The organism is Streptomyces sp. NPDC047085 (assembly GCF_040643735.1).
Classification (GTDB): Bacteria; Actinomycetota; Actinomycetes; order Streptomycetales; family Streptomycetaceae; genus Streptomyces.
The window spans coordinates 110,198-165,557 of record NZ_JBEYUW010000010.1; the positions used below are offsets into that span (position 1 = coordinate 110,198).

Here is a 55,360-nt window from a genome sequence, read left to right on the forward strand (position 1 = left end):
TGTATCGCCGTGCTTTCCGAGGCTGTCGGCCAGCCAGGCGGCGGTGGAGTACCGGCTCGAGGAGGGCTCCAGACGCTCGAGGTGATGCAGATGGGCAGTCAGTACTGCCTCGGCGTGGGGGTAGTGGGCGAGGGTCATGCCCATGCCCTGGCTGTAGGTCAGCACGAGGAGCAGTCTGCCGGTGTGGTCGACGACCTCGTCGTCCACGCTGGGTCCGGTGATGACTTCGTGCACGCCGGCGGTCTCGGCGACGGGGCCGGCGAAGTACGCGTTGAGGTAGTCGCCGTCACATGCCCTGCGGAGGAGCCAGGGGCGGGCGGCAGGGTCGTCGAGTCGGCAGAGGGCTTCGACGACGTAGCCCGTCCCCAGCCGGTGACTCGGTCAGCGAGCCAGAGGAGGGCTTCGGCGCCGTCTCCGGACAGTCGTTCCAAGGCACGTGCTGCAAGTGGACCGAAGCGGTTGGACAGAAGTCCGATCGTTTGGATCAGGGGGATGTCATCGGCCGTTCCCACGGCCGCGAGGAGGGCAAGGCCGACGGTGACCGCGCATCGGTCGGTGCCGTGCCTGACGAGCCACCGACCGGTCTGGAGAACACGGTCGGTGTCGGCCCTCTGGGCAGCCGCCGTGATGTGCTCGTTCTTGTGAATCGGGACGTAGAGGTCATGGAAGGCGTGGGCGAGGTCGCTCGGGCCGGCCGAAGGCGAGGCGAGGTGAGCATCCAGGAGGGACGCCACGTCCAACCCGATCCGGCTTCGGTCATCGGGGGCCTCGGGGCGAGGTTGTCGACGGTGCGCTCGATCGTCCGGATACGGTGCTCCGTCTCGTGGAAGCGGCTTGTCCGGAACGGACTTGTGGAGCGTCAGCGCGTAGTCGAACAGTGATGCCTGTGATCCGGGAGACTTCATCCCGGTCGTCTCGCTCATCGGCGAACGGAAGGCTCGTTTCTCTTGATCATGGCCAGGAGCATGCCGCGGCAGGACCGGCGTCACACGACTCGATGGTCCTGGTCCTACTCCTCAGGGCCGGCATCGCTCAGGCCACGGATATCCCAGCTGTCGAGCGAACTCGCTTGAACCACCGCAGAGGTCACCAGTCGCTCGGGGGTCGACGCGGAGGAGATCGCGCAGCATCCGTTCGGCCTGGTCATCGGGGGCATCGTCGGTGACGGACAGGACATGGCGGAACTGCAACCATGGCCTCTCGGCACTTCCGGTCGGCCGACAGGGATGGAAGAAGGCGACGGCGACGCGGTCGCGCTCCGAGGGCAGGGCGCTGACCCAACCGAGCTCACACTGCCATTGATCAAGCCACTGGGTTTGCTGCTGAAGGCTCTTTTCCAGGAGTCGGGCGATGGTGCGGGCCGGCCATTCCCAACTGTGGTCAGCAACCGCGCGCCGAACCTCGGCTTCGTATTGCCGCGCGTCGAACCGGTACGGGGGAAGATCCAGCTTGCCGTCCGGGTTCCGCCAGTTGTCCCAAACGACAGTGTCATCCTCGCGCTTGATCGACACGTAGACGGCGCCGCAACAACCCTCCGTGCATTCGGCTACGGCGAGTCGAACCTCTCTGGGCTCGTGCGACGGCATCAGCGGGCTGGAGGAGGACGCAAGGAGGCGTCGGGGGTCTTCTGCTGGGCCCTCTTCGAAAGCGGCAGCCAGGATGTCCTGATCGTCGATGATCGGTCGGACCTCGACTGAGCATCCGTGTTGATCCGGCTCCGGTGTGACGACACGGAGAGCGAGGCGATTCAGTTCGGACGGCACGCCCCGATGGTCCCTGAGGCCCCGCCGCCTGTCACGTCATTTCCTGCTTACTGTGCCTGCCGGTGGCCTGGGCTCCGATGGAGTTTGCCGAGCGGTGAGGCGGACGCCGTGGTCGAGGGCCTTGGCGCGGGAGCCGGCGTCGGGCCGGGCTTCGGTCACGCGGGCTTGCGGCACAGATCCGGGAGAGCAGGCGGATACCGCGGTTGCGTCCATGGAGATGGTGTACGGGTTCGACCTGATCCGGGGGTTTGCTCCGGCGTCGGGATGATGCCCGCATAGATGAACGGCCACCGGCTGATCTTCGAGGTGTCGAAGCCCGAAGGAGATCAGCACGATGACCGCACCCGACAGTCTGCCCTGCACGCTCTCGCGGAAGACAACCTTGCCGCGGCGAGTCCCGATCTGCTGCCCGCGATGGTCAAAACGTTCGCCGACGCCCTCATGTCCGCCGAGGCCGACGCCCTCTGCAACGCAGAATACGGGCAGGTCAGCGACGAGAGAGTCAACCACCGCAACGGATATCGCCCGCGCGAGTGGGACACCCGCGCCGGCACCGTCAAACTCGCCATCCCCAAGCTCAGGTCCGGCAGTTACTTCCCGCACTGGCTACTGGAACGACGACGCCGGGCCGAGCAGGCCCTCATCTCGGTGGTCGCCACCGCCTACCTGCTCGGTGTCTCGACCCGCCGCGTCGAGAAACGTGCCGAGTCCCTCGGCGTCACGCAGCTGTCGAAGTCCCAGGTGTCCGCGATGGCCAAGCACCTGGACGAGCAGGTCGCCGCCTTCCGCAACCGGCCACTGGAGGCCGGACCCTACTCATTCGTCTGGGTCGACGCGCTGACCCAGAAGGTCCGTGAGGGCGGCCGCATCATCAACGTCCACGCCCTGATCGCGGTCGGTGTCAACGCCGACGGGCACCGTGAGATCCTCGGCCTGGACGTCGCCACCGCCGAGGACGGGGCCGGCTGGCTGGCATTCCTGCGCTCGCTGATCGCCCGCGGCCTGACCGGCGTCCAGCTCGTCATCTCCGACGCTCACGCCGGCCTGGTCTTCGAACAACCCGACTCCGATGCGGTGAAGGCCCAGATGCGGCACGTCCTCGACGCCCTGGAGGCCAAGTTCCCCAAGGCCGCCGAACACCTCGACGCCGCCCAGCACGAGCTGCTGGCCTTCACCGCCTTCCCCCGCGAGATCTGGCGGCAGATCTGGTCGAACAACCCGCAAGAGCGGCTGAACAAGGAGATTCGCCGCCGCACCGACGAACTCACCGCATAGCCTCAACCGAGAGATCACCGAGTGGCCGTCGATACACCACTCCAGCGGACGTGACCCACCTGGCTGCCGCCCGCCACCGGTGGTGATGTTCAGGGCGGGTGGGTGACTGTGCCCGGAGTTCACTCGGGTGGCGTAACCGGTGAATTCTCCTGACCGCAAGGACCACCGTGCGAGACAGACCACTTCCTCGCCTGTCAGGCAACGGCCGTCCCACTCGTACCGAAGCGGTGGTTCCAGACGCGCTGAATCGCTGCCCCGCAATTAACGTTGACCTCATGCGGCGCCGCTTTCGCGTCACATCCCCGGAGGGCGTGACGTAAGAGGCCCGCGAGCGGACATCGAGAGGAGCACAACCATGCCCTTCGCCACCGCCGAGGACGGCACGCAGATCTTCTACAAGGACTGGGGCTCGGGCCAGCCCGTGCTCTTCTCCCACGGCTGGCCGCTCACCGCCGACGCCTGGGACCCCCAGATGAAGCTCATGGTGGACAACGGATTCCGCGCCATCGCTCACGACCGGCGCGGTGGCGGCCGGTCCGGTCAGCCCTGGGACGGCAACAACCTCGACACGTACGCCGACGACCTGGCCGCGGTCATCGAAACCGAAGACCTGCACGACGTCATTCTGGTCGGGCACTCCACCGGCGGCGGCGAAGTCACCCGCTACATCGGCCGGCACGGCACGGCACGGGTCGCCAAGCTGGTCCTGCTCGGCGCGATCCCGCCGCTGATGCTGAAGACGGAAGCCAACCCTGAGGGCCTGCCGATCGAGGTGTTCGACGAGATCCGCCAGGGTGTGCTCACGGACCGCTCGCAGTACTACAAGGACCTCAGTGCCCCGTTCTACGGTGCCAACCGTGAGGGCTCGACCGTCTCCCAGGGAACACGTGACGAGTTCTGGCTCTGGAGCATGACAGTCGGCATCAAGGGCGCCTACGACTGCATCAAGGCGTTCTCCGAGACGGACACGACCGAGGACCTGAAGAAGGTCGATGTGCCGACACTGATCGTGCATGGCGACGACGACCAGATCGTGCCCATCGTCTCCGCGGGCGCCAAATCATCCAAGATCGTCAAGGGCGCGGAGTACAAGGTCTACGAGGGCGCGCCTCATGGCCTTGCGATGGTGCCCAAGTACGCCGAGATCTTCAACAAGGACCTGCTTGAGTTCGCGCGGAGTTAGCGACGGCTCGCACCCCGGTGAATGGCAGCACTGCCGCTGGAACTGCTGGGAACCGGCGCTGCGAACTGGCCGCCCGGGAGGGCCGGCTCATCGCCTGACAGACCGCGCGTTGGCCGCATGCGCAAAGGGCATTCGCCGGTCGGCCGCCGCAAACCTCCGTTAGCCAGCGGCGGCGGTCGGCGGCGCTCCCGAACCATGTCCCGGACAACTACGTCCGGAGCGGCTGAATCTGGCTCGGCGGCCAGGTTGATCGGTTCGCCGTGTCAGCCGACCGGGCTTGCGCCCTGCTGGAAGACGTTGATGAGATTTCCGTCGTTGTCACGGATCGCGGTCGAGATACTGCCGTCGCCGAGGTCCATCTGCTCCCAGACGGTCGTCACCCCCAGATCACGGAAGGTGCGGGTCACGCTGTCGAGGTCCTCGACACGGAAGACCAGGGCTTTGTTGCCGATCGGGCGGATGTGGGCGGGGGGCTCTGCCGTCAGTTCAGGGATCAGCACACCGTTTGCGGGCTGAAGCAGCTCCAGCCGAAAACCGGGCCCCTCCAAAAAGGCGACGTCCGCTCCGATGGCGTCGAAGCGGGACTTCGCCAGCAGGGTGAGGCCGAACACCCGATTCCACCACTGGATCGACGCGTCGAGGTCACTGACGGAAATCGTCACATTGTGAAGGCTGTAGGTGAAGGGCGGCTGGGGAGGGGTGGTCATGGTGATCACTTTTCGTTGGGCGTGTGCAGTCGTTTACGGAGGGGCACGCGAGACCCTCGCGCAGTCCCGCCCCGGCGTTTCCCTGCCGTGCAGCGGAACAGTCTGTAAAGAGAGCCGCGAACAAGGTCCTGTGCGGGAATCTGTAGAGCTCGCCCGCAGCGCTCGTGTGAAACGGTCCGGCGCCGTCGGCTGCCAGAGCGTCGTCCGGCCCGCTGTGAGGCGCAGTCGATGGCGCAGCCGCACGGCCGAAGAGGGCCGGCAACTGTGCTGGGGCGGGCGGCCGGGCCACTCGTGGGAACGTTCGGAGGGCAGGTGAGCTGGACGCTCGCGCGCCGACCCAGGCGGGCCCATCCGGATCGCTGTTTGTCGGCATATCACCTGTGGACGATGCCGACCCACAGGATGTTCAGTGCCGAGACAGCTGCTTGAGGGCGGCCTGGCCTATCTGCAGCAGAGCCGAGCCGTCCATGTCGGTCTTGGCGAGAAACTCGATGCCCTGCATGACGGCGAGGAGCAGGCGCCCGAGCTCCTGGGCGTCCGCGCTCGGTTCGACCGTCCCGTCGTCCTGGGCTTCCTTTACGCAGGCGATCAAAAGATCTTCGACCGCTTGATAGGTGGTCCGGGCCCGGGAGACCACATCCGGATCGTTGCTGTGCAGCTCGGACGTGCTGTTGACCAGAAGACAGCCGCGGCGCTGCGGGTCCTCCGTGAATCCCTTGGCCACCCCCTCAACGAGCAGGGTCAGGCGTTCGAAGGGCGTCCCGGGCCCGGTGAGGACCGCCCGGACGCCGTTCAGCTGTTCCTCGCGGTAGCCGTCCAGTACGTGCAAGAACAGCTGCCGCTTGTCGCCGAAGGCGCCGTACAGACTTCCCTTGCCCAGTCCGGTGGCGTCCGTCAGGTTCTGCAGTGACGTAGCCGCGTACCCCTGATTCCAGAACTGCTCGCGTGCAGACTCCAGTACCTGGTTGTCATCGAAATTCCGCGGTCGCCCCATGACTGCAGCCTACCTTCTTCTTGACCTATCGGTCCAGATCGTCGGGCACGCAGCACAGGCCCGGCTGCTCGCGGTGACGCGGGAGGGCCTGGGCGTTCCCCTCGTCGCCGCCGTGCGGGGTGAGGCCGGGCGATAGGGGGTGCGCACGTCAGGGGTTTTCCCGGCGCCCTCGCGGACAGGCCCGTGCCGGCCGCCCGGTCGCGCCCCGACAGCGTGCCCGCGATCACGTTTTTGTCCGTGCGGTCCATAACAAGGTTCTTTACCGTATAGTCCATAACTGGGCTCGGGGCCGTCCGGTTCGGGCTGTAACACCGCAGTGACACTTGGTGCACGACTTCTGGCGTTCGCACCGGACAGGGGTAAACGATCATGGGACAGCTTGACGGGAAGACGGCAGTCATCACCGGAGGCAACAGCGGAATCGGACTGGCCACCGCCAAGCGATTCGCACGTGAAGGCGCCCACGTGTTCATCACCGGCCGCCGGCAGGAGGCCCTCGACGCCGCGCTGGCCGAGATCGGCGGCGAAGCCACCGCCGTCAGGGGCGACGTCGCGGATCTCGCGGACATCGACCGCCTCTACGCGGCTGTCGCCGAGCGAGGACGCCCCATCGACGTACTGTTCGCCAACGCGGGCGGCGGTGAGTTCGCTGCTCTTGAGCAGGTCACCGAGGAGCACTTCGACGCCACCTTCAACATCAACGTACGGGGAATGCTCTTCACTGTTCAGAAGGCTATTCCGCTGCTCAACGACGGCGCCTCGGTGATCCTGACCGGATCGACTGCCGCGACCTCAGGCGGCGCCGCCTTTGGCGTGTACGCCGCGTCCAAGGCCGCGGTCCGTTCCTTCTCGCGCACCTGGGCCAACGAACTGAGCGGCCGCGCGATCCGGGTGAACACCCTGGTCCCCGGCCCGATCGTCACCCCGGGCATCACCGGCCTGGCTGCCGACGCCGACCAGGCCGCACAGATGAGGGACGCCTTCGCCAGCCAGATTCCGCTGGGTCGCATGGGGCACCCGGACGAGGCTGCTGCTGCCGCACTGTTCCTCGCCAGCAATGAGAGCAGCTTCGTCACCGGATCCGAGCTTTTCGTGGATGGCGGACTCAACCAGATCTGATCGCCGCAAGAGGATGCGCTGTGCCTGTCCCGGCGAAGACGACAGTCGCCCTGTCCGCGTCGCGATCACACCGGTAGTCACACCGAACCTAACGGGCGGGCGCAGCCCCGCCAGTGTGTACGCAAACGATGGCATCCGGAACCTGAGGTTGATCCGGGAGTGGACACCGGGTTTCATGCGACGAGTGACAGCGTATGTGATGTGGTCAGTTGCTGTTCGAACTCGGCTGGTGTGAGGTAGCCGAGCGCGGAATGCCGACGACGCCGGTTGTAGTACGACAGCCAGCGGAACAGCTCTAGCCGAGTCTGTGCCTTTGAGGTCCAGTGCCTTCCGTGGAGCAACTCGCGCTCGAGGCCCTGGAAGAACGACTCGGCGAGGGCATTGTCATAGCTTGAGCCGACCCGGCCCATGCCGCGGCGGATGCCATGCCGGCGGCAGACATCGGCGAAGGCGGCCGCGCTGTATTGGGCGCCTCCGTCCGTGTGGAAAACGACGCCGCGAACCCGGCCGCCGCGGGCGGCCACGGCCATCTCGATCGCGTCGGTGACCAGCGAGGTGCGCATGTGGTCGGCGACCGACCAGCCCACCACCTTCCTGGAGCAGATGTCGATCACTGGGGCGAGATAGCGCCACGTCGAGCCGACGGCTATGTAAGTGATGTCGCCGCACCACCTGGTATTCAGCGTGTCCGCTGTGAAGTCGCGCATGACCAGGTCCGGCGCGGGCGGCGCGGTCCTGTCCGCGATCGTCGTCCGCTTCTTCTTGCGTAGATGCCGGCCGACGATGTGGTTGATCCGCACCAGTCGGATGACGCGCTTGCGGCTGATCTTCCGTCCCCTCGCGCGCAGTTCACCATGGACGCGCGGAGCCCCGTATTGGCGCGGATCTCGCTCACGACCCGCTTCTCCTCGGCCCACCGCTCGGCGCGGGCCTGCTCGATGGCCAGATGACGGCAGTAGCCGGCGCGGGACGCTCCGAGCACCCGGCAGATCCGCTGCACGCCGAAGCCGGCGCGGTTCTCGGAGATGAAGTCCCAGCGGTGGGGGCTCACTTCACCTCTCGGGCGAAATAGGCCGCTGCCCTGCGCAGGATCTCGCGTTCCAGCTGCCACTCTTGCTCGGCCTTGAGCAGCCGGGCGTTCTCCGCCCGCAGCCCAGCCCAACTCCTCCGCCGCGTTCCCTCTGCCATCGCGGTCCTCGGGCGCGGCATGGGCCTCATCCTTGCGCACCCAGGTCCGAAGCGACTCGGCGGTGATGCCGAGATCCGCGGCCACCGCCCCGTACGTCCGCTTACCGGCCGCAGCGCGGTACAACGTCCTTCCTGAACTCCTCCGGATACGGAGACCTGCGTCCCACCTGGACATCCCTCCCCCCCCGCCGTAGGGCATCTGGTCGGCGCGATAGGAGGGCACGTCGCCGATCACGACTCCGCCGACTTCCAGAGCCCGATGTGCCCGGAAGGCAGCCTGCAGGGTGCGTGTGAACACCCCTGTCTGCAGCCCGTACTTGGAGTGGACTGTCCCGTAATGATCTTCAGGGCTCGGCGGTGGGCTATCCCATGACCGCTCGGGCCGTGTCGAGGAACGCCAGCCGGTTGTCCTCCAGGTAGTCCCGTACGCTCTCGCCGTCGGGCAAGCCTTCCCATACCGTCCGGTTGAGGTCGAGGAAGTACGCACGTGCCGCGTCATGCACTGGCAGAGGAAACTGGATGCGGATGAGCCGCTCGGCGACCCATAGCCTGTTCATGACGTCCTGGGTCTTGAGGTACCAGGGGTGGGTGTCGTCGAACTCGGAAGGCCGACTGAACGCGGAGCGTTCGGCCTCGGCCGCCACCTCGATGAACCGCTCCAGCAGCGCCAGTCGTTCCGCGCGCCGAGCCTCCGACAGGGTGTTCTGCTGCCGTTGCTGTTCGGCGCGTTCCGCTGACAGTTGAGTCCTGTGCTGGACGAGGTAGGACAGCATGCCGCCGAGGACAACGCCGCCCAACGATATGAGTGACACCCAGACCTGACCTGACATGGTGGCCATCGTGCCATGTGGTCGATCTTTGGGACGATCCCGCTGTGGCTGGTGTGATCACGGCGTCCGAGCCGCCCTGGACAGCCCCGTTCACCGGGATGAGCCCGCGCTGTGTCGGCAAGTTGATGACCGTGGTGCGCCGCGAGAGCGCGAACGAGACACGGCGCGGGCGCCCATGGAGCCTGCGTGGAGGCTTCGCCATGCTCAAGCCCCGTGGCTGCCAACAACGCCCGTGATCAATCGGCCTGCGCAGCCCATGGATTCGATCACGGCCTGTCGAAGGTCAGACAGTTCAAGTGATTGACGGTGTCGTCCAGGCAGATGTACAGGAAGTCCGCTCCGCCGACGACGTCTGCGGGGACGGTCACGGAGATGCCGATCGACTTGCCGCAGACGGGCTTGGTGGTGCGTTCGCTCAGCCGTGTGTAGTTGGGGCCGCCATCGGATCGGTAGGCCGCAACGTAGGTCAGGCGGCAGCTCGACGTACTGACCGATTTTTGCTCTCCGATGAGCTGGACTGACCTGTTGTACCAGGTCAGGGTCCCCTTGGTGTAGGTCTGGCCGTAGGGGACCGCGTACGGGCTCGTTGGATAGGTGACAGCGTTTGCGTGCCCGACGGGCAACAGGGACAGGACCGCGGTTGCCAGTCCCAAAGACGCGGCGCGTCCCATCGCAGCAAAGGCCATGAATCCTCCGTGAGTTGATGAAAAGCCCCGGTTGCGGCGCTTCGGGATCGGTGCAGGCGCTCTATGCGTTGACTCCAGCCGCGAGTCGGGGCTGGAGTTGAGCGTAGCGGTTGGTCTCGCGCACGAAGGTCGATTCACAGGCAGGTGCACCGAAACCTCGAGGCCGGGTCCCGGAAGGCCCTTCAGCCAGCCCCGCCACCACAAGAAAGGGACCAAGGCCAGGCGGATCCGCACCTGCGTTGCCGGGTGAGGCATCTATGGCCGAGCAGCTACGGCAGCGATGCCGGACGCCCGCAGCTTCCGGGCCAGGAGTTCCATCTCAGGAAGAGTTCCGAAGTAGTCGCCGCTCAGCACCCGGCGCAGTACACCCTTGGCATTCACCAGATCAATACCGAGTTCCGCTCGCAGCACCCGCATGATCACGACACTGCTCGCCGACGCCGTGCGTACCTGAAGCGTCGCTGTTCCATGCTCGGAGAGCATCTGATCCCGCCGTTCGCTCGGCAGATCCCCACCACACACAGCGACCGCGAATCCGCAGACGGAACACGTCGACTCGGCGTCCCACCGCAAGCGGCCGTCCACGAGGGCTTGGACACCCCAGCATTCCAGCTCCGCACCGCAGTCCTGGCACACCGCTGAGTACCTGACGGACTCGCAAACCACCTGCTCCATCCTCACCCCCAACGGAGACGAGGTTACTGACCTTCGTGGCGTGATGTCGTTGAGAGCTGACGATGTGTGATCGTCGCGGTATGCCTGTTGTGTGAGGTATCCGCAGGGTGGTGGGCTGACGCCTGAACGGCAGGCGTTTCGCGAGCGGATCCGGCTGGAGGCCGCGGAGCGATTCGCTGCGGGTGCCTCCAACGCCGAGGTCGCCAAGGACTTACGGGTGAGTATGCGCTCGGTGCAGCGTTGGCGCCGAGCCTGGCACGACGCCGGCACCCAGGGGCTGCGGTCTGCCGGGCCCGTGTCACGGCCCAAGCTGAGCGAGGCCCTGTTCACCGTGCTCGAGCAGGAACTCGCCAAGGGGCCGATCGCGCACGGCTGGCCGGACCAGACATGGACGCTGGCGCGGATCAAGACGCTGATAGGGCGCCGGTTCCACAAGAGCATGACGTTGTCGACGATCGCGCCGATGCTGCACCGGCACGGCTTCAGCCACCAGGTCCCGGCCCGCCGTGCCATCGAGCGCGACGAGGAGGCCGTGGCGGGCTGGGTGAAGGAGGCCTGGCCGCAGGTGGAAGGTCCGTGGCGGCGCTCGACGCCTGGCTGTGCTTCGAAGACGAAGCCGGCTTCTCGATGACGCCGCCCACCGCACGGACCTGGGCCCGGCGCGGACACACACCCGTCATCCGGGTCCGGGGACGCTCCCAGCGCCGCTTCTCCATCGCCGCTCTGGCCTGCTACAAGCACGGTGAACGCTCCCGGCTGATCTACCGACCCAAGCAGCATCTCGATAGCGCGGTGGCAGACGCAGCTTCACCTGGACCGACTACCGCGACCTGCTCATCTCCGCACACCAGCAGCTCGGCGCACCCATCGTGCTCGTATGGGACAACCTCAACGTCCACAAGGACCGCCGATTACGGGAGTTCATCGACACCCACGACTGGATCACCTGCTACTTCCTGCCGGCCTACGCACCCGACCTCAACCCCGTCGAGGGCATCTGGTCCTTGCTGCGGCGCAGGAGCCAGGCCAACACCGCCTTCACCGACCCCAACCATCTCATCAGCACGCTCCGACATGGTCTCCGCCAGATCCAGTACCGCAGCAACCTCATCAACGGATGCCTCGCCGAAACCGGCCTCACCTTGACGACGTCACGCCGACAACGTCAGTAGACGCTTCACGATCGCACCACCGCCACCGTCGGCCGACCTCGGCGTCCAGAAGATCGATGCGCCCGATCCGGTCGCCGCGGGCCAGAACGTCACGTACACGATCACGCTGACGAACAACGGCCCGGACACCGCCGACGGCGTACGGCTTACCGACCAGGTGCCGACCGGGATGACGTTCGTGTCGTTCGCCGCGCCCGCCGGCTGGACCACGACCACGCCACCGGCCTCGGGCACCGGTACGGTCTCGGTGACCGCGCCGACGCTGGCTCCCGGAACGGCGACCTTCACCCTCGTGGTGAGGGTGAACGTCACCGCGACCGGCACGGTGACCAACACCGCCACCGCCGCCACCGCCACCGACGACCCCAACCGGGGCAACGACACCGCCACCGCGAGCACCACCGTGACCGCACCGCTGTGCACCAGCACGGGCACTTCCCGGGGTGACGTCCTGCGAGGCACTGCCGGTAACGACGTCATCTGCGGCCTCGGCGGCAAGGACGTGATCCGCGGCCTCGGCGGCGATGACCTGATCATCGCCGGAGACGGCGCGGACATCGTCGACGGCGGGCCCGGCGCCGACACGATCCGGGGCGGCCCCGGCAGCGACATCCTCGACTCCCGTGACCGCGTCGCCCGCAACGACACGGTCGATGGTGGAGCCGACGCCGACCTGTGCCGGACCGATCCGGGCGACACCAGGATCAGCTGCCCCTGACGTACGCCGGGCTGCTCCAGCGACGGGGGAGCAGCCCGAACCACGGCAGGATGGAAAGGGTGACAGCGGGTTGGAACTCGGCATACGCCGCGTGGTGTTCGCCCATATGGTCCCGCCTCGCGCGGGTGACGTGCGGCAGCGGCGGCCTGTCCCCATGCCGGTAACCAGCGAAGCGGGCCCCGATCTCAGAGGGCGTGGGGGCCCTGCGGTCTGCTCTCGCGTCCTTCGTTGAGCCGTTCAACGAGGAGCATCGCCGCATCGTCCGCCAGGTAGCCGTGGGTGTGCCGGAGCAGTTTCTGGTGCAGCTGCTCCAGGAACTCTGACGGGGAACAGGGGTACACCGATTCTGTGGTCTTGGACAGGGGGAAGAATTCGCCGTCGGGGCTGCGGGCTTCGACCACACCGTCTGTGTGCAGCAGGAGGCGGTCACCGGGCGTGAAGGGGTAGCTGTCCGCTTGGGCGGGTGCAACGGCGATGAAGTCTTCCAGGCCCAGGGGTGGCAGTGGGCAGGCGGGGTGCAGGGCCCTTGCCTTGCCCTCGCGGACTACCAGCGGGGGCGGATGGCCGCGATTGACGACCTGAACCACGAAGGCGTCCGATACCTGAGCCACGAGCACGGTGACGAAATCCTCGGTCAGATTGTCGTCCTCGGCCTGATCAACCGCGTGGAGCGCCGCCCGCTCGCGTTTCAGCGCTGCCGCGCAGTGACTCACCACCTCCGCCAGATCCTCGTCGTAGTGCGCAGCCTCCCGGAACGCACCCAGCACGGCTGCGGCCAGGCGCACGGCGGGCAGACCCTTGCCGCGGACGTCTCCCACGATCATCCGGACCCCGTACCGGGTGTGCACCGCCTCGTACAGATCGCCGCCGATCTGCGCGCCCGTCTCTGCCGCGAGGTACTTGCTGGCCATCTGGACGGGACCGAGCTGGGGCGGCACAGGGCGCAGCAGAACCCGTTGTGCCGCCTCGGCGACCCGGCGGACCTGGTTGAGCTCGCTCTGCCTGCGCGTGCGCATTGCATTACTCATGGTGACGCTTGCCGCCGACACGACGAGGAGGGAGATGAGGTTGCTGTAGACCTGGCCTCCCCAGGTGTGGTGGAGGGTGGCCGTGATGACGGTGACGGCGAAGGCTGCGGCCGCTGCCGAAAGGGTGCCTTTGGGGCCCATCGTCAGCGAGGCCAATGCCGGTATGGCGGCGAGGATGGGACCGGTGATCACCGCGTGTGCGGGGGAAAGTTCGATCCCCAGCGCGATCAGAATGATCACGAATGGCACACACTGCGCGAGTCTGAAGAGGACCCGGCCATGATCGCCAGCCGCTGATGAACCCGATGGGCGGATGAGCGACCGCATGACTACAGCCTGCCTCCCCGATGTTGGGTGTTCCACCCGGCGCCGTTGCGAGCGCCCGGGAACGCCGTGCGGTCGCTGATGCCGGCCGGGTCGTCGGCTCGAGTCCCAGTCAGCCACCCTGCCTGACCAGCGCGGCAGCGGCCACACTCGGCGCTCAACGTCACCCGAAGGAGGACGGACACACGGCGGTGGCCCATTCCCGGCGCGATGCCCGCGCCGCGAGAGCGCCCGCCCCCCCCGGCCCCCCGTCGTCGTCGGAGATTTCGCCGCCAACACCACCCATGCGCTGTCCGGCTCTGCGACGCGGAACCGGTCGCCTCCATCGAGCCGACCCGGAAAGCCGGCAACGGGCCCACGGCGAGACCGCGACACCGCGGTGAGGGCCGTACTCCGGAGGCATCCGGGTGCGGCCCTCACCGCTGATCGTGCGCCCACGGGGCGCGTGCGTCACCTCCCCGGCTGACCGCCGGACGAGCGGGATCCCGTCGCGCCGGGCTCGGCCGGGGCCCACCGGGGCTTGGCCGAGGCCTCGGCGGGGTCGGGCTCCGCGAGGGTGAGGCCCCAGGCGTCGTCCTCGCCGATACGGGCCTCGATCTCCTTGATCTGACCGGTCTTGGCGAAGTACAGGACGACGACCTGCCGCACGGACCCCTCGTCGTAGAAGTCCGCCGTCACCTCGCCCTTGGCCGCGGCGCCGAAGGATGTCACCCAGTTCCGGGCCGTGGCCTCGGCGTCCTTGTCGTCGACGGCCAGCGCGGCCAGTCCCTCGGTGTCACCGTCCGCGAGCCGCCATACGGCCTTCTGGACGGTCTCGAGACTTCCCGTGGAGGGGTAGCCGACGACATGCAGCGGCCGGTGGTTGCTGTAGTCCGTCTGATAGCCGTGGGACTCGCCGGACGCGCAGCCCGCCGTCAGGAGCCCGCCCAGGACGGCGGCCGCCACGGCGATGCCGGACCGCCTCGCTGTGTGCGCCATGGTCAGTTTCTCGCCTTCGTGCGCCATGGTCAGCTCCTTGCCTTCGGGCGCAGCACGATGACCCGCTCGATGTAGTTCGCCTTGCCGCGGTACCGCATGATGGCGGCCGCGAGGCTGGTCCGGTTCGAGCTGCCGTGCTGCAGCAGCTGCAGACCGTGCCGGTTGCGCTCCACGATGGCCACGTGGTTGTACCCCCGTTCCTTCTTCCACTTGAACAGCACGAGGTCACCGGGCTTGGCGTAGGCGGCCGAGATGTGCTGCGCCCCGCGGTGACCGAGCATGTGGCGACGGAAGTTCTCCGCGCCGGCCCAGGTGTAGCTCTTGTTCTTGATCTGGCCGAAGAAGTAGTACTGCTGCCACCACGCGCGGTCGTGCTTGCGGCCGCCGCTGCGCATCTTCATCCCGCCGCCGTAGTAGAGGGCCTTCGACACGAAGTTGGTGCAGTCCTGGCCGTACTCCCAGCCGGTGTTGATGTTGCGGGCCGCCCACCGGACCGTACCGGAACCGGACACAGCCGCGGCGCGCTGGACGCGCACCGGGGACGCCGGGGCGGACGCGGCTGTCGGCGCGGCCTGCTCGACCGGTAGGCCGTCCGCGTCGAGGGCGATCGGCTCGTCGGGCACCTCGGTGACCGGCCCCGTCTCGTCGGTGGGCTCCACGGCGCTGTCCGCCGCGGCCGACGCCGGCAGCACGGCCTCCGCCGCGGGGGCGTCGGCCTCGATGTGCAGGATGGGGGCTCCGCTGTTCGTGCTGAAGGTGAACCGCTGCTCCCGTCGTCCCTCCTCCGGCTCGCCGCCGGAGTCCTCGGACGTCAGGACGGCCGTGTCCTCGACGACCGCGCGCAGGAAAACGGTGCCGCTCTCGTCGACGCCCACCAGCACGTCGGAGAGCTTGGTCGCCATCTCCGTGTAGCGCTGCCCGTGCTTGGCCAGCACCTCGCGGGAGGAGGCGAGGTCCGCGGCCTGTGCGCCGAGCAGGTCCTGGAACGAGGCGCCCCGGGAGCTCGCCGCGAGCGCGGCCGCGGCCGTCGGCCGGGCGCCGGTGAGCAGGGCGCCGCGGGCGTCGACGTACTGCTGCACGATCTCACGGTAGGTGGCCGCGCCACCGGGCACGGCGACGGTGGTCACCGGCTCCGACGTGGCGTCGGGACCGGTGCCGTACGGCGTCCGAGCCGACACGGTCACCCGGTAGGCGGTGGCGTTCTCCAGGCCGTTGACCACGATGTGGGGCTCACGGGTGGTCGCCCTCGCGGCCTCGCTGCCGTCCTCCTTGCGGACGACGACCGTGTACTCCGCCCCGTCGGCCGACGAGCCGAGGTCCTGCGGCGCGTTCCACGTCGCCAGCAGCCCGCCGTCGCCGCCGGTGGTCCGCAGGTCCTGCGGGGCGGCGGGCGCGGCCGGTGCCACGTAGTCGATGACGAGCCGTGGCCGCTTCGCCGTCTCAGGGCTCCGGCCGGAGTGGTACGAGACGGAGGAGGCGACGTCCGCGGCCGGCAGCCGCAGGGCCAGTCCCTCGCCCGTGCCCTCGTCGAGCCAGGACTGCACGACGGGAGTCAGATCCTGGGCGTCGGGGAGTGCGGCATCGGTGAACGGGGCGTCGTCGACCACCCCCAGCAGGCCGGTGCCGGTGCGCGGGGCGGCCCACGGCTCGAACAGCTGGTACATCTCGACCGGCCGCTGGGCGCAGGCCGCGGAACCGCACTCGGCCGGCGTCAGCAGCAACCGGGCCCGGGTGATCCGCGCGCCCGCGGGCACCTTGCTCAGGTCCGGCTTGAGCCACGCGGCCCGCTCGCCGGCGGCACCGCCGCCCAGCGACAGCCGGGTGTCGTCGACGGCGGGGCAGCCGCCCGAGGCGCAGGCGCCGCTGCCGACCGCGACCGTCGTGTCCTCCAGAGCCGCGCCGCTGAGCGCGACGGAGGTGGTCTTCGGCGCGTCGGGGTCCGGCGCGGGGGTGGCGGTGAACTCCTGCTCGTACGACCAGGCCGAGCAGCCCAGGTCGGTACAGGCACGCATGGCCCACAGGTAGGTCGTGCCCGCCCGCAGGGCGCCCTCGGGAACCCGCGCGACCGCGCGTTGCCCGCTGTCCACCCACGCCTCGGGGACGGTCACCCCGGGGAGCTGCTTGCCCTCGGTGTCCCGCACCACGAACTCGGCGCGCACACGGCCCTGTTCAGGGCTGGACACCAGACCCGACAGCAGCGGGGTGAGCGACTGCGTCGCACCGGACTCCAGCGCCTGCGGCATGTCCGGCAGCCCACCGGGACGCCGGCCGGAGGCCACCGTGAACGTGGCCCAGTCCGACCAGGCGAGGTTGTAGTGCGTGCCGTCGTACGGGCTGGTGCGGAAGCGGTAGGTCGCACCGTCCTTCAGCAGCCCGTCCGGCACGGTCACGGCCGCGGCCCGTCCGGACTCGACCCGCGGTGAGACGAGGTAGTCGCCCACGCGCTTTCCGGTCGCCGCGTCGACGATCTCGAACGTGCCGGTGACGCGGTCGCCGTCCTTGTCCGAGAACGTGTCCCGCAGGGTCGGCGTGGTGGTGTTCACCTGCCAGGTGCCGGAGGCGTCCTGGGTGAACGGCGGGCCGGCCTGACGGTTGTTGCCGGACCGGGGACGGAAGTTGTACGTGACCGTCAGCTTGGGCGGGTTGCCGGTGGCGTTGGCCGAGTTGACCCGCTTCCACTGGGCGACCGCCGTCTCGTCGGCGGCCGTCAGACCCATGCTGGACTGCGGCGCCTTCGACGAGGCCCAGGTCTGGACGAGCGAGGTCACGTCGGCGTTGATCCAGCCGTCGGCGCCGCAACTCGGGTTGCCCTTGGTCTCGGTGGACGTCGCCTGCTTGGTGTGCAGCGCGGGCGGGGAGGTCCACCGGCTGGAGGTCGAGGCCGTGTCGGCCGACCAGACCACCCACGGCTGGGCCTTGCAGTCGGTGTTGCCCGAGTGGAAGTTCCACAGGCTCAGCTTGGCGCCGCTCACCAGGGCGTCGGCGATGGGCGCCGTCCCCCAGGTGATGTACGACCGCGCGGTGCGCGGTGTGCCGTCGGCGTTCTTGGTGCCGGGGTTGCCGAAGTCCAGTTCGGTGTCCGTGGACCAGTCGCGGGTCTCGCCCTGTTGGACGTACGTGTCGAAGACGGTGCCGAGCACGGAGGTCGACGGGTCGACGGTGACCGGGTAACGGGTCTCGGGGTCGGCCAGGAACGCGGCGTCGGGCGTGACCACCAGGTCGACCGAGGAGCCCCGCTGCACGACCTTCATCGCCGCCGGCACCCGGCGCGTGTGCTCACCGGACCGCTCGTCGACGGTCGCGTCCCACATCACCGGGGCGGGCATGACGGCCCGCTGCCGTCCGGTCCTGCGGTCCGTGAACAGCACACTGCCGTCGGCCTGCTGGGTGGCCCGCAGCCCCTTGGCGCGCAGCGGCAGGGTGTAGCCGTAGCCGGTCGTGGACGGGCGCCGCTTGATCTCGACGTACTGCTCGAAGCCCGTGCGGGTCGCTTCCACGACGACGTCGGCGCCGGGGACGGCTTCCCGGTACGTGGCCCGGTTGCCGTCCAGCGTGGGCTGCGGCAGTCCGCCCTTCCACTGGAGGACGACCTGCTGATCGCCCTCGCCGAGCGTGACGAGGTTGCGGGCGGCGGCCTTGCGCGTGGCGCTCAGGGACGCCGCAGGCGTGCCGCCCTTGCCGGCGAGCGTGAGCGAAGCCGGGTGGGCCTTGGCCACCACGGAACCGTCACCGCGTTCGGTGAGGTTCGTGTCGACGGTCACCCAGCTGCCGTTCCGGTCGAACCGGACCGGTCCCGCGGTCAGTTCGGTCGTCAGGGAGCCGTCGGGGTTGACCCAGGTGGTCGTGGTCTCGGTCCGCTCGGACAGCGCCTCGACCCGCTCGCCGGAACGCTTGGCCGCGGCGCGGGCCGTTGCGACGTCCGACGCGGACACATTCCTGGCCGGCTCGCGTTCCGCGGCCGGCGCCGCGACCGCCGCCGGGGGCACCGCCATGACGGCGCCTCCGAACAGGGCCAAGGAGAGCGCGAGTAGCGCTGTGGTGCGTGGAAGGCGTGCGCGGGCACGCGGAGATAGCCGTTCCCCCGGAACGGTCGGAGATATGTGCATGCTTGGCTTTCGACCTTAGGTCAGAGATCGATCAAGAAGTCGTAAAACTAATGCGTGCGGGCCGGGCACTTGCCGCCGATAGAGGCGATCCACCCGAAATAGCACGATTGCGAAGACCGAGACCTTGATCACGCTCGTCCGAGGCAACCTCAGGAGCCGATTCGCCCTACGGCTGCCGCGCGCCGTGGAAGTCCTTGAGTGCCTGCGTGCGCAGGGTGGCGTCGGCGCTGCGGTACTTGATGAGCCGGAGGCCGACGTTCTGCCGGGACGGCAGCAAGGGTTCCGGGATGAAGCGGCGGAACGTCCAGCACGAGGCGTTCTCGGGCCGATTGCGGAAACTCGCCCCCGCCAGGCGGAAGTCGGGCAGGGCGGGTGCCTTTTGATCGAGGAAGCGCGGGCGCCACACGACGACTTCATGGACGTTGCCGCAGCAGTCCCAGATGTCGGTGTCCGTGATGCCGGCTTTCAAGAGCCCCACCGGCTTCACTTTCTGGGGCCTGCCTGGATAACGGAGGTTGGCGTGGCGGGGTGTCGGCAGCTCCGTCCCCCAGGGATAGGGCCGGCCGTCGGTCGCACAGCCGGACAGCTCCAGCCATTCGGGCGCCGTGGGCACCGCCCAGACCCAGTCCTCGTCGGACGTGGACCGGGTGAGCACCAGACAGCGGCCGATCAGATCGCGGAGGAACGTCCCCACGGCCTCCCCCCTCTCCTCGGACTGCGAGCCGAGCAGGTACGGAAGCGGCAGGTCGGTACCGACCGGTGCGGCCTTGCCCAGGAGGAGCGCCAGATGATGTTCGGTGAGCGGCATGCGCATCGCTTTGAAGGGATACGGGCACAGATTCCCCGCAGCGACGGGGACGAGGTCCGGGGCGAAGGAGCCGGAGTCGGCGCTCGACAGGCCCGGGAACCGTGTGGCCGTGTACTGTTCCCACGCCTCCCGCAGGCCGTCGCCCACGATGTCGTCGGCGGGGAAGACCCCGAACAGCCAGTCCATCAGCCTGCGCAGGCGGAGCGGTTTCGCGTTCAGTGCGTCGGCGACGTCCTTGACGATCTGCCGTGGCGGCCAGGCGCAGCGTGCCGGGTCCTCGCCGTGCAGCAGCACCTCGAACAACGTCCGCCAGATCAGCGCCAGCCGGTCCAGTTGCCCGTCGTCCTGGCCCCCGATGATCTCCTCGGTCTGCCTGACCAGCCACTTACGAGAGCCTTCGAACCAGCGGCTGCCGGGCTCACGCAACACGATGTCGGCCGCCACCAGCGCCCAGAACCGCTCGGGCGAGTCGACGGGTACGGCGATGGCGCGATGAACGGTCATGGCCTGCACGCGTACGTGGCAGCTCGTCAGGCGTCCCAGGAGCGCGGGGAATTCGGCCAGGTCACCGGTGTCCGGCCAGCCGTTCTCGGGTTCGGTGGGGACATTCCGGAGCAGTTCCTGCGGGTAGGCGTCCCGGCCGTAGTACGTCACCCAGGGACGCAGCTCGACGACGACGTCCGCGGCCGGGCGTGCGGAAGGGCGGGGCGTCACCTCACCGGCCTCGTTGCGCCTGACGCGGCGGAGGGCCTTCGTCCACGGCGCCGGATCCGCCCCCAGGGCCCGCACGAACGGAACGAGCGTGCTCTCCCGGGGGAACGACAGTCCCCGGCACATGGAGTTGGCCGTCGGCTTGGCGATCCCGGCCGTCTTCGCCACCCATCCGTAACTTCGGCCCGCCCCCTCACGCAGCGCCTGGAGATTCTGTGCCAGGTCGGCGCGGGTCTGGATGGACTCCGGATTTGGTAACCAATCGTTCTCCACCGCCGCCCCCCGCCCTCGCGGTCAACCGTTCGGTTCCGTTCGGAACTGTACCGGCGGACTGTTCGGTCCCGGTCCGACTTCGGACGACTCCCGCATGAAGCAGTGCAACCGAACGGCCGTCCGCAGCACCGTGTGGGGTGAGAACCCCGCACAATCCGTGGCGTTTCCAAGGGAGTCCGTCGTGAGCGAGCCGTCACCCCAGAACCAGCCTTCCGAGCCTCCGGCACCGAGCGGGGCACTGATGGGCATGAGGGCCGCGCTCGTGTTCCTGCTGTCCGTTCTCACCGCGGTTGCGGCCGGAGCTCTCTGGCTTGCGGCCCACCATCCGTGGCCCGAGGCCGTCGTGACCGCGGGAGGCGCCGGCGGCGGCGCGCTCGCGCTGTTCAACCAGGTCATCGAGCGGCGATGACACCGGTTGCGACGATGCGCTCACGCCCCTCGTGTTCCGTACGTCGGTCTCAACAGGCCTGCGAAGCGTGGTCGTCCACGACGGAATCGCGCGGCGCTCGTTCGCCGGGTTACTTCACCGCGGTCAGGGTTGCGAAGACCACGACGTTGCTCTGGTAGCCGGTGCGCTTGGTGTAGGCGCCGCCGCACGTGATCAGCCGCAGTTCGGGCCGGCCGGAACTGCCGTAGACCTTCTTGCTGGGGAACGTCTTCCTGTCGTAGAGCTCGACGGCGCGGACGGTGAACACCGCTGTCCGCCGGTCCGCCCGGCTGATCTCGATGGTGGCGCCCACGGTCAGGTCGCCGAGGTCGTAGAAGACACCCGGGCCGCCTTCGGGTGTGTCCACATGCCCGGTGGCGATGGCGGTTCCTGCCGAGCCGGGAGCCGTGCCGTCGCCGTACCAGCCGGCGAAGCCGGGTTTGCTGCGTGGTGGCGTCCGTAGCGCCCCTGCCGCATCGAGGCCCACTCGTGTCATCGGGGCGTTCACGCCGATGGCGGCGATCCGGAGCCGGACCGGATCCGCGGGGGGCAGCGGATGGACCGTGGGGCGGGTGGGGTCTGCGGAGGCAGTGGCAGAGCGAGAGGCAGTGGCAGAGGCTGGGAGGGCCTGGGCCGCCGATGGCTGCGGTGGCTTCTCGTCGTGCACCGCGCTGATCAGCAGAACCACACCTGTCGTCATCGCGCAGGCCAGGAGGAGGACTGCAGGGATGAACGGAACTCGGGAAGCGCTGGTGTGGTGTCTGGGTGCCATCGCGGTTGGTGTGCCCTCGCTTCGCGGCGGGTGCGTTGTAGCGGGTGGGTCGGGCCTCGCGGAGGGCTGGCCTCGCGGCCACCGGATCGATCCCTTCTCGGGGGCCGGCCGGCGGAGTCGGATGGTCAGGTTCAGTTGTCGTTCGGGCGGCGGTACATCCAGACCACACCTCCGGCGGCCGCCGTGACGAGCAGCCCACCGACCAGGGCGAGCCCCATGTCTGTGTCTTCGGCCGGTCCGAAGCCGGCGTTGACCGAGCCGTTCGGAGGACGGCCGGTGACCTGGTACGTTTCCGTGACCTTGGTCAGTGGCGGACACTTCAGGGTGATGGTGTCGCTGCCCGGCCTGGTTCCTTCCGGGATCTGGAACTGGCCGGTGAGTTCGCCCTCCTCTTCGCCTTCGAAGAGGTGGAACTCTCCTCCCACCTCCGACCAGCCCTTGCCGTAGTCCGCGTCAGGGTCGCAGACGCTCGTGCTGACCGTGACCGTCGAACCCGGGTGGGCATTCCACGGGTCGATACGGACATCCGAGTCATCACTGGCGGCAGCAGCCGGGATCTGCAGTCCGAGGGAACCGAGAGCCAGGCCGATACCTGCACCCATGTGTGTGTACCGCATGCGAATCCTCCAACGGATCAGTGTCCGGCCTGTCTGCGCGGCGCTTCTTCTGCGTTCCGTTCCCGAGGCAACCGACAGTCCCTCACCTTCGCAACCCGACGAATTGCCCCATGTGTCACCCAGTCAGGTGTCCCGGCGTCCCCGTTTGACCGCTGACGCAGGTCACCCGTGCGGAGATCGTCAATGCCGATCACCCACCACCGCGTCCCCATCACGGTGAAAGTCGACCGGGCGGCCTTGCACGGTGTGGTCTGCCGCAGACAGCCGCGCCGGGGCGGCGTGACCTTCCCGCGGCCGGGCGTCGTCGACGGCACGCGTGCTGATGCCAACCGCCTGCGGGGCTCACCGCGCGGGCACTCGCCCATGACGCCGCAGCGTTCTGGTTCACGCCGCGGCTCGGGCGGCTCGGCCGCGCTCTGACGGCCCGGTGACAGGCCCGTCGGCAGGAACGGGACCGCACGCACAAGACCGCCGTCATCGCCCATTACCTGGAGAGTCCGGGATCGCACGTCGATCCCGAGGCGGCACTGGCCGCCCGCAACAGCATCTGCCTCGTCCCGCCGGCCCGTCCGACCTGGCCGGCCGATCGGATGCGTGCGGCGGGCGAGCGGGTCCATCTCGTGTACGGCCTGGACCTGGGGTCGCCGTGGCCAAGACTCTGGCGACGCCACGCTCACGCCTGAGACTGGCGAGGAAATCAAGATTCTGCTCCGCAAGGAGTAGCCCCGCATCGTCAGCGTACGAGCACGTGAGTCGGCGAGCCGTGCCTTCCGGCAGACAGGGCAGGGGCTGCAGGTGACCCGCGGCAGGCACATGCAGGGCCACAACGACGCTTGACCTCAATCAAACTTGAGCTTCTAGGTTCCTTCCAGAGCCGCAGGAACCGACCAGCGGTGACCTATCAAGGAGGTTCGCCGTGACCGAGCGCACAGCCCACATCGAGATCCCCAACCGCTACCGCTATGCCGTCATCCCGCACATCATGGTCGACGACGCCGCCGCGGCGATCGATTTCTACGAGCGGGCGTTCGGCGCCCGTGAGGACTTCAGGATCGACGCACCGGGCGGCGGGATTCTGCACGCCGAGATCACCATCGGACGGTCGGCCCTGATGCTGGGCGACGCCAGCGTGGGCGAGGCGGAGGCCGCCTCCTTCGCCGCACCGACCTCGCTCGGCGGAGGTACGTCCGTCACGTTGCATGTCTTCGTGCCGGACGTCGACAGTCTGGCGGAGCGCGCAGAAGCCGCCGGCGCTGAGATCCTCCAGCCTCCGAAGGACATGTTCCACGGCGACCGCACCGTCATCCTCAAGGATCCTTCGGGTCACATCTGGGTATTTCTGACTCACATGGAAGACGTCTCGCAGGAGGAGCTTCGTCGCCGCCTGACCAGCGCCGGGTGACTGGACCCCGTGCAGGCAGTGATCCGGACGGAATACCGAGCGCCGTACCTGACGCAACTCAGGCGCACTTCTGGTGGCTGTGGCTTCTTCGACTGCGGGTACCTGTTTGTCGGAGATGGTGTGTGTGGTGGGGTAGCCGGGTCATCGTTGACTGCCTGCTCCCTCGCGAGATCGATGCCGGGGTTGCCGGCGGTCTCCGGGTGCGAGGTGATGCCGGTTACAGGTCGAGGGGGAGTGCGGTGAGTTCGGCGCGGGAGCTGATGCCCAGCTTGGAGTAGCAGTTTCGGAGGTGGAAGTCGACCGTGCGTGGGCTGACGAACAGTTGCGCGGCCACGTCCCGGTTCGGCAGGCCCTGCCGGACCAGGGTGGCGACCTGGCGTTCCTGTGGGGTGAGTTCGGTGGTGGTGGTGACGTCGCGGCGGCGGGCACTCTCCCCGGAGGCGCGCAGCTCCTGCGCGGCCCGCTCGGCCCACGGGGTGGCGCCGAGGTCCTCGAACAGGGCCAGCGCGGTGCGCAGGTGTTCGCGGGCGTCGACCCGGCGGCGGGCGCGGCGCAGGTGCTCGCCGAAGGCCAGGTGGGTGCGGGCCAGATTGGGCAACCGCGGCGAGTTGGCGTGCGCGGCGAGCGCCCGCTGGAAGTGGCTCTCGGCGTCGCCGTCGCCGGTGAGCAGGGCGCGGCCGTGCTCGACGACCGCGGTCGCGGCCGGCAGAGCGGTGCCCGCGGCGAACTGCTCCAGCTCGGCCAGCCAGGTGCGGGCGAGGTCGGGACGGTCGCCGCGTACGGCGGCATCGAACAGATCGAGGGCGGCCAGACGCCGCCACGCCGGCCCTTCGATCTGCGTGAGGTGATGCAGCGCGGTCGCCGGCTGTGCGGCCGCGCGCAACCCGCGGGCCCAGTACGCCAGGTCGGCGACGAGGCCGTCGGTGATGCCGACCGGGTGCTTGTCCCGGATCTCGGTGACCGTGTCCAGGTGGCGGTCGGCGGCGTCGTCTCCGCGCAGTGCCGCGAGCAGGGCGAGTTGCGCGGTGGGCAGCGCGGTCATCCCCGGGTGGGCGGTGGCGGCGGTCAGTGGCTGCGCCTCGGCGGCGGCACCGCCGGCCTTCGACCAGGCGCCGGTCGCGATCTGGAAGTGGACGCCGCGGGTGAGGGCGTGCACGACCATGTTCAGCGCGCCGGCCCGGCGGGCGGCGGTCAGCTGCTCTTCGTGCAGCCGCAGTCCGCGCTCGTCGTCGTCGATCAGCATGGCGGCGATGCCCAGGTTGGGCTGCAGCACGTGGTCGTCGACCGGGTCGGCGTCGGTGAGGACGAACGCGCACCGGAAGGACTCTGCGGCGGCCGCCCAGTCGCTGCGGGCCACGGCCTCGAATCCGTGCAGCAGGGCCCAGGCGGCCCGCACCCGGGGCGGTGCGTCGGGGGCGGGCTCCGCCACCAGCGCGGTCGGGTTCACCGCGCGCGGGGATCGGGCGCCGAACGCCGCGAGCGACGTGGCGAGCATCGCCAGCTCAGCTGCCAGCGCCGCGTCGGCGCGGGCGGCGGTCTCGGCGGCCTGCAGGACGAGGTCGTAGCCGTCGTTCAGCGAGCGGGTGTTCCACTCGATCTTCCCCTGCAGCGCGAGCAGTTGCGCCCGCAGCAGTGGATCGGTCACGTCTGCCGCGGCGGCCTGGGCGAGTGCTGAGGCGCGCGAGGGGTGCGCGCCCAGCCACGCCGAGGACGCGGCCAGATACAGCCGTCGGCCGCGGGCCTCACCACCCGCGGTGAGCTCGGCGGCGCGGGCCCACGAAGCGGCCGCAGCCTCGTGGCCACCGCGGGCCGCGGCGCGCTCGGCGACCCCGTCGAGGGCGGCGACGACCTCCGCGTCGGGCCGGTCGACGGCCGCGGCCAGGTGCCAGGCCCGCCGCTCGGGGTCGCCGGTCAGCGCGTCGGCGAGCACACGGTGCGCGGCTCGGCGCTGCGCGCTGGTGGCCGCCCGGTAGACCGCCGAGCGCACCAGCGGGTGATGAAAGACGACAGCATCGCCGTCCACGCGCAGCAACCCGGACCGCTCCACCGCATCCAGGGCGGCATCAGCGGCATCAGCGGCGTCGAGGCGCTCGGCGGCGTCGCGGACCACGGTCAGCCGGGCGGTGTCGTCGGCCGCGGCGACCAGCACAAACCGCTGCGCGGCCTCGTCGAGGCGGCGGTAACGGCTGAGGAAGGCGCGCTCCACGCCGCCGGTCAGCGGCAACGGGGTGGGCAGCGGCGCCCGGCCGGCCAGTTGGTCGGCGGTGAGCACCCCGGCCAGCTCGACCAGCGCGAGCGGGTTGCCGCCGGTGCCCGCGACCAACTGGTCGCGCACCGCCGGCTCGATGTCGGACCCGGCACGGGCGGACAGCAGCGCGTCGGCGTCGGCGCCGGTCACGCCGCCGAGCACGAGGGTGGGCAGGTCCCCGGCCTCGAAGCGCCGGGCGTCGCCGTCGCGGGCGGCGAACAGCAGCGCCACGCGCTCGTCCTGCAGCCGACGGGCGGCGAACAGCAGCGCCGCGGCCGAGGCGTCGTCGAGCCAGTGCGCGTCGTCGACGACGACCAGCAGCGGGGTCTCTTCGGCAGCGTCGGCGAGCAGGTTCAGCGTGCCGAGGAACGCCAGGAAGCGGTCCCCCTCGCCCTCGGCCTCACCCATCGCCGCGCGCAGCGCCGCAGCCTGCGGTGCCGACAGGGCGTCGATCCGGGTGCGCAGCGGCCACAGCAGCCGTTGCAGCGCGGCGAAGGCCAGCGGCGATTCGGACTCCACACCGCAGGTGCGCAGCACGCGCAGATCCCGCGCGCATGCCGACGCCTCGTCCAGCAGCGTCGACTTGCCGACCCCGGCGACGCCGCGCACCACCAGCGCGCCGCCGTTGCCGGCGCGGGCGGCGTCGAGCAGGGTGGCGATCGCCGCGCGTTCATGATCCCGTCCGGCCAGCACGAGTCCAACGGTAGCGAACGCGGTCGGGACCAGGCCCGGCCCCGCCACCGCGTGCGTGATCAGGCCGGTGGCGAGCCCGGCAGACCACCACCCCGGGTCCGAGGAGGAGGAGCCGTGCGGGCGGACCGGTTGTCACGGCCGTAGGCGTGCTGCTGGTCTTCGGCGCCGGGCGGGACGTGCGACGCCGCCCACGTGCTGCCTGGCTTCCCACTCGCCGGACATGGGCCTGTGCCGGGCCGATGTCCGGGGTTGTCGCCGTCGCCATCGCCGCCACCGTTGGCGCCCTTGGCCCGAGCCCGGCGGAAAACCCGGCGATTTCCCCGGTGAGACGCACCCGCTCCCGAGCCGAGTCTTCTGCCTGACCGGCACGACCAGCATCCCAAGGAGTACCCCTTGCCGACCAGGGCCATCAACGGCTCGACCACCTTCAACGTCGAGGGCCGTGGGCTGCGCGCACTGCCGGCACGTGGTCACCGAGCAGATCGCCGTCCGGCATCCGCGACGCCGGCTACGTCACCGCGGACCTGTCCTCCGTGAACGGTCACCGTCACCCCCTCTCGCCCCGTGGACCCCGCTGGCATCGCCGCCGCCGTCGACGAGGCCGGGCTCGTCCTCGTCCCATGACACCGTCCATCCCGCACGGCACCCGGAGGCCTACCGTGCCCAGCACATCACTCCCTTTGACCGCCAACACCGCGCCCACCGAACCCCTGGCACGTCGCACGTCGCTCCGGCTGTCCGCCGTGCTGCTTCTCGTGGGACAGCTCCTGTACATCGTGGTCACCCAGTTCCACACCGGTGGGGACGCCAATGACCACCACGCCGTCTTCGCCGCTTACGCCGACAGCGGGGTCTGGACCCTCGTGCACCTCGGCCAGTTCGCGGGGATGGCGATCCTCCTCGCAGGGCTGCTCGCCCTGTTCTTCGCTCTGGACAATCGAAGCGGAACGGCGAGATGGGCGGGTCGATTCGGCGCCGCTTGCGCGGTGGCGGCGCTGGCGTTGTACGGCGTCCTCCAGGCAGTGGACGGGATCGCCCTCAAGCAGGCCGTGAACGCCTGGGCCAGCGCCCCGGCCGCCGAGAAGGCGGCGCGCTTCGCGAGCGCCGAGACGATCCGCTGGCTTGAGTGGGGCGTGAGGAGCTACCAGGACGTCGCTCTGGGCCTTGCTCTGGTCCTGTTCGCGGTCGCCGCCATGCGGACGGCTTGGATCCCGCGGCCGATCATCCACCTGATGGGGCTGTCCGGCCTCAGCTACCTGGTGCAGGGCTGGGTCGTCGGTTCCGGGGGCTTCTCTCAGGCGGAGTCGATCGCCATCGTGCTGGCCTTCGTCGTGGACGTGTCGTGGATGATCTGGCTGGTCGTGGCCGCCTGGCGGATGCAGGAGGATCCGCAGGCCTCGCCGCTTGACCGATGAAGGCCTGGCCCGGGCGCTGGTCACCTGCGGCATCATCGGCGACCGCGCCGACGTGTAGCCGACGATCGGCCCCAGCCACGACGCGCCCCGCACAGCACCTGGGGCTGAGCCGACGCCCTGCCTTCGACCAGCCGCGGACCGTAGTGGCCGCCTCACCTGGGGCGGCTCACCGCGACGTCGGACCCGGTCTCAGCACCTGACGACACTCACAACGAGCACGCCCAGGCGGCTCGGCCGCCTCGTCGCCACCCCGCCCAGGAACACGTCCGTGCCCGCCGCCGCCCGACCCCCGCACCCGGCCTGCCGACGCAGTCGGCGATGGAAGGCCCGCAGCCACCCGTCTCACCTCGCCGTGCCCGATGGCAAGCCCGGCACCAGCGCCACCGGCACCCGAGCCACCAGGAACGGTCCCGCAAGCAGAGCCACCGACGTGGCCGATCCCGGCGATTTCACCGGTGAGACGCACCTACCGCCGCGTCGACACTTCCACCTCGAGGAGTTCCCTTGCTCTCCGGCACCCCCCGCACCTTCATCGGCTCGACCACCTTCGAGGTCACCGGAATGACCTGTGCGCATTGCGTCCGCTCCGTCACCGAGGAGATCTCGAGTGTCGCCGGCGTCGAGTCCGTCACCGTCGACCCGGCCACCGGCAGCGTCACCGTCACCGCCTCCCAGCCCGTCGACCGTGCCGACATCGCCGCCGCGGTCGACGAGGCCGGCCACGCCCTCGTCCCCTGACCCGTACCCGATCTTTGGAGACAAGCCATGCACAACCGAACCGCCACCCCCACCGCGGACCCCGCGCCCACCCATGCCGAGGCGGCCGACAGCCGCCGCCTGAGCGCCAAGAAATTCGGCCGCCACTTCGCCGAGATGGTCGTGGCCATGGCCGTCGGCATGGCGGTCCTGCACCCGGTGTGGATGTTCGTCCTCGACGCCCTCGGCGCCGCCGCACTGATGCACAACCCCTACACCGGCTCGCTGATCATGGCGACGAACATGACGGTGGCCATGTCCGCGTGGATGAAATTCCGCGGCCACCGCTGGCGGCCCATCGCCGAGATGGGTGCGGCCATGTATCTGCCGTTCCTGGTGCTGTTCGTGCCGCTGGCGCTCAAGCTCATCGACGCCGGCGCCCTGATGCTGTGGGGCCACGTGCTCATGCTCCCGGCGATGGCCGTGGCCATGTTGCTGCGTCCCCACGAATACGCCCACTGCTGAGGCACCGGCGCCGGACCGGCGACATCGCTGACACCTGGGGCACCGCGTGACCCCGACCGCAGCGGCGGGGGCCGTCCTCCCGCTCCCTCCGCCCCCGCTCACCTCACTTCGAAGGCGCCACAGCGGTCGACGAGAGCATGCTGCGTGTCGGTCGGGTCAGGCCCGCAGGTAGGTGAGGACGGCGAGGACTCTGCGGTGGGTGGTGTCCGTCGCAGGCAGGTCCAGCTTGGTGAGGATGTTGCCGATGTGTTTGCCGATCGCGGCTTCGGAGACCACCAGCTCCTTGGCGATCGCGCTGTTGGATCTGCCTTCGGCGATCAGGGCGAGAACTTCGCGTTCGCGTGGGGTGAGTTGGTCGAGCGGATCGCGGCGGCGGCGCAGCAGCTGGCGTACCACCTCGGGGTCGAGCACCGTCCCTCCGTCCGCGACCTTGTGCAGCGCTTCGATGAATTCCTCGACCTGGCCGACCCGGTCTTTGAGGAGGTAGCCGAGGCCGGTTCCGTCGCCGGAGTCCAGGAGTTCGGCGGCATACGTCCGTTGCACGTACTGGCTGAGGACCAGGACGGGGAGCGTGGGGTGCTTCTCGCGCAGGCGCACTGCCGCGTGCAGGCCCTCGTCCTGGAAGGCGGGCGGCATGCGTACGTCGGTCACCACGATGTCGGGTGCATGTTCCTCGACCGCGGCGAGCAAGTCCTGCGCGTTGCCGACGGCTGACACCACCTGGTGACCGCAGCGGCTGAGCAGGCCGATGAGTCCTTCGCGCAGCAGCACGCTGTCCTCGGCCAGCACTACACGAAGTGATCGGCCGCCTTGGTCAACTCGCAAGGAAACTCCGCACGCAACAGGGTCGGTCCGCCCGGGGGACTGGTCAGGACCAGTCTGCCATCCAGGACCGACACCCGGTCCGCGAGCCCGGTCAGGCCACTGCCGGCCGAAGGGTCGGCGCCGCCCCGGCCGTTGTCGCGTACCTCGAGGAACAGGCGTCCGTCGCGATGACCTCCGCTCACCAGCGCGCGGTCGGCCCTGCTGTGCTTGGCGACGTTGGCCAGCGCCTCGCAGACCACGAAGTACGCCGCGGACTCGACCGCCTGGGCCGGCCGGCCCGGCAGTTCGAGGTCGACGTCGACGGGGACCGCGCAGCGGTCGGCGGCGTCCGCGACCGCTGCGTGAAGGCCGTAGTCCGTGAGGACCTTGGGGTGGATGCCGTGGATGAGCTCGCGCAGCTCCGCGAGCGCTTTGCCCGCCTCCTCGTGAGCCTTGGTCAGCTGGTCGGCGAGCGGACCGGGCGGGGCATCGAGGCGGGCCAGCCCGAGGGCCATCGTCAGTGCCACAAGGCGCTGCTGGGCACCGTCGTGCAGATCGCGCTCGATACGGCGCCGCTCGGCTTCGAAGGCATCCACCAACCGGACGCGGGAGCGGGTCAGTTCGACCACCTGGGCGCCGAGCTCGCCCTCGCGGGAGGCGATCAGCAGCCGGGCCAGCTCGGCGCGCGCACCCGCCGTGACGCCGAGCAGGTACGCGCACAGGCCCATCAGGAGCAGGCCCAGTACGGCGACACCGAAAGCGGCCGGCCATGTGGTGACCGTCCACTGCTTGAGCACCTTCACCTCGCGGCCGTCGCCGACCGTGGCCATTAGCAGGGGAGTGGCGACCATGGACAGCGGGAAGAGCAGGCCAACCGTGATCGCCAGGGCGTCGATCGGCCACAGCAGCCCGGCGAACAGCAGCGCGTACCCGAGCTCCCGCCAAGTCGCCTCTTCGCGCAGCCGGGTGGTCAGCCAGGCCCACAGCCCTGGCGCGGCCGGCACCTGGTGCCGGCCGGATGCCGGGTTGCGGTCGATCAGACGCAGCCGGCGCCGCTCCACCCCGGCCACCGGGATCCCGCTGAAAGCGACCAGGACGAGCAGGGGCAGCCCGACCAGGACGATGGCGAGCGCACCGCAGACCGCTGCCACCGTCACGATCCCCACCAGGGCGGCGGCACCGGTGACCGCGCCGGTCAGCAAATACGCGGCGGAGCGCCAGGGCCAGGCCGACAGCAGGAAGCCGGGCCGGGACATGGCCTGCCACACATTGCGAGGGTTCATGCGCATGACCGTAAGCGGGCCCTACCGCTCGGTGCCATCGGCCCAGGGTCCGTATCGGGGGTATGCCTGGCCCTACCCCAGGTCTCGTTCTGGCCGTACTGCGTCTCCAAGGGCTTCCACGGTTTCGTTGAGGCACCAACGAGCCGGCGGGCCGACCGGCAAACGCGCCGACCGGCAAACGCGCCAACGGGCCAACGAGCCGGCGGGCCAACGACTCAAGGAGCACACGCCAGTGGTGCGACACATGACCAACGACGCGATCCGACTGCGTTCCGTAACCCGGCGCTACGGCTCGGGCGGCACGTCCGTCACCGCCCTCGACCAGGTGTCGCTCGCCTTCCCGAGGGGAACGTTCACCGCCGTGATGGGCCCCTCCGGGTCCGGCAAGTCGACCCTGCTGCAGTGCGCCGCGGGCCTGGACCGGCCCACTTCTGGCTCGGTCACCCTGGCCGACACGGAGCTGACCAGCCTGAACGAGACCAAGCTGACCCTGCTGCGCCGCGCGCGCATCGGCTTCGTGTTCCAGGCGTTCAACCTGCTGCCCTCGCTGACCGCCGAGCAGAACGTGGCGCTGCCGCTGCGGCTGGCGGGCCGCCGCCCGAAAAGGGACCGGGTACGCGAGGTGCTCCAACAGGTCGGACTCGGCGACCGGGCGCGGCACCGGCCGGCACAGATGTCCGGCGGCCAGCAGCAGCGGGTTGCCCTGGCCCGCGCCCTGATCACCCGCCCCGAGGTGCTGTTCGGCGACGAGCCGACCGGCGCGCTCGACTCTCGGACCAGCCGAGAGGTACTGACCCTGCTGCGCGGCATGGTCGACCGGGACGGCCAGACGATCATCATGGTCACCCACGACCCCGTCGCCGCCTCCTACGCCGACCGCGTCGTCTTCCTCGTCGACGGCCGTGTCAACGGCGAGCTGACCGGCGCCTCCACCGAGGACATCGCGGCGCACATGGCCAAGCTCGAGGCGGTGCCGTGCTGAGTACGACGCTGCGCACCCTGCGCACCCGCTGGGTCACCTTCGTCGGCAGCTTCGTCGCCCTCTGCCTGGGCGTTGCGCTGATCGCCGTCATGGGGCTGGCCCTGGCGTCCTCGCAGGACGCACCCGACCGGGGGCCCGAGCGGTTCGCCGCCGCGCCGGTCGTCGTCAAGGGCCAGGACACCCTCACGGTGCCCACCTCGATCGGTGACCGGACCCGGAAGCTCGCACAGCCGCGTCCCGTTCCCGACGAAGCGGTAGCGAAGCTACGGAACCTCGGGAACGTCGTCGAGGACCGCTCGTTCGCCGTGCGGGCCGAGGGCGGGCCCGCCGATCTGGTGGGCCACCCCTGGTCCACCGCCGCCTTCGCGCCGTACGAACTCGACGCTGGACGCGCGCCCCAGGCCGCGGACGAGGTTGTCGTCAGCGGTGACTGGGCCCGTCCCGGCACCCGGGTGCGGACCAACGGCGGCACCGTACGCGTCGTCGGCACCGTGGCCGGGCTCGGCTTCGAGCACGCCGTCTTCTACAGCGACAGCCGCGCCGCCGAACTTTCGCCGCGCAGCCTCCAACTCGTGGTCGACGCCGACGCGGCAGCCGTGCGCGCGGCACTGCGCGGCACCGAGGGCGTCCAGGTGCTCACCGGGGACGCACGCCGGTACGCCGACGCCGACCCCGACCGGGACAGCGAGGCCCTCACCGCGATGAACGCCATGTTCGGCACGGCCGGCGGCGTCACGGCCTTCGTGTCGGTGTTCGTCGTCGCCTCGACCTTCGCGTTCACGGTGGCCCAGCGGCGCCGCGAGTTCGGGCTGCTGCGCACCGCCGGGGCGACCCCGGGTCAGATCCGCCGCATGGTCGTCTGCGAAGCGCTCGGGGTCGGTGTGCTCGCCTCGGCCACCGGCTGTGTGCTCGGTTCCTACGGGGCTCCGAAGCTCGCCGAGTGGGCGGTCGACGAGGGCCTTGCTCCCCGCTGGTTCACCATCGGCGACTACACCTGGCCCTACCACATGGCGTTCTGGACGGGCCTGTTCGTGGCCCTGTGCGGCGTGCTGGCCGCGTCCTGGCGGGCGGGGCGCACCGGTCCCACCGAGGCACTGCGTGAGGCGTCCGTGGACACCCGGGCGATGACGTGGGGCCGTTGGCTGTTCGGCGCGGCCCTGCTGGTCACCGCCGCGGTGACGCTGGCCTGGTCCCTGGTGACGAACCCGGGCGATCTGCTGCAGCGCAAGACCTATGTGAGCCGGCCGATGCTGCTGATCACCGCGGTCGCGCTGCTCGCGCCGGTGCTGGTGCGGCCGCTGGCCCGGCTGATCACCTGGCTGCCCGCCCAACTGCCCTTCGCCAGCGGGATGCTGGTGCGCGAGAACGCCGCCGCCGGGGTGCGCCGCACCGCCGCCGTCGCGGCGCCCGTGCTGGTCACGATCGCGTTGGCGGGCTCGCTGCTGGGCGCCAGCGCCACCCTCAACGAGGCGAAGGCCACCGCGGAGCGCGAGCAGACGGCCGCCGACTTCGTGGTCACCCCGACGGGTGACACCGGCTTCGACGAGGCGACACTGCAGCGGCTTCGGGCCCTGCCCGGTGCCGAGGTCTCGGCGAGCTCGTCGAGCGCCGTGTACGTCCTGGAGGACGGCGTGGCGCTCATCAGTTCCGATGCCAGGGCAGCCGAGCCAGAGGCCCTTGCGGCAACGGACCAACTCCCGCTCGTCGCGGGCAAGGTGAGTGATCTGGACGACGACTCGATCATCGTCAACGAGGAGTGGGAGCAACATGCCGTGGGCGAGCGCGTCCACGTGTGGCTCGGCGACGGCAGAAGGAAGTCCCTGAAAATCGCCGCGGTCATGAGCATCGGTACCGGCAACAACGGCGTCTACGTCACCCCGCGCAACGCCCCTACGGCGCCCGTCGACCGGGTCGCCGTACGCGTCGCGCACGGCGCCGACACGGCCATCGTGGCCGCCGCCCTGCGTCAGGCGGTCCGGGCGTCGGGCGGGGAGGTTCTCACCAGGAACGCCTGGGTTCGGGCGACGTACCCCGAGACCAACCGGACGACCCGGATGGGCTTCTTCCTGGTCCTCGGGATCGCCCTCCTCTACACCGGCATCTCACTGGCCAACACGATGGTCATGGCGACCTCCGACCGGGTCCGCGAGCTGGCTGTGCTACGGCTGGCCGGCGCCACCAAGGGGCAGGTACTGCGGCTGGTGGGCGCCGAGGCGCTGATGGTGGTCGCAGTCGGCGGCCTGTTGGGAGCGCTGGTCGCCGGACTCAACCTGCTGGGCATGTGGAGCGCGCTGAGACTGCTCTCGGTGCCGACGCCCATCGAGATCCCATGGACGACGCTCGGGACGACCGTCGGCGCCTGCGCGGTGCTCGCCGTGCTCTCGGCCCTCGCTCCAGCCGGCCTCTCCCTGCGCCGCAGAGCGGTGGAGCTGGCGGGCCTACGCGAGTGACCTCTGACGGGCGCCCGCCCTGCCCGGACAACGCCCTGCCCAGCAACCGGGCTCCTGCGGCTCCATCAGCCGCTGATCACATCCAGCTGCCGACGCGCCCAAAGGCCCCGTACGTGGACTCGCGTACGGGGCCGCAGCCCGGCGAACGCTTTCGGTCGCAGCACTAGCGCGGGCGGATTGCGGGTCGCCGATGTCGCCACCGGCCGCCCCGACACACCGATCGGCCGGTACCTTCCGAAGCTGGTTCCCGGAGACCGCGGTGACGCCATCACGATCCGGATGCTGATCAACCACACCAGCGGCCTCGCTGAGTACCTCCCCTACGCCTACCCCTCCCTCAAGGCGTACCCCGTCCTCGCGGACACCGGACCCCAGAGCCTGGACGACCACCGGCTCACGCGGTTCGACCCCACCGAACTGATCGAGATGGGGGTCACCGCACCCCCCGTCGGCGTTCCGGGCGGCACTCCGGGGGTGCACTCCGGTGTGACCTACTTCCATGGCTGCTACTCCGTCGGCGACGACACGCTGTGGGGCGTCAACCGGCGCCGCAAGGGCACTGCCAACACCCTCGCCGCGCTCCGGCCCATCCGGGCTGCCCGCCCCGACGGCGCCCCTATCTACGTGATCCTGGACAACCTCTCCGCACACAACGGCAAGAAGATCCGCCGCTGGGCGAGCAACAACAACGTCCACCTGTGCTTCACCCCGACCAACGCCTCCTGGGCCAACCCGATCGAGGCGCACTTCGGACCGCTGCGGCAGTTCACCCTCGCCAACTCCCACCACCCCAACCACACGGTCCAGACCCGCGCGCTGCACGCCTACCTGCGCTGGCGCAACGCCAATGCTCGCCACCCCGACGTGCTGGCCGCCCAGCGCAAGGAGCGCGCCCGCATCCGCAGCGAGAAGGGCATCCGCTGGGGCGACCGACAGCCGAAGGCCAGCTGACCACCCATCGACGGGAGGCCTACGCTCGCCCCGTGACCGCGATATGGGAGCCCACAACGGCAGGCGTGCTGCGGCTGCCCTCAGGCCGACTCATCCGCGGCCGGGCACTGCGCCGGCCGCTGCCACAGGGCCCACGGCCCACCTTCGCGCTCTACCTGCTGGGCCACCGGCCACCACCCGTCGTCTGGCAGAACAGATGGCTCCGCTGGCCCGACTTCTGGCTGCCTTCCGACCGTGCGGCGACCGCCGACGCACTACGCGAGGCATGGGAACGCGCCGAGACCGAACGCGTCGAGATCGCCTGTGCCGGCGGACACGGAAGAACCGGCACCGCCCTAGCCTGCCTCGCCGTGCTCGACGGAGTACCCAACCAGCACGCGGTCGCCTACGTCCGGGAGCACTACGCTCCACGCGCCGTTGAAACACCCTGGCAACGCCACTACGTCTCCCGATTCCAGTAGCGGCATCCATTCATCAGCCACCAACCCAAAGACCCTTCACCGACCCGGTGAACCTTCCCGGTCACAGCACTAGCTGACCTTTGAGGGTGTCGTTCACCGACTCGATCAGCTGCCGCCCTTCTTGAGCATCGGTTCACCGTAGCGGGCCTTCTCGTCCTTGCGGGACGGCCGCAGGAGCGTGATGCCATGCTCCTCCAGCAGCGGCTCGAAGGCTCGTCCGGCGAAGCCCTTGTCACTGATCAGCAGGATGCCATCTTGCTCGGCGACCATGTCTGCCTCGACTTCAAGCATCGAGGCCAGCACCTCGCGCTCGCCGAACTTCGGATCGGCCAAAGCCCACAGGATCGGCATCCCGGACGGAGTGCACACCAGATACAGCTTCCAGCCCCCAGTAGAACCGCGAGTGGCTGACGCAGTACCCATAGCCCGCCCATCCGGCCATGTCCGAGCGCTTCACCGTTGGCCGCGACATGCCGCAGGGCACCAGGGTGGAGGCCACGATCCAGCAGCCGTCCAGCCAGAAGTCGCTCGACTTCGCCAGCATCCGGATGACCCGCTTGACCAGGCCGAGCGCGGACCGCAGCCGCTTGTTGTAGCCGGGCTGCTGAGGCAGGTACGGGAACATCCCGGTGAGGTGCTCGCCGACGTAGCGCAGCCAGTGCGTCTCGGAGGTGAAGCCGAGCAGCGACTGGGCGAGCGCGACACACACGAGCTCGGAGTCGGTCAACACCGGGGGCCTGCCCAGCCATCGTGGTCCCGCCAGCTCGTCGTCGATCTTCACGTACAGTGCGGTCAGAAGGGTCTCGATCTCGTTCATCACACAACAATCAACGAGACCCTTCTCCTTTGCGCTCGCAGGACTTCGGACCTACTCGTCTAGCCCTAACAACTGGGGTGGGGAGGGGACGCTCAGCATTCGTTACGGCGTGGGAGCGGCCCCCGCTCACAACCGGCGGGTGAACTCCTGGCGGTCGGCGAAGTTCTCGTAGCCTGCCCGTTCGAAGGCCATGATCATGGCGGTGTTGGCCGCGTCGCAGTCGCCGCGGATCTCCTCGGCGCCCGCTTCGACCAGCAACCGCGTGCCGCGGGCCACCACCGCCGTCGCGTAGCCGTTGCCGCGGCAGGCGGGAGACACAGCCACCAGGCCGATTACCGCGGTCGAGGGGTTTCGGGCGGGGAGGCTGATGGCAGCTGGCGTGCCGTCCGGAGCGTAGCCGAGTTCCCACCACAGGGGCTCGTACGAGAACTCCTCCATGTCCGTGAAGAGACTCTCCGCGGCACCCCGGGCGCCATGCCGGGCGACCTTGGCGGCGAGGTGGGCGTCGGCGCTGGTCGGCAGCGCCTCGGCGAGGAGAGCGATGAACGGCTCACGGCCCAGACTGGGCAGGGAATGCCAGGTCAATCGGTCATCATGCGTAGTGAGTTCCGCCCCGGAGTGGCGGCGGAAGCGGCGACCGTCACGGGCGCGCTCGAAGCCCGCCAGACGGAGAAGCTCGGCGCGCCGTTCCGGCTCCGCCTGGAACTGCGGCGGCTGTGTCGGCGAGTCGATGACGTGCTCCAGCTCCGTGGCGCCGAGCGAGCCGGCCAGGTCGACGGCCTCGGCCAGCAGCGCCCGGCCGGTGGCCAGGCCCGGCTCGTCCCACCGCGTCTCAAGGAGCACCAGGGCCATCGGGACGTCGTTCCCGGGGAGGGTCCACAGCGCGGTGGCCGCGGTGAGCCGACCGGCCTCGTCCTCCGCGACCAGGCACCACTCCGGCCGGGTGCACTTCTTGGCAAGTAGGTCGGTGAGGTAGGCGGCCGTCCCGGCGTTGCGCTCTGGCTGGTCGGAGTACTGGACGAGGGCAGATAGCTCGTCTGGGCGCGCGATTCGTATAGGCATATACCGGGATCATCCCATCTCTCGATGACGTAGCTGGACTTTGCATGAGACCGCCACCCAGTGGCACCGGCAGGCCTGACTATTCCTGCCCTTGTCAGACCGACCATCAGACCCGGGCTCACGGGACTGGATAATGTCGGCCTCCTGCGGCAGCGGTGGATCCCACAGCCGATCAGCGGTGGTCGTTGCCTAGCGCAGGACGGTGCAGTGTAGGCGTCTCATTCCACCGGGTAGCGCACCACCAACATCCCCTCCACATCCCTCCCCACCGCCTCGTACAGATGCGGTACATCCGCCGCCCACCGGGCGTGGCCGCCCGGGCCCACCTCGAGCGGGGCGGAAGCGGGACCAACCCGGGCCGTGCCGCTGAAGACCAGCAAGTGCTCCTCCGTGCCCGTCACATGAGCGGCCGAGCGCTGCACCGCGCCGCTCTGAATGCGGATGCGATACACCTCCGACACCGCAGCCGCGTCCTGCACGCGGTCCGTCAGTACCGCGTGCACCGCCGCGCCCTGCACCGGGGCGGGGCCGACGACCGTGCTTAGCGGCGCCTCGAGGGCCGTGGTCAGCGCGTACAGCGTCTCCAGGGTCGGATTGCGCCGGCCCGTCTCCAGTTCCGAGAGCGTGCCCTTGCCGACGCCGGAGCGGCGGGCCAGTTCCGACAGCGACAGGCCGCGGTCCTGGCGCAGACGGCGCAGCCGCGTGCCCACCTCCTGGGCGAGTTCCATAGCTTTCCGCCCCTACCGCGCCGTTGATGCGTTGCCCGTGACGCGACTATCGTTCCACAAACAGAACGTTCTGTAAACGGAACGATGATGGCGATGCACACGCACCGCCCGCAGGCGTGGGTTCGGACTTACTCGTCTAGCGCGTGTCTCTTTGATGGGTTGGCCAGTTGATCGGATGTGTCCGTCCGATTAGTGATCACCGATGCGATGTGGGACCGGTCCGGCCGCTGATGGCATCGGATCCGGTCCGCGGGCGGCGATGGGCCGACCACCGCCGCACCCTGGAAGCCATCGCGTGGAAGTACCGCACCAACTCGCCCTGGCGGGACCTTCCCGAGGAGCTCGGCTCATTCCGGACCGTTCACAAGCGGCTGATCAGATGGGCCATCGACGGCACCTGGGAAATGATCCTCGCCGCCGTTCTGGCGTCTGCAGACGCCGACGACGACATCGACTGGACGGTGTCGGTGGACTCCACAGTCGTCCGGGCCCACCAGCACGCTGCCGGAGCCCACAAAAGGGGGCACCCCACCCAGGCGAGCCCGCCGATCACGCGCTCGGACGCTCCCGCGGCGGGCTAAGCACCAAGGTTCACCTGGCAGCAGACGGCCGCGCACGGCCCCTCGCTTTCACCGTTACCGCAGGCCAGGCAGGTGATGCACCAGCCTTCGAGACGGTGATGTCCCGCATCCGCGTGCCCCGCCCCGGCCCGGTCAGGCCCCGGACACGGCCCTCGGCCGTTCTGGCCGACCGCGCATATTCCTCACGTGCCATCCGCAGCCACCTGCGGCGCGGGGGCATCCGTGCGGTCATCCCTCAGCCGTCCGACCAAGTCGGCCACCGCCTGCGGCGAGGCCGACTCGGTGGCCGTCCGCCCGGCTTCGACAGCGAGGCATACAAGCAGCGGAACACCGTCGAGCGGTGCATCAACCGTCTCAAGCAGTGGCGCGGACTGGCCACACGAACCGACAAGCTCGCGATCGCCTACCAGGCGGCACTCCACTTCGCGGACATCCTCATGTGGACCCGACGCCGACCAAAGGACAGAACCTAGCGGTGAACAACAGGCTCTGGTGCAAGGCGTGGCCCCCAGTCCGGCGGCAACAGAGCCCACGAACCGTGGTCCAACCACTCCCGGAATTGGACGGGCCGGGCGCCAGCGACGTGGTCCAAAGACAGCGGGACGATCCGATCACAAGTAGCCCGTCCGTCCCACCACACCGTGCCAGCCAGCGAGCCGGTCAGCGCCAACAGGGTGGAGAAGCCACAGCCGTGCTCCTGGATGACGACCGCACCGGCCGTCTTCAGGTCCTCGAACCTATCGGCCTCGTCGGCCCAGGCACGCCAAGCTGTCCGATACGCGGCGTCGTCCTCGAACGCCTCAGCCTGTGGCTCACGCGCCATCAGATCGTCGTCGCTCTCGGCATAGGAGTCGGGATGCGGAAAGGGAATGGCCAGCAGCTCGCGCCGCCACTCATCATTGCCGGCCCACCACCAACCACGCCCGGTCCGCTCGAGCCGGAAGAGCGCCCCGCCCGCGCTTACCTCGCGCAGATACGCCCGGTATTCCTCAGGAAAGGGCACACCGAGTTCACGTTCGGCCTCGACGATCTCGACTTCAGTGAGGGGCGGCTCTGTCATGGGGCGAGCCTAGTCCGCGTCATGCAGACCGTCGGTCCGCTCACGCGGACCCCAGCGGCACGGCCGGCTCAGGCTGCTCCCCGGCCCGCACCCCGAGCGTGCCAGCTACGGCTCCTACGCCACCTTCAGCGACCCGGACGGCAACGGCTGGGTGCTCCAGGAGATCACGCAGCGCTTCCCCGGCCGCTGACCGCCCTGTCCCGGCAGGCACACAGGGGCACGTCCCTGCGGCCGGCCGACTCCTCGAGGTCAGGCGGTGCGGTGACCCTGGGTGTCATCGGTTTTGCGGGGCGGTGGTTCGGGGTCGGGGGTGGCCGCTGAGGTCAGGGCCGTAGGGCCGTTGTGGCGGATTGGAGCAGGTGGACGAGGCTGTCGCGTTGGGTGCTGGGCCAGGAGCTGAAGCGGGTGGTCAGGGTGGTGTTGATGGCCTGCTGGAACTGGCCGGTGACCGTCTCGCCCTCGGGGGTGAGGCGGACGCGGGCCATCCGGCGGTCGTTGGGGTCGGGCTGGCGGGTGAGCAGGCCGCGTTTCTGAAGCCGGTCGACCAGGCCGGTGATATTCGTCTTGTCGCAGTGCAGCAGCGTCGCGAGTTCGCCGAAGGACGGCTGCAGATGCTGGGCGAAGCACAGCAGTTGCGCCTGCTGGGGTGTTAGTCCCAGCTGGCGGCTCGCCGTGCTGAACAGGCCGTCGATCTCCATGAAGAGGCCGATCAGCGTCTCGACGAGTTCGTCATCGGGTGTGGCGGCCATGACGGGCAGTCTACTACGTGGACAGTTGACATCCTCTACCAAATTGGTCGATGCTATGGACTATCCATAGGATCGACCAATTGGGGGAGTCATGGGTATCGAGGATCGGGTCGCAGTCGTCACCGGCGGATCGCGCGGAATCGGACGGGCGATCAGCGGTCGGCTCGCCGCAGCGGGGATGCGCGTCGTCATCGGCTCCCGCGACCAGGAGGTGGCCGCGCAGGCGGTGGACCAGATCCAGGACGCGGGCGGGCAGGCCACCGCGGTCCGCACAGACATCACCCGCCCCGAGGCGGTCACGGAACTGTTCGATGCGGCCGAGAGCCAGTACGGCCGGGTGGATGTGTGGGTGAACAACGCGGCCACGGCGACCGCTGGGCCGCTGGCCCGCACCACCGATGAGGACTTCGACCAGTACCTGCACGCCAACGTGCGGGCCACGTTCGTCGCCCTGCGCGAGGCCGCGCAGCGCATCAGCGACCACGGCCGGATCATCTTGATCTCTTCCGCCCTGACCGTGTCGCCGCTGCCCGGCATGGGGTTGCTGGCGGCCGGCAAGGCCGCCGGTGACCAACTCGCCCGTACGCTGGCCTGGGAGGTGGGCTCGAGATCCGTCACCGTCAACAGCGTCCTGCCCGGCCTGACCCGCACCGACGTCATGGCCACCGTGCCCCCGCACGTCATTGACGACGCCAAGGCCCGCACACCGCTGGGCCGCCTGGGCGAACCAGCCGACATCGCCGACGTCGTCGCGTTCCTGGCCTCCGACGCCGCCCGCTGGATCACGGGCCAGACCATCAACGCCGCCGGAGGCATGATCTGAGCTTGTTCTTTGTGGTCTGACCTCGAACGATGCCCGGAACGTGATCGCGCGTACGAGGATTCCTGGGGCGGCGTGGATACGGCCTCCGTCTGATCCTGTGCTCCCAGGGGCGTCGGGTGTGGCTTTCACGCTTCTGCGGCTTGTGGCTTGCCCGGATTGGCCGCCCGACGTCCCACGACGACTCGGCTGCCTGCCCGTGCGCGGGGACACGCCGTTCGAGCTGACCGACGCGTTGCTGTGCGCGGACGGGCCGGTGAAAGCGCCGGTAGACCTCACGCTGACGGCGGAAGGTGCCCACCGAACTCGGCCCCTTGACGTGCGCCGACGCCTCCAGTGCCGCACCGACTGGCGGCGCCGTGACCCAGGGCATGGCTTGTGGGAGACGGCCGGCGCTTGGGCGGGGGAGGGGACGGCTTGCGCTCCTGCATCGGTCCCAGCATGCGCCGAGACGCCGGCCCTTGCCGCTGTGGCCGAAGAACAATCCGCGACCGTCTGCGAGCCCGACGATGCGCAGCGATCAGCCAGTTGCCCGCAAGGGGCCGTTGATGCGGACCGCCGGGGGGCGCGGGGCGCCGTAGCCACCGGCAGCACTGACCGGGCCAGCCCTTCATGCCGCACCGGCACCGGCACCTGCGACTTCGGCTTCGGCGCATCGTGGGCGCCGAGTGCGCCTCCGTGTCCCGCCGCTCCTGGGTGACTGTCGTGCCCGAGGGCCGGGGCGGCCTGGATGCGGTCGACCTCTTCGGCGGCCCGTTCGACTCGACGACCTGCTGCGGGTCCGTGCTGTTCCGGCGGTCCGATAGGCGACGGCATCCGCGCTTTTCCCGGGGGATTTCCCGGAGAACGAGGAGAGTTCAGGCCATCACTCGCACGAGGTCACCGGCTGTGGCTCACTGGCGCAGGGCCCGGACGACACCGCATGCGGACACCCGCGGGCCGCGTAGATCCCTGGCTGGCATGACCGTCTGGGCCTCCGTGTCGGCCGCGGGGTGGACTCCGGGGACCGGCCGCCGCCCCCCGTCGCATGCGGTTCCGCGCATGCCGCGAGGAGCGACAGAAGAGTGCAGCTCAGCGCTATGCAGGAGAAGGCGTCCGATTCTTGCGATATGGGCAAGAATGTTAGCTGATGCACTATATGTGAGGTGTGCGATGGATGGTATTGCTGACATGAGAGGAACCCCGGGATGGGGCCCCATGCATCCGCCGAGACGCGATGAACCTGTTTTCGAGGAGCCCTGGGAGGGTCGGGCATTCGCGGTGGCGATCTTGGCCAACCGGGTGTCCGGAGGGAACCTGGACTCCTTCCGGCATGCGCTGGAGCGCCTTGATCGAGCCGCCTATCTGGACGACGGCTACTACGGGCGCTGGCTCAACGCCGGGGAGCTGAGGCTCCTCGACAGCGCGATCCTGGCGCCGGGTGCGGTTGACGCCCGCGCCCGCAACCTGCGTGGTGAACACGTGGAGGAGCCGCCGGTCCCGGAGCCCGCCAAGCCGGACTACGCGCCGACCGCCGAGGGTTCGCTGCGCACTGTCGGCACCGCGCCGGCCTTCACTGTCGGCGAGCGTGTACGGGCCAAGAATGTGTCCGTGCCTGGGCACACCCGGCTGCCGGGCTATGTGCGGGGCCATACCGGCGTCGTCGAGCTCGTCCAGCCGGCCCACGTGCTGCCGGACACCAATGCCCATTTCCTGGGCGAGAACCCGCAGCACGTCTACTCGGTGCGTTTCGACTCACGCGAATTGTGGGGCGCCGACGCCGAACCCTTCGCCGTCACCGTCGAGATGTTCGAGAGCTACCTGGAGACCACCTGATGACCGCCACCCATATCGACCCGGACGAGACCATTCCCGCAGCTCTGCGTACCGAGGCGCTCGAGCAGTTGCTCACCGAGCGGGGCCTGATCGATCCGACGGTGATCGACGGGCTCATCACCACCTATGAGACCAACGTGGGCCCGCTCAACGGCGCCAAGGTCGTCGCCAGGGCCTGGACGGATCCGGACTACCGTCGGCGGCTCCTTGAGGACGGCACGGCCGCCATCAAGGAACTGGGCTTCGGAGGGATGCAAGGCGAGCACATCGTCGTCGTGGAGAACACTGCCACCACCCACCACGTGGTGGTGTGCACCCTGTGCTCCTGCTATCCGTGGCCGGTGCTCGGCCTGCCGCCGAGTTGGTACAAGGACCCCGCCTACCGCTCGCGTGTGGTGAAGGAGCCGCGCACGGTGCTGTCGGAGATGGGCCTCGACCTCGACGACGACGTGCAGATCATCGTCCACGACTCCACCAGCGAGGTCCGCTGGCTGGTGCTGCCCGAGCGCCCGGCCGGCACCGAGCACCTGACCGAGGAGGAACTCGTGCCGCTGGTGACGAGGGATGCGATGGTCGGCGTGGCGAAGGTGGAAACGCCATGAGTGCGCCGCTGGACTTCGAGGGCCCGGCCGCACCGCCCCGCTCCAACGGGGAGTTGGTCTTCGCCGAGCCGTGGGAGAGCCGCGCCTTCGGCATGGCCGTCAGCCTCTACGAGGCAGGCGCCTTCACTTGGCCGCAGTTCCAGGCCGCACTCATCGCCCGGATCAGAACCTGGGAGGCCTCCGCGGCCGTGGATGAGCCGTACGACTACTACCGGCTGTGGCTGGCCGCCCTGGAGGACGTGCTCGCCGGCCTGTGTGCCGTGTCCACGGACGAGGTCACTGCACGCGCCCAGGCACTGGCACAACGCCCCCGGGGCCACGACCACCGTGACCACCCCGGCCACTCGCACTGACCGCAACACCGTCCCAGCGTCCTCCTGCGACCCGTCAGCACCCTCCTAGGGAGTTCCCGGCGAGTGAATGCAGGCACTGAAGGGCCCGGGCCCGCCACCACGAGCAGACGAGACCGCGGACCCATGCCGCGTCTTCGCCCGAGTCCCTTCGGCATCGCCCGCAGGGTCTGGCGTTACGGCGTTACGGCGTTCGGCGTTCAGCGGTCGCCGGCGACGAACTCGCCACCTACGGGCCCCCTGTGGCACCGCCGCTCTGCCCCAGGCCCTGGAAGGCGGGGATCCGCCCGGGACAGCCGGGTCAGGTCCGGCGACGGGATCCGGCAACCGGTTTGCGGCTCCCGGGAAATCTCCGGCGTCGGGGGGGCCGTCCTCTCCTCTCGACGAGTCCCAGAGTCATTCGGCCGCAGCTCTGGCGGAGCGTCCGGCTCGGCCGGGGCGGATCACGGTCAGGCTCCAGGCTGACCGACGCATCGCAGGGGCGGCAGCGCGGACTTGTCGCCGTCGGGTGGGCCTGGCGGTGTACCTCCTCCATCGCGACCTCAACCGGCTTGAGCGCGGCGGGCGTCGTCGCACGCTGAACCCTCACCTACGAAGGCAAGATCGTGGATCGCAGCCGCTACCGGAATTCATTCGCACATCGGCCTTCAGGCCGGTGGTGAAGCGAATCTGATAGTAGCGACGCGGAGCGTCGCAGACTCAGGTTAGGCGGCGCCGGACACCGCGGCTCTTCGCCTGTGGCGCGGAGCGTCGCGAGGGCTGGTCCCGGCGGAGCCGGGTGGTGCTCACACCGGCCGGTGCTGCTGTTCGATGTACTGCCTGACCACGGCGAGCGGGGCACCGCCGACGGTCCCGGCGAAGTAGGACCCGGACCAGAGCTTGTTGGCCCGCCAGTAGTGGCGCGCCAGGTCGGGGAACTCTCACCCAGCCTTCGGCCGGGAGGTACCCCCAGGCGCAGGCGGCGAGAGGAGACACCCTTGAGGGAGTTGACCAGCTTGGTCAGGGCGACCTTGGGTGGGAAGTTCACGAGCAGGTGGACGTGGTTGTCCTCACAGTTGAACTCCACCAGGTCGCACTCGAAGTCCGTGCACACCGACCGCATGATCTCCTCCATCCGCCTCAAGTGGGCATCGGTGAACACCTTGTGCCGGAACCTGGCCTCAAAGACCAAGTGCACATGCATCACGAAAACACAGTGACGACCAGTTCTGATCTCTTGCATCTCACCCATAACCCAAGTAAGAGCTCGTTACAGAATGAGCCGTTCGTGACCGGCCGGGTTTCCGGCTCCGTCCCTCTTTCCCGGGTGCGGCAACCTACCCATCGCCGACCGTTAGCCGCTTGGATAGGCTCCTCGGGAACCCTTCAGGAGGTGTCATGGCGAAGGTCACCATCAGCCTGGACAGCGATTTGGCCATCGAGGTCATGCTGCTGGCCGGCACCAGGAGCCCGCAGGATGCTGTCGAGTTGATCGTCCGGGACTACCTGGCACGGGGTCACCGGACCGAGGCTCGTGCCGGTAACGCCGCCGACCAGGAGCGCCTCACCGACCGGCGGTCAGCGCCGGAAGAGGGCCGATGAGCACTTCAGGTGAGATCGGCGTGTCGGCTGGTGGTTGAAGGTCCTTCTGGCAGGGTCCGGCTGGTGTCTATCGATCTTGTCTCCGACGACCTGTGGGAGCGAATAGCTCCACTGCTGCCAGAGCGGCCGCCCCGACGTCACCGTCATCCCGGACGGCTGCCGGTGCCGGACCGGGTTGCGCTGGCGGGCAGCGTGTACGTGCTGCGCAAGGGAGTGGCCTGGTGCGACGTCCCAGTCCAGGTCGTCGGCTGCTCGGGGGTAACCGCTTGGCGTCGGCTGCGGGACTGGACCGAGGTTGGCGTCTGGCCTCGCCTTCATGAGGCACTCCTAGCCGAGCTGCGGGCAACCGGCCTGCTGCACATGGACGATGCGGCCATCGACGGCTCCCACATCAGGGCCCTCAAAGGGGAGCTCACGTCGGCCCTTCACCCGTCGACCGCGGCCGTCCCTGCTCCACGCACCAGACCTGCTCCACCTGCGGCGTCAAAGACGGACCCACCAAACCCCTGAACGTCCGGGAATGGACCTGCACCGCCTGCGGCACCGTCCACGACCGGGACCACAATGCCGCGATCAACGTGAAGACGGCCGCCGGACTGGCGGCATCGGCCTGCGGAGCGCCGGTAAGACCAGAACCCGTTCTGGCGCAGCGCGAAGAAACAGGAAGCCACGGATTCCCGACCGAACCCCGTGCCGCGTAGCGGGCACAGCAACGATCGAGAAGGCCGGAATTCTCGGGCTTCAGACCGAGGAGCAAGTCAATGTGGCGACTCGTCTGATCTCCGCCAGATTTGGAGCAGCCCCGGATGAACAGCGCCCCTTTCCGTCTCGTCGTCACGGGCGGCGGGACCGGTGGACACACATACCCCGCGCTAACTGCGTGCGTACCCTGCAGGCCCGGCTCGCTGCCGAGGATCGGGCGCTCGAGGTTCTTTGGATCGGAACGGCCACCGGCCTGGAAGCGCGCGTGGCGCCGGCCGAGGGCATCCCCTTCACCACCGTGGTGACCGGCAAGATCCGCCGCTCCAAGAATCCGCTGAAGCTGGCGTCCCCGGCGAACGTACGCGACATGGCGCGGGTGCCACTCGGGGTGATCCAGGCCCGCCGGGCCATCGCCCAGTTCCAGCCGGATGCGGTGCTCGCGACGGGCGGTTACGTGGCGGTCCCGGCGGGGCTGGCGGCGCGGATGTGCCACCGCCCGCTGGTGCTGCACGAGCAGACGATGCGGCTGGGGCTGGCGAACCGGAAGCTGGCAGCGTCGGCTGCGCGGATCTGCGTGTCGTCGGTGTCGACGCTGGCGCTGCTGTCTGAGTCGGCGCGGCAGGTCGCCGTGGTGACGGGCAACCCGGTACGGCCGGAAATCCTGTCCGGACACGCGGACAGGGCCGTGCAGGCGCTGCAGTTGTGGGGCTTCGACCGGCAACTGCCGACCGTGTACGTCACCGGTGGCGCGCAGGGCTCGCGGCAGATCAACGATCTGGTCGGCGAGGTGCTGCCGTGGTTGCTGCAGCAGGCGAACGTGGTGCACCAGTGCGGCCCCGCCAACGTCGAGAGCCTGCAGACGCGGGCGGCTGGGCTGCCCTCCGAGCTCGCGGGCCGGTACTACCTGGCCGGGTTCGTCGGTCCGGAGCTGCCGGACGTGCTGGCCCTCGCCGATGTGGTGATCTCCCGCAGCGGTGCGGGGACGCTGGCGGAGCTGACCGCGCTGGGCAAGCCCGCGGTGTTCGTACCCCTGGCGTCGTCGGCGGGCAACGAGCAGGCACACAACGCGCGGCACCTGCAGGAGGCCGGGGCCGCGGTCGCGCTCGAAGGTGATGTGACGGCGGACCAGGTGCGCAACGCGTTGGGCCCGCTCCTTACCGATGCCCACCTTCGGTGGGGCATGGCGGAGCGGGCCCGGGCGTACGGCCGTCCGGATGCGGCCGACAGGCTGGTGGACGAGATCCTGTCTGCCGCGTCCGGGCAGCCGGTCACTGCTGGTCGACGTGGGGAGCCGTCCCCGCCTCGATGAGGACGGCGCAGGCAGTGAACGCCTCTTGGTCCTTGCCCATGGGGTCGGGGAGGTCGCGGTCGCCGAGGTTGAGCCCGAGCTTGCGCTCGTTGGCCTCGCCGTAGATCGTGCTGGTGGACTGCCGCAGCGCCATCCACCGCTCCACCTCGGCCGGCCCGGCCCCCGCCGCTGCCGAGGTTACGTGGCAAGGCGCATTCCAGGCACGGCTCCAGGGCAGGCCCTCGACATGGGCGATGCGGTGATGAGAATGGAGAGCCACATCACGCACTGGGGGCGGCGTGTCAACATATCGTCAGCAACAGGCCGGTCGGACTCGGGGCTGGTTGAGGTATTTGACCGCAGTGGGGGTGGGGGCTTGCGCGCTGGCGCTCGCTGCCACCTGGACAACTGGCCCGCTGGCCACCGGTATCGGCGCCGCCGTGACAGCCGTCTACGGTCTGGTCGCCGACTACCTGCGACCGCAGCGGTCCGCTTCGAACGCTGCGGCGGCTCTCTTACGGACCGCGTCCGGGCGCATCCCCAGAATCAATCAACTGGATCGTCCTGAACTGGCAGGCGTGCACCCTGCGGACGGCCATCATGGTCAACAGGCACCCCCCTATGTGGAGCGTGATGCCGAGCCGTTGTTACGCCACGCACTGCTGCAGGGCGGCTTCGTTCTCATCGTGGGTGAGTCGACGGCCGGCAAGACACGTTTGGCCTACGAGGTTGCCCGGGATCTCTTTCCGCGGCATGCCTTCATACGTCCCTTGAGCAGAGCTGCTCTCGCGGGTGCCCTCGAGATGGCTCGGCGTAAAAGACGGGCTGTTCTGTGGTTGGACGATCTTGAGAACTATCTGGGTGCCGACGGTGTGACGACCTCCATGTTGACCGGACTGTTTCAGGACCGGGCCGGTCGCATCGTGGTGCTGGCGACGATGAGATCGCAGGAGTATCGCCGCTACGACGCCCGAGAGGAGAGCAGACTTACCGGCTCCGACCGAGACGCATGGCGGGTTCAGCGGGAAGTGCTGCACCTGGCGCGCACGGTTCGCCTGGCGCGCCACTGGTCGATGGCGGAGCAGCAACGTGCTCGCGCGCATCAGACGGATCCGCGGATCAGATTCGCCTTGGACAGCTGCGAGCGGTTCGGACTTGCAGAAGTCGTCGCAGCGGGTCCTGAGCTGCTTGCTGCCTGGGAAAACGCTTGGGCGCCCGGCGCCAACCCGCGGGGTGCGGCTGTCGTGGCAGCGGCTGTCGACTGCCGTCGGTCGGGGTTGCGACGGCCGGTGAGCCGACAGTGGCTCCAAGAGCTCTCCCTCCCCTATCTCGCTGCGCGCGGCGGTCCAGATCTGCGACAAGCGGCCTTCTCGTCGGGAACTACAGCGACGGCTACACGGCATTCGATTACTTGCTGAATGCACCTGGATTGCCTCCAGTGCCCGACCATCTATGGGAGGCGCTGCTGTCCCGTGTCCAGTCCGCCGACGCTTACGACATGGGGCTGGTCGCCCATCAGGCGAATCATCTGACACGCGCTGCTGCGGCGCTCGAAGTGGCCTGGGCGGGCGGCGTGGCCGGCGCGGACTTCTTGCTGGCCATCGCGATCGGGGATCGTGGCTGGCCCCGACAAGCGGTGAGAAATCTGGAGGACGTCGTCGGACGCCGACAGGCAGACCTCGGCCCGCGTCATCCGGACACGCTGGCCGCCCGGCATCAATGGGCATTCTTCACCGGGGAGGCCGGCGATGCACATACAGCTACAGCCGCATTCGGTGAATTGGTGATCGATGCGACCGCGTCCCTGGGGCCGACGCATGCGGACACGCTCGCCGCCAGGCATCAGCAGGCCTACTTCGCCGGGGAAGCAGGCGAGACCCACGCAGCGGTCGGGCAGCTGCGTGCACTCCTGGAGGACCGATCACGCATTGAGGGTCCTGACCACCCACAAGTCCTCGCGACCCGGCGAAGTCTGATCTGGTTCTCGAGTCTTTGCGGGAATCTCGCCGAAGCGGAACGGGACCTGGAACAACTCCTCAAGGACGCTCAGCGATGCCTCGAGTCCACTGATCCGCACTTGCTCGCCATTCTCAGCACCCGGGCATCCTTTGCTGCCCGAGCCGGCCGGACGGCTGAAGCGACTGCGGCTTTCACGCAGCTTGTGACCGATCGCAGCCGCGTTCTCGGCCCCGACCACCCGCACGTCATACATACGCGCCTGCAGCGGTGCCAAGCCTTGATCGCCGAAGAGCACAGCACTCAGGCGTATGGAGAGATCACACAGATCGTCGATGACGCACAGCGTGTTCTCGAGCCCGGCCACCGGCACATAAACCTTGCGAGGAACATGCTCGATCAGCTGCGACAACTGCTGGACGGCGGCTGATGCACTGTCGACGGTCACACAATTCGGCTGTCGTGGATCTTGTGATGATGAGGGTGCACTGCTGATCACTCCTGACTCAGGGCCAGGTAGCCGGCGCGCAGCATGTCAGGAGGAGGCAGAGTGCCAGCTGGACCGCGCCGATGAATCGGTGTCCGAGCCGGAGCAGAACGACGCCCGTCACGCCCATCGCCAAGGCCAGAGCCCCGAGCCACAGCAGTGGTGTCCAGTCTGCGGACGGTGGGTTGGCCGCGGTCTGCGCCAGACCGGTGTCCATCCGACCCAGCCCTCGTACCGCGAGCACGATGACGACAAGCAGACCGGACGCCACGTCCGCCACCAGCACGAGCAGCAGGAGACAGCCTGCGGTGAACGGATCCTTGGTGTCGGAGGGCTGCTTGTCGGCAAGTCCGGGCATGTCCATAGGGTCGTACGGAATTGCCCCCTCCGACCGGGCCGTCGCAGATCCGCAACCCATGCGTACCCCTTCCTTCATGAGTCCGCCCGGTCCGGTATGAGGAGCCAGCCGGACGCACCGCACACCTCGCAGGGTCACAGTGACCGTCAGGAGGCCTTCGTCGAGACGGCGATGATGTGGCGGGAGCCAGCGCGGCGGGAGCGGGAGCGGCTCGGGAGCGGCTGCACGGTGTAACCCGCCGACGTGAGGAAGCCTCGTGTCTCTTGCCCCGAGTCATGGATCTCGCAGACGATCGTCGGCCGGGCCTCGTGCAACGTGTCGGCCATGCCGTGGAGGACCTCCAGCTCCGCGCCCTCCACGTCGATCTTCACGACGTGCGGTAACTCGATCTGTCCCCGACGGACCAGTTCGTCGATGGACCAGCAGCGGACGGAGATCACCGCGCGGGCCCCGGGCGGCGGTGGCAGTGTGCTGAGCCGCGCCCAGAAGGGCTCGCGACCCGGGGTCAGCATGGCCGTGCCAGGACGGTCGGCAACGGCGCAGGGCAGCACCGACACGTTGAGCGAACCGGAGAGGCACAAGTTGTGGCGGAGCGCCTGCACGTTTCCCGGCAGCGGCTCGAAGGAGTAGACGCGGCCCTGTGATCCGACGCGTCGAGCTCCGAGCACCGTGTGGAAGCCGACGTTGGCCCCTATGTCGTAGAACACGTGACCGGGCAGGAGCAGGTCGCGCAAGGCCGCCTGGACATGCGGTTCACTGGTGCCCAGGGCGAAACTCGGCGCCGAGCCACCGGCGTTGAACGGCGTGCCCGAGCAGAGACCGAAGGGGATGATCACGTCGCGTCGGCGGAGCGGCCCCAGCACCCGTCGCGCCAGGGCGGCTCCGCGGGTGTCACCGAAGCGGGGACCGACGAGGCCCAAGGCCAAGCGCGCCGGTACGAGTCGTGCGAGGCGCAGCAGCACCCCGCCGCCGACGGGAACCCGCCCGACTCCGTTCTCGTCTGGATCGTGGTGGCCCCGTCCGGATTCCGGTGTGGAGCGCATATGACCTCTCTGTTCCCGTCCAGGGCGGTGCGCCGGAGTATCTGCCACACCGACGCCCATCGCCGGACGGCATCCAGGTCGACGGCGCGGTGCGCACGGTAGGAGTCGAGGTAGGCCCGGGTCAGCATCCGACGCCCCGCCGGAGCCGCTACGCAGGCCCAGCGAGGGGTTGCCGCGGGTACGGCGCCGCGGGCGATCGTGACGAGGGTGATCGCGACATCGGCGGCGGGACTGCCGCGCGCCGCGCCGGACCAGTCGACGGCCAGCCACTCGCCGGTGGCGGGACGCCGCAGAAGGTTGGCCGGGTTGAGGTCACCGTGCAGCAGCCGACGCCCGGTGGGCAAGGTTCGTACAAGCTGTTCCAGGTGGTGCCGGAGGTGCCGGGGCAGGCGACGACAGGCGATCCGGGAGAGCACGACCTCGTGCATCGTGGGCAGGGACGCGGGAGCCGCCACGTCGTGGAGCGCCGCGTGGACGGCTCCCATGACGCGGCCGGCCCACATCACGGTCCATGGGTTCGCGCTCAGGGTGAGCAGCAGATGGGAGGGGTCCAGCCGCTCCATCACGAGCCCGGGGCGACCGGCCACGCGGGCCGCTCCGTACGGTCGGGGTACGGGGGCCCCGCGCTCCCATGCCGCGACATGGGCCTTGAGCCCCCGGTCGTCACCGCCGCCCCCACGACGGCTCACTCGGAAGACGCTGTGCGCGTCAAGAGCGAACACCTGCGCCTCGCTTCCCTCAGCGATGAGGACTCCCGACGACGCGTCCGGGCCCGCGTGCGGTCGTGCCCCGCGATCGGGCGCGGGTGTCTCGGCCATCGGGTCATCCATCGGACCGCACCGCGGTCAGCCAGTCCGGGCTCGGCAGGTGCGGCAGCGCGCTGCGATACGGTTCCCACGCCTCATCGGGCTCCGTGGCGTCCCGCCACAGGTTCTCGAACACGCGCGTGTAGAGGTTCACCAGGTGTTGGCCCTCGGCGCTGCCCGCCGTCGCGATGACCAGCGAGTTGGACGCTCCGGACAGTGGTCGGCCCCCGGGGTCGGCGAGCCCGCGGTCGTCGTACGAGTACCAGCCGACCGCCAGTACCTTGTCGGCCAGCAGCCTCCCCCTCAGCGACGCCGTCTCGGAATAGCACTTGATCTGCAGTCCGACGCCGCGAGCGCGCTCGGTCGGGATACGGTACGCCAGCGCGCGCAGTCCCTCCGCGAGCCGGTAGTCGCGCTGGTAGTCGCTGATCGCGGCGGACGGGTGCGCGACGAGGAGCCGTATCCGGCGCGTACAGCCCTCCTCACCGAGTTTCGCCAGCAGCGGCAGTGCGCCGAATGCGCTGTATTCCAGCAGGTCCACCGTGCGGGGACGCTCTTGTACGACATGGGCGATCAGGTACGGCACGGCCTCGTCGTCGTTCTTGCAGGCGGTGACCTCGGAACGCCGTTCGGCTCGGCCCTGCAGCGTGATCTCCAGCAGCATGGTGAGCAGGGTCAGGTCGGCGCCGACCATCACGGCCAGGCTGGCGGACAGACTCAGGGCTCCGACCGCCGAGGCGACCACCGAGGCGACCGGGGGCAGGGCGAGGCAGCCGAGCAGCAGACGCCGTACTCTGTGGTTCTCCAGCCTGGAACGTTCTGCGGTACTTGTCATGGCGACTCGGCGGTTGTCAGGCCGATCCGGCTGACGTCCAAGTCCACCACGACGGGGTAGTGGTCGGATATCTCGTCGGTTTCGGCGTTCCTGAGCACCCGGTAGTCGGTGATGCCGGCTGCCAGGCGGGCTGTCGCGTAGAAGTAGTCGAGCCGCAGCTGTGGGAAGGCGGCTCCTGGGACCGGTAGCGGGGTCGGCAAGGTGTGTCCGGTCGATCCCCGGAGCCGCCCCACATCCACCAGCCCGGCGGACTCCAGTCGTTCGAGGGCCCGCGCATCCACGGTCCCGCTGCCGTCCGACGCAAGGTAGCGTGCCCTGACCCGGGGCCGCATGTCCGCCACCGCCAAGGTGTGATCAGCGTGCGGGTCGGGGGAGTTGAGGTCGCCGATGACCAGGGTCTGCTCGTCGTCACGTACCAGTTTCAGCAGATTGACCGCTTCGGTGAGGCGGACGTCCGGGGAGTCCGGACACCAGTGTGCGCCGAGGGTGTGCAGGACGCCGCCGTTCGCAAGAGCGATCCGAAGACTGATGAGGGCGTGGAAGAAGTCCGGGCGGCCGAAACGTGTGCAGGTGGCGGCGAGTTCATGCCGTGCGAATGCGGCAACGTGGTAGCCGCTGTCCGCGGTGGACAGGAATCCGGCTAGTCGCAGCCGCTGCCCCACGTCTTTGAGTAGGCGCTGGTCGTGCGCGTCGAAGTTGCGGGCTTCCTGGAAGAAGACGAGGTCGGCTTCGCAGGCCCGCACGATTTCGACGGCACGGTCCAATCGATGACAACCGCCGTTGTCCTGGCCGCCGTTGAGTAGATTCCAGCTGATGATCCGCACGCGTGGATCGCCCCCGCATCAGCCCGCCCCTGCGATAGCGGAAATTTTGGATCCACGAGACAGACCAGTCAACCCTCACGCATCGGACTCTTCCTCCCGTGTGCGGACCACTTGGCCACGCCAATCCGTTGTCCCGGGGCAGTGTCCTGCCACAGCTCCAGCGCAGCGCCACTCCACCTGCGGGCTTCTCTGACTGGCTGTTCTCTATCCGTCCGTGTCGTCGATCGGCTTCGAACAGGGTGCTGGATCGGGTGACTTGGTGGCTGGTGGGGCATAGAGGAAGGGCCTCTTGGCAGCTTGCGGTTGTCGAGTCCAGCGAGAAGCAAGGGGCACCCTGAAACGAGGTGCCGTCCGGCGCGGTCAGGAACTGAATGTTGCCGCCGAAGCTCTTGTGCTTCTGGGAGAACCACAGGTCGTTGCGTTCTCCCGGACCCCGGCCAGCCGGTCGCTGGCGATCAGCCTGCCGTCCAGCACCACGTGTGTCATCCCCTGGGCGCGGCAGAGGTCCAACACCTCGTGCAGATCAGTTGAACCCGTGATGTCGGCGATGGTGCTTCTGCGGCCGTCGCCGAGATCACGTGGAGGCCGCCGGGGTCGGTGTCAGTGGACCGGTTCGAGTTGGTCGGCGCCCG

At 69.2% G+C, this 55,360-nt stretch carries 52 protein-coding genes and 11 pseudogenes (2 of these 63 cut by a window edge); 29 read left to right on the forward strand and 34 right to left on the reverse strand.

Going from position 1 to position 55,360, the window contains the following annotated elements; translation table 11 throughout:
• Positions 1-234, reverse strand: partial view of a hypothetical protein gene (locus ABZ865_RS29285; protein WP_361236707.1) — the 5' portion only. 198 nt of this gene lie to the left of the window's left edge; only the first 234 of its 432 coding nucleotides appear in the window; the start codon lies at positions 232-234; its stop codon lies off the left edge, out of view.
• 782 nt (positions 235-1,016) lie between these two features.
• Positions 1,017-1,763, reverse strand: coding sequence for a hypothetical protein (locus tag ABZ865_RS29290; RefSeq protein ID WP_361236709.1), 747 nt, complete (start codon positions 1,761-1,763; stop codon positions 1,017-1,019).
• 357 nt (positions 1,764-2,120) lie between these two features.
• On the opposite strand from ABZ865_RS29290, the pseudogene ABZ865_RS29295 reads away from it, so the two are divergent.
• Positions 2,121-3,023, forward strand: a pseudogene (locus tag ABZ865_RS29295) (IS256 family transposase); the annotation flags it as partial.
• A 370-nt stretch (positions 3,024-3,393) separates the two neighbouring features.
• A complete protein-coding gene (locus ABZ865_RS29300; RefSeq protein ID WP_361236712.1) occupies positions 3,394-4,221 on the forward strand; it encodes an alpha/beta hydrolase in 828 nt (275 codons plus the stop codon).
• Positions 4,222-4,484: 263 nt separating this feature from the next.
• On the opposite strand, the gene ABZ865_RS29305 is transcribed toward ABZ865_RS29300, so the two are convergent.
• Together ABZ865_RS29305 and ABZ865_RS29310 are read right to left on the reverse strand one after the other, a co-directional pair.
• Positions 4,485-4,928, reverse strand: a complete 444-nt coding sequence (locus ABZ865_RS29305) for a VOC family protein (protein ID WP_361236715.1) — start codon at positions 4,926-4,928, stop codon at positions 4,485-4,487.
• 406 nt (positions 4,929-5,334) lie between these two features.
• Positions 5,335-5,922 carry a TetR/AcrR family transcriptional regulator gene (locus ABZ865_RS29310; protein WP_316768582.1) on the reverse strand — a complete coding sequence of 196 codons (588 nt, stop codon included), beginning with the start codon at positions 5,920-5,922 and terminating at the stop codon, positions 5,335-5,337.
• A 369-nt stretch (positions 5,923-6,291) separates the two neighbouring features.
• On the opposite strand from ABZ865_RS29310, the gene ABZ865_RS29315 reads away from it, so the two are divergent.
• Positions 6,292-7,041 (forward strand): glucose 1-dehydrogenase, encoded by a 750-nt coding sequence (locus ABZ865_RS29315; RefSeq protein ID WP_361236718.1) that lies wholly within the window; start codon positions 6,292-6,294, stop codon positions 7,039-7,041.
• Positions 7,042-7,214: 173 nt separating this feature from the next.
• Here ABZ865_RS29315 and ABZ865_RS29320 read toward each other — a convergent pair whose 3' ends face one another.
• The 4 genes and pseudogenes from ABZ865_RS29320 to ABZ865_RS29335 all read right to left on the reverse strand — a co-directional run bounded on the left by ABZ865_RS29320 (position 7,215) and on the right by ABZ865_RS29335 (position 9,068).
• Positions 7,215-7,958, reverse strand: a complete 744-nt coding sequence (locus ABZ865_RS29320; protein ID WP_361236721.1) for an IS3 family transposase — start codon at positions 7,956-7,958, stop codon at positions 7,215-7,217.
• 130 nt (positions 7,959-8,088) lie between these two features.
• Complete coding sequence (locus ABZ865_RS29325; protein ID WP_361236724.1) at positions 8,089-8,229, reverse strand: hypothetical protein; 141 nt, start codon at positions 8,227-8,229, stop codon at positions 8,089-8,091.
• A 184-nt stretch (positions 8,230-8,413) separates the two neighbouring features.
• Positions 8,414-8,551 (reverse strand): annotated as a pseudogene (locus tag ABZ865_RS29330) (aldehyde dehydrogenase family protein); the annotation flags it as partial.
• A 40-nt stretch (positions 8,552-8,591) separates the two neighbouring features.
• Positions 8,592-9,068 (reverse strand): hypothetical protein, encoded by a 477-nt coding sequence (locus ABZ865_RS29335; RefSeq protein ID WP_361236727.1) that lies wholly within the window; start codon positions 9,066-9,068, stop codon positions 8,592-8,594.
• A gap of 35 nt (positions 9,069-9,103) precedes the next feature.
• Between ABZ865_RS29335 and ABZ865_RS29340 the strand changes: the two are divergent.
• A pseudogene (locus ABZ865_RS29340) lies at positions 9,104-9,244 on the forward strand (IS5/IS1182 family transposase); the annotation flags it as partial.
• A gap of 81 nt (positions 9,245-9,325) precedes the next feature.
• On the opposite strand, the gene ABZ865_RS29345 reads toward ABZ865_RS29340, so the two are convergent.
• Both ABZ865_RS29345 and ABZ865_RS29350 read right to left on the reverse strand, forming a co-directional pair.
• The gene (locus ABZ865_RS29345; protein ID WP_361236729.1) at positions 9,326-9,745 is read right to left on the reverse strand and encodes a hypothetical protein; all 420 of its coding nucleotides are present in this window, start codon (positions 9,743-9,745) and stop codon (positions 9,326-9,328) included.
• 255 nt (positions 9,746-10,000) lie between these two features.
• On the reverse strand, positions 10,001-10,228 hold the full coding sequence (locus ABZ865_RS29350; RefSeq protein ID WP_361236732.1) for a hypothetical protein: 228 nt from the start codon (positions 10,226-10,228) through the stop codon (positions 10,001-10,003).
• Positions 10,229-10,511: 283 nt separating this feature from the next.
• Here ABZ865_RS29350 and ABZ865_RS29355 point away from each other — a divergent pair, with 283 nt between their 5' ends.
• From ABZ865_RS29355 to ABZ865_RS29365, 3 genes and pseudogenes are all read left to right on the forward strand, one after another.
• A complete protein-coding gene (locus ABZ865_RS29355; protein ID WP_361236735.1) occupies positions 10,512-11,051 on the forward strand; it encodes a winged helix-turn-helix domain-containing protein in 540 nt (179 codons plus the stop codon).
• A pseudogene (locus ABZ865_RS29360) lies at positions 11,048-11,592 on the forward strand (transposase). Before ABZ865_RS29355 ends, ABZ865_RS29360 begins: the two are co-directional and overlap by 4 nt.
• A gap of 52 nt (positions 11,593-11,644) precedes the next feature.
• Entirely contained in the window at positions 11,645-12,310 is a 666-nt protein-coding gene (locus tag ABZ865_RS29365) for a hypothetical protein (RefSeq protein WP_361237292.1), read from the forward strand.
• A gap of 185 nt (positions 12,311-12,495) precedes the next feature.
• Here ABZ865_RS29365 and ABZ865_RS29370 read toward each other — a convergent pair whose 3' ends face one another.
• The 5 genes and pseudogenes from ABZ865_RS29370 to ABZ865_RS29390 form a co-directional block, all read right to left on the reverse strand.
• Positions 12,496-13,578 (reverse strand): PP2C family protein-serine/threonine phosphatase, encoded by a 1,083-nt coding sequence (locus ABZ865_RS29370; protein ID WP_361236738.1) that lies wholly within the window; start codon positions 13,576-13,578, stop codon positions 12,496-12,498.
• Positions 13,579-14,112: 534 nt separating this feature from the next.
• Positions 14,113-14,667: a hypothetical protein gene (locus ABZ865_RS29375; RefSeq protein WP_361236741.1), complete on the reverse strand. Its 555-nt coding sequence runs from the start codon at positions 14,665-14,667 to the stop codon at positions 14,113-14,115.
• A 2-nt stretch (positions 14,668-14,669) separates the two neighbouring features.
• A complete protein-coding gene (locus ABZ865_RS29380; RefSeq protein ID WP_361237295.1) occupies positions 14,670-16,883 on the reverse strand; it encodes an amidase domain-containing protein in 2,214 nt (737 codons plus the stop codon).
• 33 nt (positions 16,884-16,916) lie between these two features.
• Positions 16,917-18,632: pseudogene (locus tag ABZ865_RS29385) on the reverse strand (DNRLRE domain-containing protein); the annotation flags it as partial.
• A 280-nt stretch (positions 18,633-18,912) separates the two neighbouring features.
• The gene (locus tag ABZ865_RS29390; protein ID WP_361236744.1) at positions 18,913-20,538 is read right to left on the reverse strand and encodes a helix-turn-helix transcriptional regulator; all 1,626 of its coding nucleotides are present in this window, start codon (positions 20,536-20,538) and stop codon (positions 18,913-18,915) included.
• Positions 20,539-20,719: 181 nt separating this feature from the next.
• Between ABZ865_RS29390 and ABZ865_RS29395 the strand changes: the two genes are divergently transcribed.
• Positions 20,720-20,947: a hypothetical protein gene (locus ABZ865_RS29395; RefSeq protein WP_361236747.1), complete on the forward strand. Its 228-nt coding sequence runs from the start codon at positions 20,720-20,722 to the stop codon at positions 20,945-20,947.
• Between the two features lie 109 nt (positions 20,948-21,056).
• Here ABZ865_RS29395 and ABZ865_RS29400 read toward each other — a convergent pair whose 3' ends face one another.
• Together ABZ865_RS29400 and ABZ865_RS29405 are read right to left on the reverse strand one after the other, a co-directional pair.
• A complete protein-coding gene (locus ABZ865_RS29400; RefSeq protein WP_361236750.1) occupies positions 21,057-21,737 on the reverse strand; it encodes a class F sortase in 681 nt (226 codons plus the stop codon).
• 131 nt (positions 21,738-21,868) lie between these two features.
• Complete coding sequence (locus ABZ865_RS29405; protein WP_361236753.1) at positions 21,869-22,339, reverse strand: sortase; 471 nt, start codon at positions 22,337-22,339, stop codon at positions 21,869-21,871.
• Between the two features lie 198 nt (positions 22,340-22,537).
• Here ABZ865_RS29405 and ABZ865_RS29410 point away from each other — a divergent pair, with 198 nt between their 5' ends.
• Complete coding sequence (locus ABZ865_RS29410) at positions 22,538-22,774, forward strand: hypothetical protein (RefSeq protein ID WP_361236756.1); 237 nt, start codon at positions 22,538-22,540, stop codon at positions 22,772-22,774.
• Positions 22,775-23,270: 496 nt separating this feature from the next.
• The gene (locus tag ABZ865_RS29415; RefSeq protein WP_361236758.1) at positions 23,271-23,756 is read left to right on the forward strand and encodes a VOC family protein; all 486 of its coding nucleotides are present in this window, start codon (positions 23,271-23,273) and stop codon (positions 23,754-23,756) included.
• Positions 23,757-23,973: 217 nt separating this feature from the next.
• On the opposite strand, the gene ABZ865_RS29420 is transcribed toward ABZ865_RS29415, so the two are convergent.
• Positions 23,974-26,697 (reverse strand): AAA family ATPase, encoded by a 2,724-nt coding sequence (locus ABZ865_RS29420; RefSeq protein ID WP_361236761.1) that lies wholly within the window; start codon positions 26,695-26,697, stop codon positions 23,974-23,976.
• A 680-nt stretch (positions 26,698-27,377) separates the two neighbouring features.
• Between ABZ865_RS29420 and ABZ865_RS29425 the strand changes: the two genes are divergently transcribed.
• From ABZ865_RS29425 to ABZ865_RS29435, 3 genes are all read left to right on the forward strand, one after another.
• Positions 27,378-28,112 (forward strand): hypothetical protein, encoded by a 735-nt coding sequence (locus ABZ865_RS29425; protein ID WP_361236764.1) that lies wholly within the window; start codon positions 27,378-27,380, stop codon positions 28,110-28,112.
• Positions 28,113-28,616: 504 nt separating this feature from the next.
• Positions 28,617-28,850 carry a heavy-metal-associated domain-containing protein gene (locus ABZ865_RS29430; RefSeq protein WP_361236767.1) on the forward strand — a complete coding sequence of 78 codons (234 nt, stop codon included), beginning with the start codon at positions 28,617-28,619 and terminating at the stop codon, positions 28,848-28,850.
• Positions 28,851-28,877: 27 nt separating this feature from the next.
• Complete coding sequence (locus ABZ865_RS29435) at positions 28,878-29,333, forward strand: hypothetical protein (protein ID WP_361236769.1); 456 nt, start codon at positions 28,878-28,880, stop codon at positions 29,331-29,333.
• A gap of 156 nt (positions 29,334-29,489) precedes the next feature.
• Here ABZ865_RS29435 and ABZ865_RS29440 read toward each other — a convergent pair whose 3' ends face one another.
• Positions 29,490-30,122 carry a response regulator transcription factor gene (locus ABZ865_RS29440; protein WP_361236772.1) on the reverse strand — a complete coding sequence of 211 codons (633 nt, stop codon included), beginning with the start codon at positions 30,120-30,122 and terminating at the stop codon, positions 29,490-29,492.
• Positions 30,122-31,393, reverse strand: coding sequence for a sensor domain-containing protein (locus ABZ865_RS29445; RefSeq protein WP_361237298.1), 1,272 nt, complete (start codon positions 31,391-31,393; stop codon positions 30,122-30,124). Before ABZ865_RS29445 ends, ABZ865_RS29440 begins: the two co-directional genes overlap by 1 nt.
• A gap of 271 nt (positions 31,394-31,664) precedes the next feature.
• Here ABZ865_RS29445 and ABZ865_RS29450 point away from each other — a divergent pair, with 271 nt between their 5' ends.
• The 4 genes from ABZ865_RS29450 to ABZ865_RS29465 all read left to right on the forward strand — a co-directional run bounded on the left by ABZ865_RS29450 (position 31,665) and on the right by ABZ865_RS29465 (position 36,264).
• Positions 31,665-32,402 carry an ABC transporter ATP-binding protein gene (locus tag ABZ865_RS29450; RefSeq protein WP_361236775.1) on the forward strand — a complete coding sequence of 246 codons (738 nt, stop codon included), beginning with the start codon at positions 31,665-31,667 and terminating at the stop codon, positions 32,400-32,402.
• Entirely contained in the window at positions 32,396-34,852 is a 2,457-nt protein-coding gene (locus ABZ865_RS29455; RefSeq protein WP_361236778.1) for an ABC transporter permease, read from the forward strand. The genes ABZ865_RS29450 and ABZ865_RS29455 overlap by 7 nt, the downstream gene beginning before the upstream one ends.
• Before the next feature lie 177 nt (positions 34,853-35,029).
• Positions 35,030-35,803, forward strand: a complete 774-nt coding sequence (locus tag ABZ865_RS29460; protein WP_361236781.1) for a transposase — start codon at positions 35,030-35,032, stop codon at positions 35,801-35,803.
• A 32-nt stretch (positions 35,804-35,835) separates the two neighbouring features.
• The gene (locus ABZ865_RS29465; RefSeq protein ID WP_361236784.1) at positions 35,836-36,264 is read left to right on the forward strand and encodes a protein-tyrosine phosphatase family protein; all 429 of its coding nucleotides are present in this window, start codon (positions 35,836-35,838) and stop codon (positions 36,262-36,264) included.
• A gap of 105 nt (positions 36,265-36,369) precedes the next feature.
• Here ABZ865_RS29465 and ABZ865_RS29470 read toward each other — a convergent pair whose 3' ends face one another.
• The 4 genes from ABZ865_RS29470 to ABZ865_RS29485 form a co-directional block, all read right to left on the reverse strand.
• Positions 36,370-36,597 carry a hypothetical protein gene (locus ABZ865_RS29470; RefSeq protein ID WP_361236787.1) on the reverse strand — a complete coding sequence of 76 codons (228 nt, stop codon included), beginning with the start codon at positions 36,595-36,597 and terminating at the stop codon, positions 36,370-36,372.
• Complete coding sequence (locus tag ABZ865_RS29475; RefSeq protein WP_361236790.1) at positions 36,548-37,081, reverse strand: hypothetical protein; 534 nt, start codon at positions 37,079-37,081, stop codon at positions 36,548-36,550. Before ABZ865_RS29475 ends, ABZ865_RS29470 begins: the two co-directional genes overlap by 50 nt.
• A 126-nt stretch (positions 37,082-37,207) precedes the next feature.
• Positions 37,208-38,143, reverse strand: a complete 936-nt coding sequence (locus tag ABZ865_RS29480) for a GNAT family N-acetyltransferase (protein WP_361236792.1) — start codon at positions 38,141-38,143, stop codon at positions 37,208-37,210.
• A gap of 218 nt (positions 38,144-38,361) precedes the next feature.
• Entirely contained in the window at positions 38,362-38,871 is a 510-nt protein-coding gene (locus ABZ865_RS29485) for a helix-turn-helix domain-containing protein (RefSeq protein WP_361236795.1), read from the reverse strand.
• Positions 38,872-39,048: 177 nt separating this feature from the next.
• On the opposite strand from ABZ865_RS29485, the pseudogene ABZ865_RS29490 reads away from it, so the two are divergent.
• Positions 39,049-39,925 (forward strand): annotated as a pseudogene (locus tag ABZ865_RS29490) (IS5 family transposase).
• On the opposite strand, the gene ABZ865_RS29495 reads toward ABZ865_RS29490, so the two are convergent.
• Complete coding sequence (locus ABZ865_RS29495; RefSeq protein WP_361236798.1) at positions 39,922-40,512, reverse strand: SMI1/KNR4 family protein; 591 nt, start codon at positions 40,510-40,512, stop codon at positions 39,922-39,924. The pseudogene ABZ865_RS29490 and the gene ABZ865_RS29495 sit on opposite strands and share 4 nt — an antisense overlap.
• Positions 40,513-40,588: 76 nt before the next feature.
• Here ABZ865_RS29495 and ABZ865_RS29500 point away from each other — a divergent pair.
• Positions 40,589-40,702: pseudogene (locus ABZ865_RS29500) on the forward strand (glyoxalase); the annotation flags it as partial.
• Positions 40,703-40,835: 133 nt separating this feature from the next.
• On the opposite strand, the gene ABZ865_RS29505 reads toward ABZ865_RS29500, so the two are convergent.
• Positions 40,836-41,261, reverse strand: coding sequence for a MarR family transcriptional regulator (locus ABZ865_RS29505; protein ID WP_361236801.1), 426 nt, complete (start codon positions 41,259-41,261; stop codon positions 40,836-40,838).
• Positions 41,262-41,352: 91 nt separating this feature from the next.
• Here ABZ865_RS29505 and ABZ865_RS29510 point away from each other — a divergent pair, with 91 nt between their 5' ends.
• From ABZ865_RS29510 to ABZ865_RS29525, 4 genes are all read left to right on the forward strand, one after another.
• Positions 41,353-42,084, forward strand: a complete 732-nt coding sequence (locus ABZ865_RS29510; RefSeq protein WP_361236804.1) for an SDR family oxidoreductase — start codon at positions 41,353-41,355, stop codon at positions 42,082-42,084.
• A 1,149-nt stretch (positions 42,085-43,233) separates the two neighbouring features.
• Positions 43,234-43,896: a nitrile hydratase subunit beta gene (nthB, locus tag ABZ865_RS29515; protein ID WP_361236807.1), complete on the forward strand. Its 663-nt coding sequence runs from the start codon at positions 43,234-43,236 to the stop codon at positions 43,894-43,896.
• Positions 43,896-44,498 (forward strand): nitrile hydratase subunit alpha, encoded by a 603-nt coding sequence (gene nthA, locus ABZ865_RS29520; RefSeq protein ID WP_361236810.1) that lies wholly within the window; start codon positions 43,896-43,898, stop codon positions 44,496-44,498. Before nthB ends, nthA begins: the two co-directional genes overlap by 1 nt.
• Entirely contained in the window at positions 44,495-44,851 is a 357-nt protein-coding gene (locus tag ABZ865_RS29525; protein ID WP_361236813.1) for a nitrile hydratase accessory protein, read from the forward strand. Before nthA ends, ABZ865_RS29525 begins: the two co-directional genes overlap by 4 nt.
• A gap of 782 nt (positions 44,852-45,633) precedes the next feature.
• Here the strand turns inward: ABZ865_RS29525 and tnpA are convergent.
• Positions 45,634-46,079 (reverse strand): annotated as a pseudogene (gene tnpA / locus ABZ865_RS29530) (IS200/IS605 family transposase).
• A gap of 146 nt (positions 46,080-46,225) precedes the next feature.
• Between tnpA and ABZ865_RS29535 the strand changes: the two are divergent.
• The 4 genes and pseudogenes from ABZ865_RS29535 to ABZ865_RS29550 all read left to right on the forward strand — a co-directional run bounded on the left by ABZ865_RS29535 (position 46,226) and on the right by ABZ865_RS29550 (position 48,440).
• Positions 46,226-46,429 carry a hypothetical protein gene (locus ABZ865_RS29535; protein ID WP_200698015.1) on the forward strand — a complete coding sequence of 68 codons (204 nt, stop codon included), beginning with the start codon at positions 46,226-46,228 and terminating at the stop codon, positions 46,427-46,429.
• Positions 46,430-46,492: 63 nt separating this feature from the next.
• A pseudogene (locus ABZ865_RS29540) lies at positions 46,493-46,890 on the forward strand (transposase); the annotation flags it as partial.
• Positions 46,885-47,130 (forward strand): annotated as a pseudogene (locus ABZ865_RS29545) (zinc ribbon domain-containing protein); the annotation flags it as partial. The pseudogenes ABZ865_RS29540 and ABZ865_RS29545, both read left to right, overlap by 6 nt.
• A gap of 105 nt (positions 47,131-47,235) precedes the next feature.
• A pseudogene (locus ABZ865_RS29550) lies at positions 47,236-48,440 on the forward strand (UDP-N-acetylglucosamine--N-acetylmuramyl-(pentapeptide) pyrophosphoryl-undecaprenol N-acetylglucosamine transferase).
• Here the strand turns inward: ABZ865_RS29550 and ABZ865_RS29555 are convergent.
• Positions 48,400-48,573: a hypothetical protein gene (locus tag ABZ865_RS29555; RefSeq protein ID WP_361236818.1), complete on the reverse strand. Its 174-nt coding sequence runs from the start codon at positions 48,571-48,573 to the stop codon at positions 48,400-48,402. The pseudogene ABZ865_RS29550 and the gene ABZ865_RS29555 overlap by 41 nt on opposite strands.
• A 286-nt stretch (positions 48,574-48,859) precedes the next feature.
• Between ABZ865_RS29555 and ABZ865_RS29560 the strand changes: the two genes are divergently transcribed.
• Both ABZ865_RS29560 and ABZ865_RS29565 read left to right on the forward strand, forming a co-directional pair.
• Positions 48,860-49,837, forward strand: coding sequence for a hypothetical protein (locus ABZ865_RS29560; protein ID WP_361236821.1), 978 nt, complete (start codon positions 48,860-48,862; stop codon positions 49,835-49,837).
• Positions 49,838-49,917: 80 nt separating this feature from the next.
• On the forward strand, positions 49,918-50,805 hold the full coding sequence (locus ABZ865_RS29565; RefSeq protein ID WP_361236824.1) for a tetratricopeptide repeat protein: 888 nt from the start codon (positions 49,918-49,920) through the stop codon (positions 50,803-50,805).
• A gap of 76 nt (positions 50,806-50,881) precedes the next feature.
• Here the strand turns inward: ABZ865_RS29565 and ABZ865_RS29570 are convergent, their stop codons facing one another.
• From ABZ865_RS29570 to ABZ865_RS29595, 6 genes are all read right to left on the reverse strand, one after another.
• The gene (locus tag ABZ865_RS29570) at positions 50,882-51,220 is read right to left on the reverse strand and encodes an inner-membrane translocator (protein ID WP_361236827.1); all 339 of its coding nucleotides are present in this window, start codon (positions 51,218-51,220) and stop codon (positions 50,882-50,884) included.
• 146 nt (positions 51,221-51,366) lie between these two features.
• Positions 51,367-52,056, reverse strand: coding sequence for an FkbM family methyltransferase (locus tag ABZ865_RS29575; RefSeq protein WP_361236830.1), 690 nt, complete (start codon positions 52,054-52,056; stop codon positions 51,367-51,369).
• A complete protein-coding gene (locus ABZ865_RS29580) occupies positions 52,053-53,093 on the reverse strand; it encodes a phosphotransferase (protein ID WP_361236833.1) in 1,041 nt (346 codons plus the stop codon). Before ABZ865_RS29580 ends, ABZ865_RS29575 begins: the two co-directional genes overlap by 4 nt.
• Complete coding sequence (locus ABZ865_RS29585) at positions 53,086-53,904, reverse strand: hypothetical protein (RefSeq protein ID WP_361236836.1); 819 nt, start codon at positions 53,902-53,904, stop codon at positions 53,086-53,088. The genes ABZ865_RS29580 and ABZ865_RS29585 overlap by 8 nt, the downstream gene beginning before the upstream one ends.
• Positions 53,901-54,728: an endonuclease/exonuclease/phosphatase family protein gene (locus ABZ865_RS29590; protein WP_361236839.1), complete on the reverse strand. Its 828-nt coding sequence runs from the start codon at positions 54,726-54,728 to the stop codon at positions 53,901-53,903. Before ABZ865_RS29590 ends, ABZ865_RS29585 begins: the two co-directional genes overlap by 4 nt.
• A 600-nt stretch (positions 54,729-55,328) precedes the next feature.
• Positions 55,329-55,360, reverse strand: partial view of an alpha/beta hydrolase gene (locus tag ABZ865_RS29595; RefSeq protein ID WP_361236842.1) — the 3' portion only. 898 nt of this gene lie beyond the right edge of the window; 32 of the gene's 930 nt are visible here — the last part of the coding sequence; its start codon lies off the right edge, out of view; its stop codon occupies positions 55,329-55,331.

Bases quoted from the DNA above. Each gene is read 5' to 3' on its own strand.
- ABZ865_RS29505 (WP_361236801.1), bottom strand. From the start codon at position 41,261: ATGGCCGCCACACCCGATGACGAACTCGTCGAGACGCTGATCGGCCTC.
- ABZ865_RS29410 (WP_361236756.1), top strand. From the start codon at position 22,538: ATGCCGATCACCCACCACCGCGTCCCCATCACGGTGAAAGTCGACCGG.
- ABZ865_RS29375 (WP_361236741.1), bottom strand. From the start codon at position 14,667: ATGGCGCACGAAGGCGAGAAACTGACCATGGCGCACACAGCGAGGCGG.
- ABZ865_RS29480 (WP_361236792.1), bottom strand. From the start codon at position 38,143: ATGCCTATACGAATCGCGCGCCCAGACGAGCTATCTGCCCTCGTCCAG.
- nthB (WP_361236807.1), top strand. From the start codon at position 43,234: ATGGATGGTATTGCTGACATGAGAGGAACCCCGGGATGGGGCCCCATG.
- ABZ865_RS29445 (WP_361237298.1), bottom strand. From the start codon at position 31,393: ATGTCCCGGCCCGGCTTCCTGCTGTCGGCCTGGCCCTGGCGCTCCGCC.
- ABZ865_RS29315 (WP_361236718.1), top strand. From the start codon at position 6,292: ATGGGACAGCTTGACGGGAAGACGGCAGTCATCACCGGAGGCAACAGC.
- ABZ865_RS29325 (WP_361236724.1), bottom strand. From the start codon at position 8,229: ATGGCAGAGGGAACGCGGCGGAGGAGTTGGGCTGGGCTGCGGGCGGAG.
- ABZ865_RS29535 (WP_200698015.1), top strand. From the start codon at position 46,226: ATGGCGAAGGTCACCATCAGCCTGGACAGCGATTTGGCCATCGAGGTC.
- ABZ865_RS29555 (WP_361236818.1), bottom strand. From the start codon at position 48,573: ATGGCGCTGCGGCAGTCCACCAGCACGATCTACGGCGAGGCCAACGAG.
- ABZ865_RS29310 (WP_316768582.1), bottom strand. From the start codon at position 5,922: ATGGGGCGACCGCGGAATTTCGATGACAACCAGGTACTGGAGTCTGCA.
- ABZ865_RS29345 (WP_361236729.1), bottom strand. From the start codon at position 9,745: ATGGCCTTTGCTGCGATGGGACGCGCCGCGTCTTTGGGACTGGCAACC.
- ABZ865_RS29585 (WP_361236836.1), bottom strand. From the start codon at position 53,904: ATGACAAGTACCGCAGAACGTTCCAGGCTGGAGAACCACAGAGTACGG.
- ABZ865_RS29380 (WP_361237295.1), bottom strand. From the start codon at position 16,883: ATGCCGCAGGCGCTGGAGTCCGGTGCGACGCAGTCGCTCACCCCGCTG.
- ABZ865_RS29435 (WP_361236769.1), top strand. From the start codon at position 28,878: ATGCACAACCGAACCGCCACCCCCACCGCGGACCCCGCGCCCACCCAT.
- ABZ865_RS29570 (WP_361236827.1), bottom strand. From the start codon at position 51,220: ATGCCCGGACTTGCCGACAAGCAGCCCTCCGACACCAAGGATCCGTTC.
- nthA (WP_361236810.1), top strand. From the start codon at position 43,896: ATGACCGCCACCCATATCGACCCGGACGAGACCATTCCCGCAGCTCTG.
- ABZ865_RS29300 (WP_361236712.1), top strand. From the start codon at position 3,394: ATGCCCTTCGCCACCGCCGAGGACGGCACGCAGATCTTCTACAAGGAC.
- ABZ865_RS29580 (WP_361236833.1), bottom strand. From the start codon at position 53,093: ATGGATGACCCGATGGCCGAGACACCCGCGCCCGATCGCGGGGCACGA.
- ABZ865_RS29335 (WP_361236727.1), bottom strand. From the start codon at position 9,068: ATGGCCACCATGTCAGGTCAGGTCTGGGTGTCACTCATATCGTTGGGC.
- ABZ865_RS29305 (WP_361236715.1), bottom strand. From the start codon at position 4,928: ATGACCACCCCTCCCCAGCCGCCCTTCACCTACAGCCTTCACAATGTG.
- ABZ865_RS29475 (WP_361236790.1), bottom strand. From the start codon at position 37,081: ATGAACGAGATCGAGACCCTTCTGACCGCACTGTACGTGAAGATCGAC.
- ABZ865_RS29495 (WP_361236798.1), bottom strand. From the start codon at position 40,512: ATGACAGAGCCGCCCCTCACTGAAGTCGAGATCGTCGAGGCCGAACGT.
- ABZ865_RS29485 (WP_361236795.1), bottom strand. From the start codon at position 38,871: ATGGAACTCGCCCAGGAGGTGGGCACGCGGCTGCGCCGTCTGCGCCAG.
- ABZ865_RS29525 (WP_361236813.1), top strand. From the start codon at position 44,495: ATGAGTGCGCCGCTGGACTTCGAGGGCCCGGCCGCACCGCCCCGCTCC.
- ABZ865_RS29405 (WP_361236753.1), bottom strand. From the start codon at position 22,339: ATGGGTGCAGGTATCGGCCTGGCTCTCGGTTCCCTCGGACTGCAGATC.
- ABZ865_RS29350 (WP_361236732.1), bottom strand. From the start codon at position 10,228: ATGCTCTCCGAGCATGGAACAGCGACGCTTCAGGTACGCACGGCGTCG.
- ABZ865_RS29400 (WP_361236750.1), bottom strand. From the start codon at position 21,737: ATGGCACCCAGACACCACACCAGCGCTTCCCGAGTTCCGTTCATCCCT.
- ABZ865_RS29565 (WP_361236824.1), top strand. From the start codon at position 49,918: ATGGGGCTGGTCGCCCATCAGGCGAATCATCTGACACGCGCTGCTGCG.
- ABZ865_RS29450 (WP_361236775.1), top strand. From the start codon at position 31,665: ATGACCAACGACGCGATCCGACTGCGTTCCGTAACCCGGCGCTACGGC.
- ABZ865_RS29510 (WP_361236804.1), top strand. From the start codon at position 41,353: ATGGGTATCGAGGATCGGGTCGCAGTCGTCACCGGCGGATCGCGCGGA.